43 protein-coding genes, 4 pseudogenes and 1 riboswitch (2 of these 48 only partly in view) are annotated in these 57,671 nt (G+C 36.9%); of the genes and pseudogenes, 7 read left to right on the top strand and 40 right to left on the bottom strand.

The annotated features are described in order from the left end of the window. From AEQ18_RS08735 to AEQ18_RS08675, 13 genes are all read right to left on the bottom strand, one after another. A protein-coding gene (locus AEQ18_RS08735; protein ID WP_200908905.1) for a sensor histidine kinase crosses the window boundary here: on the bottom strand, positions 1–830 show its 5' portion. The gene continues 124 nt to the left of window position 1, outside the view; 830 of the gene's 954 nt are visible here — the first part of the coding sequence; it begins with the start codon at positions 828–830; its stop codon lies off the left edge, out of view. 67 nt (positions 831–897) lie between these two features. Further along, positions 898–1,581: a response regulator transcription factor gene (locus tag AEQ18_RS08730; RefSeq protein ID WP_054115940.1), complete on the bottom strand. Its 684-nt coding sequence runs from the start codon at positions 1,579–1,581 to the stop codon at positions 898–900. A 53-nt stretch (positions 1,582–1,634) separates the two neighbouring features. Next, positions 1,635–2,351, bottom strand: coding sequence for an ABC transporter permease (locus AEQ18_RS08725; protein ID WP_054115939.1), 717 nt, complete (start codon positions 2,349–2,351; stop codon positions 1,635–1,637). Then, complete coding sequence (locus tag AEQ18_RS08720; RefSeq protein ID WP_200908904.1) at positions 2,351–3,259, bottom strand: ABC transporter ATP-binding protein; 909 nt, start codon at positions 3,257–3,259, stop codon at positions 2,351–2,353. The genes AEQ18_RS08725 and AEQ18_RS08720 overlap by 1 nt, the downstream gene beginning before the upstream one ends. A 64-nt stretch (positions 3,260–3,323) precedes the next feature. Further along, the gene (locus tag AEQ18_RS08715) at positions 3,324–4,247 is read right to left on the bottom strand and encodes an ABC transporter ATP-binding protein (protein WP_054115938.1); all 924 of its coding nucleotides are present in this window, start codon (positions 4,245–4,247) and stop codon (positions 3,324–3,326) included. A 323-nt stretch (positions 4,248–4,570) separates the two neighbouring features. Then, complete coding sequence (locus AEQ18_RS08710) at positions 4,571–6,289, bottom strand: phospho-sugar mutase (protein ID WP_054115937.1); 1,719 nt, start codon at positions 6,287–6,289, stop codon at positions 4,571–4,573. Between the two features lie 2 nt (positions 6,290–6,291). Then, positions 6,292–7,353, bottom strand: a complete 1,062-nt coding sequence (locus AEQ18_RS08705; protein ID WP_054115936.1) for a BtaManbiosPhlase — start codon at positions 7,351–7,353, stop codon at positions 6,292–6,294. A gap of 11 nt (positions 7,354–7,364) precedes the next feature. Further along, entirely contained in the window at positions 7,365–8,261 is an 897-nt protein-coding gene (locus AEQ18_RS08700) for a DUF1861 family protein (RefSeq protein ID WP_054115935.1), read from the bottom strand. A 22-nt stretch (positions 8,262–8,283) separates the two neighbouring features. Beyond that, positions 8,284–9,285, bottom strand: coding sequence for an ABC transporter ATP-binding protein (locus AEQ18_RS08695; RefSeq protein WP_054115934.1), 1,002 nt, complete (start codon positions 9,283–9,285; stop codon positions 8,284–8,286). Further along, positions 9,278–10,303, bottom strand: coding sequence for an ABC transporter ATP-binding protein (locus AEQ18_RS08690; protein WP_054115933.1), 1,026 nt, complete (start codon positions 10,301–10,303; stop codon positions 9,278–9,280). Before AEQ18_RS08690 ends, AEQ18_RS08695 begins: the two co-directional genes overlap by 8 nt. Further along, positions 10,296–11,156 carry an ABC transporter permease gene (locus AEQ18_RS08685; protein ID WP_054115986.1) on the bottom strand — a complete coding sequence of 287 codons (861 nt, stop codon included), beginning with the start codon at positions 11,154–11,156 and terminating at the stop codon, positions 10,296–10,298. Before AEQ18_RS08685 ends, AEQ18_RS08690 begins: the two co-directional genes overlap by 8 nt. A gap of 2 nt (positions 11,157–11,158) precedes the next feature. Then, entirely contained in the window at positions 11,159–12,139 is a 981-nt protein-coding gene (locus AEQ18_RS08680; protein WP_054115932.1) for an ABC transporter permease, read from the bottom strand. Positions 12,140–12,241: 102 nt separating this feature from the next. Continuing rightward, entirely contained in the window at positions 12,242–14,050 is a 1,809-nt protein-coding gene (locus AEQ18_RS08675) for an ABC transporter substrate-binding protein (RefSeq protein ID WP_054115931.1), read from the bottom strand. Positions 14,051–14,241: 191 nt separating this feature from the next. On the opposite strand from AEQ18_RS08675, the gene AEQ18_RS08670 reads away from it, so the two are divergent. After that, positions 14,242–15,237, top strand: coding sequence for a substrate-binding domain-containing protein (locus tag AEQ18_RS08670; RefSeq protein ID WP_054115930.1), 996 nt, complete (start codon positions 14,242–14,244; stop codon positions 15,235–15,237). A 113-nt stretch (positions 15,238–15,350) separates the two neighbouring features. Here the strand turns inward: AEQ18_RS08670 and mmsB are convergent, their stop codons facing one another. The 3 genes from mmsB to chvE all read right to left on the bottom strand — a co-directional run bounded on the left by mmsB (position 15,351) and on the right by chvE (position 19,226). Continuing rightward, on the bottom strand, positions 15,351–16,520 hold the full coding sequence (gene mmsB, locus AEQ18_RS08665; RefSeq protein WP_054115985.1) for a multiple monosaccharide ABC transporter permease: 1,170 nt from the start codon (positions 16,518–16,520) through the stop codon (positions 15,351–15,353). A 35-nt stretch (positions 16,521–16,555) separates the two neighbouring features. Next, positions 16,556–18,088, bottom strand: coding sequence for a multiple monosaccharide ABC transporter ATP-binding protein (mmsA, locus tag AEQ18_RS08660; protein ID WP_054115929.1), 1,533 nt, complete (start codon positions 18,086–18,088; stop codon positions 16,556–16,558). 64 nt (positions 18,089–18,152) lie between these two features. Then, the gene (chvE, locus tag AEQ18_RS08655; RefSeq protein WP_054115984.1) at positions 18,153–19,226 is read right to left on the bottom strand and encodes a multiple monosaccharide ABC transporter substrate-binding protein; all 1,074 of its coding nucleotides are present in this window, start codon (positions 19,224–19,226) and stop codon (positions 18,153–18,155) included. A gap of 707 nt (positions 19,227–19,933) precedes the next feature. On the opposite strand from chvE, the pseudogene AEQ18_RS16070 reads away from it, so the two are divergent. Together AEQ18_RS16070 and AEQ18_RS08645 are read left to right on the top strand one after the other, a co-directional pair. Continuing rightward, positions 19,934–21,085: pseudogene (locus tag AEQ18_RS16070) on the top strand (restriction endonuclease subunit S); the annotation flags it as partial. Positions 21,086–21,160: 75 nt separating this feature from the next. Next, the gene (locus AEQ18_RS08645) at positions 21,161–22,084 is read left to right on the top strand and encodes a site-specific integrase (RefSeq protein ID WP_054115928.1); all 924 of its coding nucleotides are present in this window, start codon (positions 21,161–21,163) and stop codon (positions 22,082–22,084) included. A gap of 31 nt (positions 22,085–22,115) precedes the next feature. On the opposite strand, the pseudogene AEQ18_RS16065 reads toward AEQ18_RS08645, so the two are convergent. From AEQ18_RS16065 to AEQ18_RS08630, 4 genes and pseudogenes are all read right to left on the bottom strand, one after another. Beyond that, positions 22,116–22,658: pseudogene (locus tag AEQ18_RS16065) on the bottom strand (restriction endonuclease subunit S); the annotation flags it as partial. A 39-nt stretch (positions 22,659–22,697) separates the two neighbouring features. Then, positions 22,698–23,276, bottom strand: a pseudogene (locus AEQ18_RS16060) (restriction endonuclease subunit S); the annotation flags it as partial. Beyond that, entirely contained in the window at positions 23,276–24,865 is a 1,590-nt protein-coding gene (locus AEQ18_RS08635) for a type I restriction-modification system subunit M (protein ID WP_054115926.1), read from the bottom strand. The pseudogene AEQ18_RS16060 and the gene AEQ18_RS08635, both read right to left, overlap by 1 nt. Before the next feature lie 29 nt (positions 24,866–24,894). After that, on the bottom strand, positions 24,895–27,888 hold the full coding sequence (locus tag AEQ18_RS08630) for a DEAD/DEAH box helicase family protein (RefSeq protein ID WP_054115925.1): 2,994 nt from the start codon (positions 27,886–27,888) through the stop codon (positions 24,895–24,897). 297 nt (positions 27,889–28,185) lie between these two features. On the opposite strand from AEQ18_RS08630, the gene AEQ18_RS08625 reads away from it, so the two are divergent. Next, positions 28,186–28,566, top strand: coding sequence for a type II toxin-antitoxin system HicB family antitoxin (locus AEQ18_RS08625; protein WP_054115924.1), 381 nt, complete (start codon positions 28,186–28,188; stop codon positions 28,564–28,566). A gap of 69 nt (positions 28,567–28,635) precedes the next feature. On the opposite strand, the gene AEQ18_RS08620 is transcribed toward AEQ18_RS08625, so the two are convergent. The 9 genes from AEQ18_RS08620 to AEQ18_RS08580 all read right to left on the bottom strand — a co-directional run bounded on the left by AEQ18_RS08620 (position 28,636) and on the right by AEQ18_RS08580 (position 42,448). Beyond that, a complete protein-coding gene (locus tag AEQ18_RS08620) occupies positions 28,636–29,919 on the bottom strand; it encodes a hypothetical protein (protein WP_054115923.1) in 1,284 nt (427 codons plus the stop codon). 13 nt (positions 29,920–29,932) lie between these two features. Beyond that, a complete protein-coding gene (locus AEQ18_RS08615; protein WP_054115922.1) occupies positions 29,933–30,448 on the bottom strand; it encodes a hypothetical protein in 516 nt (171 codons plus the stop codon). Positions 30,449–30,685: 237 nt separating this feature from the next. After that, positions 30,686–31,282 (bottom strand): hypothetical protein, encoded by a 597-nt coding sequence (locus AEQ18_RS08610; protein WP_054115921.1) that lies wholly within the window; start codon positions 31,280–31,282, stop codon positions 30,686–30,688. Then, entirely contained in the window at positions 31,279–31,491 is a 213-nt protein-coding gene (locus AEQ18_RS08605) for a helix-turn-helix transcriptional regulator (protein WP_054115920.1), read from the bottom strand. Before AEQ18_RS08605 ends, AEQ18_RS08610 begins: the two co-directional genes overlap by 4 nt. A 196-nt stretch (positions 31,492–31,687) precedes the next feature. After that, positions 31,688–32,428 (bottom strand): GntR family transcriptional regulator, encoded by a 741-nt coding sequence (locus AEQ18_RS08600; RefSeq protein WP_054115919.1) that lies wholly within the window; start codon positions 32,426–32,428, stop codon positions 31,688–31,690. Positions 32,429–32,609: 181 nt separating this feature from the next. Continuing rightward, the gene (locus AEQ18_RS08595) at positions 32,610–33,893 is read right to left on the bottom strand and encodes a PTS sugar transporter subunit IIC (protein ID WP_054115918.1); all 1,284 of its coding nucleotides are present in this window, start codon (positions 33,891–33,893) and stop codon (positions 32,610–32,612) included. Between the two features lie 296 nt (positions 33,894–34,189). Then, positions 34,190–35,383, bottom strand: coding sequence for an ATP-binding protein (locus tag AEQ18_RS08590; RefSeq protein ID WP_054115917.1), 1,194 nt, complete (start codon positions 35,381–35,383; stop codon positions 34,190–34,192). 125 nt (positions 35,384–35,508) lie between these two features. Then, on the bottom strand, positions 35,509–36,681 hold the full coding sequence (locus AEQ18_RS08585) for a cation:proton antiporter domain-containing protein (protein ID WP_054115916.1): 1,173 nt from the start codon (positions 36,679–36,681) through the stop codon (positions 35,509–35,511). A gap of 40 nt (positions 36,682–36,721) precedes the next feature. Continuing rightward, positions 36,722–36,795: riboswitch (Fluoride riboswitch) on the bottom strand. Between the two features lie 625 nt (positions 36,796–37,420). Next, on the bottom strand, positions 37,421–42,448 hold the full coding sequence (locus tag AEQ18_RS08580) for a sacsin N-terminal ATP-binding-like domain-containing protein (RefSeq protein WP_054115915.1): 5,028 nt from the start codon (positions 42,446–42,448) through the stop codon (positions 37,421–37,423). A 312-nt stretch (positions 42,449–42,760) separates the two neighbouring features. Here AEQ18_RS08580 and AEQ18_RS08575 point away from each other — a divergent pair, with 312 nt between their 5' ends. The 3 genes and pseudogenes from AEQ18_RS08575 to AEQ18_RS08565 form a co-directional block, all read left to right on the top strand. After that, entirely contained in the window at positions 42,761–43,867 is a 1,107-nt protein-coding gene (locus AEQ18_RS08575; protein ID WP_054115914.1) for an AAA family ATPase, read from the top strand. A 3-nt stretch (positions 43,868–43,870) separates the two neighbouring features. Continuing rightward, the gene (locus AEQ18_RS08570) at positions 43,871–46,105 is read left to right on the top strand and encodes a S8 family peptidase (RefSeq protein WP_054115913.1); all 2,235 of its coding nucleotides are present in this window, start codon (positions 43,871–43,873) and stop codon (positions 46,103–46,105) included. A 356-nt stretch (positions 46,106–46,461) separates the two neighbouring features. Continuing rightward, positions 46,462–47,817 (top strand): annotated as a pseudogene (locus AEQ18_RS08565) (SpaA isopeptide-forming pilin-related protein); the annotation flags it as partial. Here the strand turns inward: AEQ18_RS08565 and AEQ18_RS16055 are convergent. The 11 genes from AEQ18_RS16055 to AEQ18_RS08515 all read right to left on the bottom strand — a co-directional run. Then, positions 47,793–47,978 carry a DUF4767 domain-containing protein gene (locus AEQ18_RS16055; protein WP_442855696.1) on the bottom strand — a complete coding sequence of 62 codons (186 nt, stop codon included), beginning with the start codon at positions 47,976–47,978 and terminating at the stop codon, positions 47,793–47,795. The pseudogene AEQ18_RS08565 and the gene AEQ18_RS16055 sit on opposite strands and share 25 nt — an antisense overlap. 145 nt (positions 47,979–48,123) lie before the next feature. Beyond that, positions 48,124–49,515 (bottom strand): Fe-S cluster assembly protein SufB, encoded by a 1,392-nt coding sequence (gene sufB, locus AEQ18_RS08560; protein ID WP_054115912.1) that lies wholly within the window; start codon positions 49,513–49,515, stop codon positions 48,124–48,126. A 45-nt stretch (positions 49,516–49,560) separates the two neighbouring features. Next, entirely contained in the window at positions 49,561–50,052 is a 492-nt protein-coding gene (gene sufU / locus AEQ18_RS08555; RefSeq protein WP_054115911.1) for a Fe-S cluster assembly sulfur transfer protein SufU, read from the bottom strand. After that, positions 50,030–51,274 carry a cysteine desulfurase gene (locus tag AEQ18_RS08550; RefSeq protein ID WP_054115910.1) on the bottom strand — a complete coding sequence of 415 codons (1,245 nt, stop codon included), beginning with the start codon at positions 51,272–51,274 and terminating at the stop codon, positions 50,030–50,032. The genes sufU and AEQ18_RS08550 overlap by 23 nt, the downstream gene beginning before the upstream one ends. After that, positions 51,271–52,575: a Fe-S cluster assembly protein SufD gene (sufD, locus tag AEQ18_RS08545; RefSeq protein WP_054115909.1), complete on the bottom strand. Its 1,305-nt coding sequence runs from the start codon at positions 52,573–52,575 to the stop codon at positions 51,271–51,273. Before sufD ends, AEQ18_RS08550 begins: the two co-directional genes overlap by 4 nt. Positions 52,576–52,588: 13 nt before the next feature. Further along, on the bottom strand, positions 52,589–53,362 hold the full coding sequence (gene sufC / locus AEQ18_RS08540) for a Fe-S cluster assembly ATPase SufC (protein ID WP_054115908.1): 774 nt from the start codon (positions 53,360–53,362) through the stop codon (positions 52,589–52,591). 226 nt (positions 53,363–53,588) lie between these two features. Then, positions 53,589–54,125 carry a GNAT family N-acetyltransferase gene (locus AEQ18_RS08535; protein ID WP_054115907.1) on the bottom strand — a complete coding sequence of 179 codons (537 nt, stop codon included), beginning with the start codon at positions 54,123–54,125 and terminating at the stop codon, positions 53,589–53,591. Between the two features lie 187 nt (positions 54,126–54,312). Beyond that, complete coding sequence (locus tag AEQ18_RS08530; RefSeq protein WP_054115906.1) at positions 54,313–54,975, bottom strand: hypothetical protein; 663 nt, start codon at positions 54,973–54,975, stop codon at positions 54,313–54,315. A gap of 11 nt (positions 54,976–54,986) precedes the next feature. After that, positions 54,987–55,727, bottom strand: a complete 741-nt coding sequence (locus AEQ18_RS08525; RefSeq protein ID WP_442855697.1) for a carbohydrate ABC transporter permease — start codon at positions 55,725–55,727, stop codon at positions 54,987–54,989. 144 nt (positions 55,728–55,871) lie between these two features. Then, on the bottom strand, positions 55,872–56,774 hold the full coding sequence (locus AEQ18_RS08520; RefSeq protein WP_054115904.1) for a carbohydrate ABC transporter permease: 903 nt from the start codon (positions 56,772–56,774) through the stop codon (positions 55,872–55,874). A gap of 88 nt (positions 56,775–56,862) precedes the next feature. Continuing rightward, positions 56,863–57,671: the 3' portion of an ABC transporter substrate-binding protein gene (locus tag AEQ18_RS08515; RefSeq protein WP_054115903.1), read on the bottom strand. Its footprint extends 463 nt past the window's final position; 809 of the gene's 1,272 nt are visible here — the last part of the coding sequence; its start codon lies off the right edge, out of view; it ends in the stop codon at positions 56,863–56,865.

Genomic DNA, 57,671 nt, shown 5'->3' with positions numbered 1-57,671 from the left:
CTCCCTTGATTTTTTTTGGATGTGTTTCCTTGGTAAAAGCGGTCAAAAATTTGAGGGATATCACTTTTCTCGATTCCCGTTCCAGAATCTTGTATGGTAACATCAATTTTCTCATTTTTTATTTTAAGCGATACACTCAATCTCCCCCTCAGGTTTGAAAATTTGATGGCATTCTGAATCAAATTCAGCCATACTTGATAAAGCAATTCCTCGTCCCCCCGATACTCTATTGAATCCAAATCAATACTCAAATCCATTTTCTTTTTGGACCATTGTGGTTCAAGGGTTAAAATAGCTTGTCTAATTTGCTCGTCAAGAGAAAATTTATTCGTAGAGCGGAATACTTTGTTTTCAATTTCCGATAATCTTAAAAGATTTGTTGATAAATGGGTAAGTCTATCACTTTCTGCTAAAATTGCTTGTGCGTATTCCTTTGTTTCCATGCCACTAGAGGCGCTCATTTCTATTAACTTTGCATATGCACTTATTGATGTAATTGGCGTACGAAACTCATGAGATACATTTGATACAAAATCTTTTCGCATTTTATCAATGCTATTGATTTCTTGGACCATTTGATTAAATTCTAGGGCAAGTTGACCAATTTCGTCTTTATTTTTTAAATCAACATTTACCTCAAAGTCACCATTAGCTACACTTCTTGCAGCTTCAGATAACTGCTTGATTGGTTTGACGATAGTTCGTAAAGCCAAGAGTAAAACCAATGTACCAATGACAGCATTATTAATAAAAATAAGCCCAACGAATTGATGTAATTCCTGCCTACTCTCCCCGGTCACTACGCCTATAATCATTCCTAATGTGATCAAATTAAAAAACCACCATATACTCAGAAATACAAACGCCAACTTTGAATAGATTGATTTGTTAATTATATTACGAAGTTTCATCTTTTTTCACCGACCTATATCCTAATCCTTTGACCGTTTCTATAGAAAAATCAGGCGTTTGGCCAAATTTATCTCTTAAACGTTTGATATGTACATCAATTGTCCTATAATCAGTTTCGGAATCATAGCCCCAAATATCTTCCATTAATTCTTGCCGTGTAAATATTTTCGACGGATAACTTAATAATTTAAACAATAACATAAATTCCTTTTGCGGAAGATTATATGTCTGATTTGCCGTTCTAACAACTAGTGATTCTTTATCCAGCAAAACTTCTCCAAATTCAATTTTATTATCCGCGTTTATTTTGGCCCTTCGCAAGAGGGCAGAAACCCGCAAAACCATCTCTTCTAAATCAATCGGCTTAACCATATAGTCATCTGCACCGGAAAGAAAACCTCTTTTTTTATCCTCAAAACGTTCCTTAGCTGTAACCATCATAATTGGAAAGTCGTAATGCGCATCTCTTATAGACTGAGTCAATGAATAGCCATCTATGCTAGGCATTGCAATATCCGAGACCATCAAATCAATGTTAGTATGTGCCAACATTTTCAATGCAGCTGAACCGTCATTGGCTTCTATTACTTGGTATCCTTCACGATTCAAATACATTACCATCAGTTTTTTAATATTCTCATCATCTTCAACAACCATTATTACTGCCATTCTTTATACCCCTTTCCAAAAAATGATAACTATGACAAAATACAACCAAGTATTTATAAAGGCAAATCTTTCTTTACAAATATTTGACTACCTACAAGGATCCCCATAAATCCAATAACTGCCAAAATCACAAAATTTGCAATATAATCACTGCTACCGGAAATAATTGTTGGTGCGTCAAATAATGCGGATAAGCTAAAATTCTTAAGAAAATCAAATTTATCACTAAACATACTGATAATCGGCAGAAGTAAAGAGACACCTACAATCCCTCCACCTACTGCAATCGCATACTTCGAAAGATTAAATACACATGACGCCAGATAGCAAATTCCACCGTAAGCCAAAGATAGCACCCATACACCCAAATTCAACTTAACAATAATGCCGAAATCATCACTCGAAAGTCCGCTATTCAAAAATTGTGTCGCAATCAAATGCGTACCTGCGCTTATTATAGACATAAAAAACAAAGATCCTACAAGATAGAAGGCTTGTGTAATTGCAACCGTTGTTCTCTTGATTGGCGTAGATAGCACATATGCAAGTGTTCCTTTATCTACTTGAGCGGCAATTAACTTATTCCCTGTAATGATAACATAGATCGCCGATAATATTTCAGGTAGCATGTTATAATATGCAACTCCCGTTGCTGCCACATTTGCGATTGCACCTAGTATCAATAATAATACTGCTTGAACCAGAGTCAGTACAAGCCACAACATCCAATTTTCTCTAATCGTTTGTTTCAGTAAAGGTTTGCTTATCATTATTTTTTCTCCTCCGACTTGTTATATTTTTCATTGAAATAACGCTCTAATGTTTGTGGGATTTGCGTAATAAATTTAATATTTACTTTTCTCAAACACTGAAACAATTCGCCAAGATCATCATCTGAAATTCGAATAGTAACCTGATTGTATTCATCTTGGGTTCTCTTGATTTCAAAATCTTTTTGTATAAACTTTAGATAGTCTTCTTTTTGGAAAAATTCAATCTTATATTCTTTTATTCGCTCATTTCCCTTAATTTCCGACATTTTTACGACATCAATAATGCGACCATTTTTTAGAAATGCGACCCGATCACAGGTTTCTTCCAGTTCATCAAACATATGGCTCGACATGAAAATAGTCTTCCCTTTATGCTTTTCTTCTAAAATTAAATTTGTAAATACTTTTTGCATAAGTGGATCCAACCCTGTTGTTGGCTCATCCAATAGAAAAATATCAGCATCTGACATAAAAGCATTCACAATTGCAGTTTTTTGCTTCATCCCTTTACTCATGCGCTTCAAATTTGCAGACGGGTCTAGAGCAAAACGGTCTGTCAACTCTTTTATTTTTCCTGAGTGCGGAAGATGGAGGTATTCCGCTTGTAATTCAAAAAAACGATTACCACTTCCAATATCCGGAAATGATATTTCTCCTGGAATATAAGCTACTTCTCTCTTTAAGTCTGCTGCTTTATTCCAGCAATTTTTACCTTGAATGAAGCAAGTTCCTGCATCTGCATGAAGAAAACCCATTAGATGACGAATCATAGTTGTTTTCCCACTTCCATTAATACCGACTAAACCAAAAACTTCTCCTTTTTTTACTTCTAATTCAATATCAAAAATACCTCGATTCTCTCCATAATCTTTCGTCAATTTCTTTATTTGAATCATATTTGTCATTATTTGTCCTCCTGTTCTAAGTACAGCCTTATAATTCAGTTATGACAATCTGCGATATAAAAACTTAAAGTGTTTGCTCTTTTTCATAAAAACGCATAAAGTGATTCTTTAATGTAAATTTTTCTTCTTTAAAACTAACTACCTTGTACTTAGCTAAACTCCTTATCAACTGATTCATTTCACTATCTGAAGTAAGATTTTTAGATTCATTGATTTTCACTAAGAGCACCCTTTGTTCCTGATCTACAATATTTGTTTGCAAGACTCTCTCTGTTTGAAATGCTTTATAATCTTTGTCATTACCGAATCGAATGACAAATGTTTTTTCTTTCTTATGACGTATATCATCTGCTACGACTGTGGAGACAATTTTCCCTTCTTTGATAATAGCGATGCGATCACAGACCGCATCAACTTCGCTAAAGATATGACTCGATAGTAAGATTGTTTTTCCACGTTTTTTCTCTTCTTTCATAAAATCGATAAATCGCTCTTGCATGACAGGATCGAGTCCACTCGTTGGCTCATCTAATAACAAAACATCTGGATCTGCCATAAATGCAGCCACAACAGCTAGTTTCCGCTTATTCCCTAAACTCATTCGTTTAGTTTTTCCTCTTGGATCTAATTCGAACAAATCTAGCAGATATTTCAATCGGGAAGGATTTGTTTTTTTTTGTAGACCTTGCATCATTTGTATAAACTCCGCCCCAGTTAATCCTTCTGGTAAGGCTATTTCCCCAGGAAGATAGCCTACATTTTTTAATATTTCAGCAGACTGTTTTCTAGCATCCAGTCCATTTATATTTGCCCATCCTTTCTGCGATGCAGAAAAACCCATAAGGTGACGAATCGTCGTCGTCTTACCGGCACCGTTAGGACCCAAAAAACCAAATACTTCTCCTTTATCTATCTGAAAAGATACATTAAAAATACCTCTTCCATTCCCATAATCTTTCGTTAAATCCTTTACATCGATTACATTCATTTCTCAATACACTCCTTAATATGCACAAAATATTTTGTTCCACTCAAACACATTTGATCAAAGCCATGAAATCGTTAGATCATCATGTATCCTATTTTTTTAATTATTTTCTGTATACTTCCATTTTAATTTCCATATATGAACTGAATATGAACTATTTTAAACAAGAAAAAGCAGTATAATACCACTTGAATGGCACTACACTGCTTATCTATTATCGATTATCATTCTTGGAATTTTTCTATTTCTAAGCGCACTACTTTATCGCCCCTGATTTTTGACGCAAACTATTATACAAGCGCGATCTGTTTTTTTGATTCATATCAAAGTTTTTCCATAAACATTTGAAAATCGTTCTTCAATTTTTTTAACTTCTCTGCCGCATCTTCTTCCGTCTGGGCATTGACCGAATAATAAATCTTGAACTTCGGTTCAGTCCCTGAAGGTCTTAAGCAGATCCAAGAACCATCAGTGAAACGGTACTTTAAGACGTTCGATTTTGGTAAGGTCAACGGTCTAACCACACCTGAGGGTGCAAAGCTTTCTGAGAGCAGATAGTCTTCTTTCTCTGAAAGCTCAAACGAACCTAGCGCTTCAATAGGATGTGCACGCAACATTTCAAGCTGTTGATTCATCGCCTTAAGACCGTCTTTTCCTTTAAACGAAATGGTTTCCAAATGCTCTTGATAATAGCCGAAAATGCGCGAGATGCCATCCAACCGGTCAATCAAATCTTCACCTGATAAAGTGCAATCGAGGGCAACTTCTGCCAACAAGACTGCCGCTTGGATCGCATCCTTATCCCTTACGAAAGGTGCAATCAAATAGCCATAGCTTTCTTCAAAACCTAACAAAAATGTTTTGTCATGTTCCTCTTCAGATTTTTGGATTTGTTCGCCAATAAATTTAAACCCAGTTAATGTGTTTCTGGTTTCTATACCATAATGTTTGGCGATGTTTTCGCCTAAATCAGAAGTTACAATCGTTTTAGCAATAAAATAATCAGATAGTGCTTGTTTTTGTCGTTGCTTCTCTTTGATCAAATAATCTAATAACAGCACCCCTATTTGATTCCCATTCAAAAAGTATGGTTCCCCTTCTCTCATCACAACAACACCTAACCTATCGGCATCCGGATCAGTCGCAAAAATAATTTTCCCTCTACACATTTGCGCATCCTTGATAGCCAAGTCAAACGCCTTTGGGTCTTCTGGATTTGGTGAAAGAACAGTTGAAAAATCAGGGTCAGGTAATGCTTGTTTTGCAACAACATGCACATTGGAAAAACCTATCTTTTGACATGCTTCTTGCATCAAATGATTTCCTGCACCATGAAGTGCTGTGTAGACTATAGAAACCTCTGCACCGTGTTTTTTCACTTTTTCTTTGCTCTGTGTCACTTGCATCAAATGTGTTAGATACTTTGCATCCATTTGTTCAGTGACATATTCAACTTGTTGTTCTGTCAGAAAGTGCGACAAAGATGGTGTCTGAATCATCAGTTCATTTGTGATCGTTGTTAAAATATCAGTCAGGCGATCGGCTGTTTCCAACGTGATTTGCCCGCCATCTGCGCCATAGACTTTAAATCCATTATATTGTTTTGGATTATGACTTGCTGTAATCATCACTCCTGCACATGCCTGAAGCTCCCGCACCATAAATGACAGTTCAGGCGTCGGACGCAATCGATCTGATAAAAAGACTTTGATTTTATTACTAGCCAAAACACAAGCTGTCCATTCAGCAAATTCCTTTGAAAGGTGTCGATTGTCATACGAAATCACCACGCCGGACTCTGTCCCATTTGATTCAACAACATATTTGGCTAATCCCAGCGCGACGCGTTTGATCGTGTATTCATTGATTCGGTTGATGCCGACACCGATCTCTCCACGCATTCCGCCTGTTCCAAAGTCTAAATATTTGTAAAATCGATCTTCCATCTCCTTAAGATCAACCATTGTTGCTAGTTGATTCTTAAAGTCAGGATTTAATACCGGATCCACGGACCACTCTTCACATTTCTCTTTCCACATCATCATTAGTCCTCGTCAAGTTGCCGTAAAACAGCTTGAATCGATAATGTACATCCCGCCATAGACGTATCAGCTACGCCATAATACATGGTCAATTGATCCCCTTCAACGATCCCGCCACAGCCAAAAACAACATCACCAAAAAAGCCATTTTTTTCATATGACGCATCAGGTTCCATAATTGGCTTCTTGCTGCGTTTCAATACGATCGTAGGGTCATCTAAATCTAGCAGCGCTGCACCCATGCAATATCGGTGCTCAGGAGTTGCACCATGATAAATGACTAGCCATCCCTTATCCGTTTTGATTGGGACTAACCCTCCGCCGATACGACCACTTTCCCAACTATCTTCTCTCACACTCAATAGATGTTCATGGTTTCCCCAATTCTGCAAGTCTGGTGAAGAGGCAATCCAAATATCATAGTTTCCAATACTTTTTAATGAGGGACGATGCAACGCATAATATTTACCATTGATCTTCTCTGGAAAAATCAAAACATCTTTATTTTCAGGTGCAAAGATATTGCCTAAATCCTCATAAGCGTTGAAGTCTTTTGTCCTCACCAAAGAGTCGCAGACACCTACAGGCGAAACAGAACTAAAATTGATATAATAATCATCTCCGATTTTCGTACAGCGCGCATCTTCAATACCATACGTCTGATAATCATTGAACGGATAGAGGAATGCTTTGTCATCGATCGTGAACTGATGCCCATCTTTACTTCTTGCAATCCGAATATAAGAAAGTGATGTCAAATAGACAAAACTATCTAGTTTGTCTTTTTTGCGAATCATTCTTGGATCTTCGAAGTCGTATAAATGATTCTGACGATCAAAAGAATAAATGTTCACCGATTTTTTCAAGGAATCATATACAGGTATTTTAATCACATTGTCTTCTTCAGAGATTGGTCGTTCCGCGACGCGTAATAATAATAGTATTTCTTCTTTATACACAGCAACACCTGCATTAAATGTACCAACAACTTCAAACCCTTGATGAAGTGGTTTTATATCCGATGGTGTGATAAATGGATTATTGCTAAACCGTTCTATTTTCATATACTTACCTTCTATCTAAATGGATTTTCTATTGTTAATTTTTGGGCACCAGCGTCACTGATTCCGGCAAAAATCACTGTTTGTTTATCTACGAACTGAATCCCTCCGCTAAACACAACATCTTCTAAGTCGGTTCTCTTCATAGGCCCATCTGTAAAATCTTTTCGTTCGGCAATAATTTTAGGAGAAAGAATCTCAAAATTTTCCAGATCTAATTCAAACGTCATAGCATAGTAATGACGATTTCCCATATCATCGAAATTCGCAATATGTCCCAAAACAAAGACTTTACCATCTATACAATGAATTTCATTTGCGCCGCCCCATTCATCGTCTGAAAACTGGTTATTTAGTAATGGTGCAGCTTCAATGACTTGAATGGTTAGTTGATCCAAATGATTGATGACACATCCACCAATTTTGCCACGTCCACCTTTAGTTCCTTGTGGTCGCGTTAAAACTAGAATTTGATTATTTTCTAATTGCTTGATGCGCAAATCTTTCATTCCCCAGGGTCCAGAAAAAACTTTTTCTACTTCACGAATCGTGACTAGTCGATAAAAGACTGTACGCCATAGTGCATGATCACTTTCAAATTGAACCTCAACGCCACCTAAGATCAATTGGTTATCAATAAAAGTAATAAACGGATCTTGTAATGGTAAACAAATTGATTCTGGTATCAAATTCCAGATATTTTCTTCCTCTTCTATAAATAGACCAATCATCGATTGTTCATCACATCGAGATTCGATACGACCCGCTATTAGTTCTTGATGATTAAATTTGAAAGGTGCAGTAATATTGTAAACATCTTTGTCTCCCACACCTTTAAAAGTAAGTTTTTGGGGATTACCTTGTTTATTGTTCAACCGATGTTTTTCTAGTAAAGCAGTGATTTGAATCATTTTTATCTCCTTATTTGAGTTGTTATTGAGGAACACCATTCTTCGCTTGCTGTTGCTTATCAATTTCTTCGGCGAAGAAGCAAGCAACTTGCGCATTGTGACAATTCCTTAGCAATGGTTTATTTTGACTGCAAGTTTCTTTCGCATAAATGCAGCGAGGATGAAAAATACAGCCTTGAGGTAATTGTTTGATATTGGGGATATCAACCCCTTTTAGTGGCAATGATGGCATCTGTTGGTGGTCGACATTGATTCCTTTTGGTACAGCCGCTATCAAAGCCCGAAAATATGGATGCAGCGGATTACTTGTTGCAGTTGCGATATCTGCTGATTCAACGATTTCTCCTAAATACATAACGACTAATTTTCCGTGGTCCGAAATATACCGTGCTGTAGCCAAATCATGCGTGATATATACAAAAGAAATACCATACTTTTCATTCATCTTACGAAGTAGCTTTAACAAGGAAATTCTTAATGACACATCGACCATGGATACTGGTTCATCAGCAACAATAACTTCTGGTTTTACAGAAATCGCACGAGCAATCAAGATGCGCTGCCTTTGCCCTCCACTTAATTGATGCGGAAATTTATCGATAAAGTGTGATGTAGGCGTTAACCCCACATCCTCTAATAATGCTTTAACAGTCTGACGTGCTTCTTTTTCATTTTTTACGATTCGATGTACAAGAATTGCTGCCTTTAACGATTGATAGATCGTCTTGTATGGATTAAGCGCTGCAAAAGAATCTTGCTGTACCATTTGAACCTTTAAGCGGAATTCACGGTACTCTTTCTTATTCATATCTCGAATATTCTTTCCACGATAGGTGACTGTGCCTTTCGTTGGTTGATGAATATCGACAATGATTTTCCCGAGCGTGGTTTTTCCGCAGCCGCTTTCGCCAACGATTGCAACACTTTCACTTTCTTTAATCGACAAATCGATTCCTCTCAAAATCATTTCTCCATCATGAGAGAATGACTTGTATAGTTGATGGATTTCAAGTAGATTACTCATCTTGCATCACCTCTTCTAAACCATTTGCATGGATACACCTTGCAAAATGCCCTTCTGATACAGAAAATAATCGATGACATTGATTAGGTAATCCTTCACAGTTTATTTTCCTAGCTAAAGAGCACCTAGATTTAAAGCGACAGCTCCCGTCTGCCTCTAACATATCAAATGTCGTTCCCTTAATAGACTGCCTGGATTCAATCGAATCCTCTAGATTGGGAATTGCTTCTAATAAAGCCTTTGTATACGGATGACCAGGGTGCCGTGCAACCTTTCCAACTGGACCGATTTCAACAATTTGTCCAGCATACATAACAGCAATCCGATCTACCATTGAACTGACAATGGAAATATCGTGTGTCAAAAAAATAATTGTAATCTTTTTTTCACGATTGATTTTTCTCAAAATTTCTAAAATATACCATTGTGTGATCACATCTAAAGCCGTTGTCGGTTCATCCAAAATGATAATCTTGGGATCTAATAGTAGACTAAGTGCGATTAAAACACGTTGCTTCATGCCCCCGCTTAATTCAAACGGATACATTTTTAAGACACTTTTATCTAACCTCACATAATCGATCAGTTCTGCAATATGCGCTTGAAGTTGCTCTTTTTGCCAGTCTGTTCTGTGGGCTGCATAAGTTTCGATAAAGTGTTCTTCGACTGTAATAATTGGATTTAATGCACTTTGTGCTGCCTGAAAGACTGTGGCAATTTCTTGCCAACGATAAGTCATTTCTTCCTTAGGGCTTAGTTTTAATAAATCGACTTGTTGTTTCTCTCCATCTATAAAACAGACTTCACCTTCAGTAATTTCTCCCGGCTGATCAATCAAGTTTAATATCGCAAATGCCAAAGTTGATTTCCCGCTACCACTTTCTCCGATAATACCTAGGATTTCACCACGTTCAATTGCTATAGAAACATCTTCGATGGCTTTCACCTGAAGCAGTTTCTTATTTTTTTTCAAATTAAAACGAACAGTTAAGTGTTTGGCATCGATAATTTCATCCATTCATTTCACTCCTAACTCTGGGATTAAAAGCATCTTCTAGACCTTTCGCAAGCATGAAACATGATGATTGAAAGATAACGATCCCTACAATAGGTGTTAACAGATAAATCCATGCAGACGAGCCAAACATCGCGCCTGTTTTTGTCATCGCTAGATTTAACATAATTCCCCAATGTTCACCTTTGAATGGTGCTAAACCAAGTAACATCAACCCTACAGAAGCAAGGACAGAAGCACGCATGATCAACACAAAATTGATAACAATAAATGGAACGATACTCGGAAATATATCTTGGAAAACAATATATTTATTACTCATTCCTAGCATTTGACTAGCAAGTATATAATCACTATTTCTCAGCGTCATTACTTGACTTCTAATACTTCTGGCCAATCCAGCCCAATTCCAAATGGCCAATAAAAATCCAAATGCTAAAACATTTCCAGCGCTAATGACTAATGACAATGCCATCAACACAGGAAATGATGGAATCGTCAACACCACATTTGTCAGCAACATCAATACTTTATCTACATATCCACCGATATATCCTGAAAATATACCCACAAGTACACCAATCAAAATAGAAAAGAACCCTGCGCATGCAGCAATCGTAATGACATCTTTGGTTCCTAAAATGAATTGAAACAAAGTATCTCGACCTGTGAAATCTGTTCCCAACCAATGATTCCAAGAAGGTCCCTGCAAACGATTCACATAGTCCGCCGGTAGATCACCAATCAACCACTCTCCAAATACAGCACACACAATCAATACGAAAAGAACATAGAGGCCAAACGCAGCTTGTCTATTTGCTAAAATCACTTTAAAGAAAATTCTTAGCTCATCCAACATTATTTCCCCTTCCTTAGTCTTGGATCCAATAGTCCGTAAAGGCTATCTACTATAAAGTTTGCGCCTACGACCGTGACAATAATCATGAAAAACATTCCTTGCATCAAGGGGATGTCACGAACAGCGATCGCCGTATTGAGATAATAGCCCAAACCAGGATAAGAAAAAATATTTTCAATCAACGGTGCACCACCAAGAAGCATGCCAAAGGTTGTCCCTAACGTTGTTATCATTGGTAATCTTGCATTTTTCCCAACATATTTTTTCCGAATGATGTTGTTACTCAGCCCACGTGCTCTTGCATATTTAATATATTCTTGATGCATAACATTCATCGCACTTCCACGCATATTTAAAATCCAATTTGCCAAATATACGATAAAAATCGCAGCAATCGGTAATAGCCCATGTATAAGCACGCTCCAAAGAAATGGCACATTGAAACCCACCACTACCCGAGAAGCATACGCCCCTCGACTTGGTAACCATGCCAATTGAACAGCAAAAACGGAAACTAAGAAAAAACCGATAACGTAATCTGGAAAAGAACCGATGATCGAGGTTAACATTTCTGTAATAGTATTCATCTTTTTGTTTTTTGACCATGCCACAAACAAGCCGATTTGAGTACCAACCATATAGGATAAAATAGTAGCAGTCCCGGCTGAGAACAATGTCCAAGGTAATGCGCTCAAAACGATATCTACGACAGGCGTTCTAAAACGAATAGAGGTACCTAAATCTCCACGGATCAAATGACTGATGAAATGCCCAATCTGCTGAATCAGCGGTTGTGAAGGATCATAGTTCAACATAGCAACAGCACGGTTGATTGCATCAGCTTCTGAAATACCTAAGGAACTTCGAAGCTCATTGGCTAAAATCATTACTGGATCCCCCGGCATGATTTTAATGATTAGGAATGTCATAAAGACTCCCGCAACAATCGTAATGAAAACATTTGCTAGCTTCTTTTTCATTTATTTATCCCTTCCATAAATATGATGGATTCAAAGCACTTCGTTAAACATCGCTAATACTAGGCAACTTCAATTCTGCCACCTAGTATTAGCGTCTGATTGCTATTCAGCAGTTATTGCCATGCTATCTTTCATTGTTCCTTCAGCAATCAATGAAGAAAACATTGTTTCTCCAACACCTATAAATCTAGGATCTTGAATCAACGCATTTGGTTCAATGTCAAAGTTGATGGCTTCATTTAGGACACGCACAGGAAACCCTTTTTCTAGATAAGGAATAAACAAAATATTGTCGTCAGTAATCTCCATCAGTTCTTTCGTCACTTCAATAAATACTTCATCTTTACTATCAAACAGTTTATTGGTCAAACCAATCACATCAATTTGGTCACCATTTTTATTTTCTAAAAATAGTTCACCTGTTTCTTCAGCAGCTAGCCCAAAAAGCCAACTTCTTCCTTTATATAATTGCTCGTATGTTCCATACGGGTTGGCATAGAGAATATTAGACGGCGGGGCAAATTCAATTGCTACAGTATGTTCACCATTTCTCAGATATGCATCATAGGAAGCGCCCTCCATTGGTAGGAATGTCACATCAAAACCAAAATTGTTGAGTTCATTCACAATAGCTTCCCCAGGTAATAAAGCTGAACCCCAGCCGTTATTACAAGAAAAATCAAAAGCAACTGTATTCCCTTGTGCATCTATCCACGCGCCATTTTCCTTCTTCCAGTTAGCAGCAAGCAAAACTTCTTCAGCTTTAGCCACATTATATGATCTCGCATCTAATGTTTGCGACGCCCATTCTTCAAGGCCAAATACTTTTTGCAAAGATAACGGCAGTCCCGAGCTACTCTTTTCACTCTCCATACTTCCCACTTCTGCCAGTGGCAATATTTCTTCCGGATTCACTAAATATGCAACGGCTTCTCTAAAGGCTTTTTCTTGCGCAAACGGCTGATTAAGATTAAATACTACAGACATTTGAGAATACTCAGGTAAATAAAATTCTTGGAAAAACGGCACTTTAGCTTCAACTTGGTTGATCAAGTCTTCTGTCATTCCACCACTATGCATATCCAAAGTGCCATCAATCATACTATTTGCTGCAACTTCAGGTGTTACCGCACGAACAATCGTTAATTCATCAATTCCTGTATCAAAATAAAAATGTTCATTTCGTGTAAGTATCGCTTCACTAGTCGATAGATTACTGATTGCGAATGCGCCTGATCCTACCATGTCTGTGATATTAGGCATATAAGTTTCTAGTTCCTCGTTGATTGCTTGCAAGGTTTCATTCCCAGCTTCGGAATACCAAAACGTATTCGTTTCGTCATGCCATTCTCTCTCGTTATCCGCAACCTCTTGATAACGTTCTGCGAAAGTGCCATATTCAGCACTTTTTGCAGATATTTTCACATCTACCAATAAGTTCATCATTAGTTCACTCTCGTTCTTAAAGTGGAAAGTCAACGTATCATCTGAAATAGGCTCAATTTTTTCTAAAAACTCCCATAATTGCTTTTTCCCTACCCACATTTGATAGCTAGTTATTACATCTTCTAGTGTTAAATCAGTGCCATCACTCCATTTAAGATCATTTTTTAACTGAACCGTGATTTGATTGTCATCAATTTGATAGCTTTCTGCCAGACGTGGCTTAAAGTTTTCACCATCTGTCCCAACAGGTGTAAAAGAAAATAAAGGTTCTTGTAAATATGGTTCGGCACCACCACCTATATACCCACCTATATAGGGATTTCCGTGGGCTGTTGGTGGTACAACATAATCTCCATTGATGACAAGTTTTCCGGTTTCTGAGACATCTGCCGCTTCTTGACTTTCCCCGCAGCCACTTAATAAAATAACAAACATACACAAAACAAAGGCTTTTGCTTTTTTCATATATAAAATCCTCCTTTTTAATTTAAAGCAATTTTGTTTCGATAATAAAAAAATTACTTTTTTTAAGACAAAAATAAACCGCTTTCTCGATGAAATTATAAATTACTGAAAAAACAAACACAATAATTACTTTTCTATTTGTAATTCCATGCTATACTAAAATAACCAAAATCAACAAAGGGGATTTTACAATGACTAAGATTACGATGCAAATGATTGCTGATCAACTTAGCATATCCAAAAATTCAGTATCTCAAGCGATTCGAAATAAACCTGGCGTCAGTCAGAAAACTAAAAATCTTGTTTTGCAAAAAGCCGAAGAGTTAGGCTATAAATACAAAAAAAGTAATGCAACAGTCATGCATTACTCTTTCCTATTGATCGCAACTGAATTTGTTTTTTCTCAAACTAGCTTTTTTGGAGAAATATTAAAAAGTATTATAAGCGAAATCCATACTCTAGATCATCAAATAAGCACGTACACTATTACAGAAGAAGACATACAGATAACATCTCTACCTGAGAAATTTGAATCCTATGATGGTATTATCATTCTTTCCCATAGTGACGATGACTATTTGGAAAAGCTAATTCATTCGGGTATACCTGTCATACTTGTTGACCATCATGGACCAACATTAGTTGCTGACACGATTTTAACAAATAATACAGATGGTGCTTATGATGCCGTCTCTCTGTTGATAGAAAATCAGCACAGTACCATTGGTTTTATTGGTGATATCCGTTTTTCTCCAAGTTACTATGAACGCTTTGTTGGTTATCAAAAAGCTTTGTTTAATCATGAGAAAAATTTGAATCCACATTTTGAAATTACTGAAATAGAAGAATCTCAAGGCGCACTGTTTCATATTCTGAAACAATTGGACACAATGCCTGAAGCATGGTTTTGCGTTAATTCTGGCTTAGCATTTATGGTGAATACTTTCTTACAAACGGCCGGATATACGATTCCTAATGATATAAGCATATTGTGTTTTGATGATACAGAATTCACTAGAACGGCCATTCCTCAAATCACAAATGTTGCTACAGACTTACATCATATGGGAAAGCTGACTGTTAGAACATTGATAAAAAGGATTGAGGAATGTCATACTCCTTTTATCCAACAAAAAATTTTGCCACAACTTACGATCCGTGGATCTGTTCGTAGGATTGATGAGTGATGTTTTTTTTATTCAGCTACCCCATAGTCAGTTATAATATTGCAAAAGACATCTAAGACAATCAGTTTTACTTTACCTCTTGTCTTAGGTGTCTTCACTTAGTCACCACATATTTATGCTGCTTTCCTCTTATTATAAATATCAAAAGCCACCGCAAACAATAGTACTGCACCTTTAATCGCTTGCTGCCAGTCAACACCGATCCCTAAAAGAGACATGCCATTATTTAAGACACCCATAACCAAACCGCCAACGATTGCACCTAAAACAGTCCCAATACCTCCATAAGCTGATGCACCACCAATGTAACAAGCCGCGATCGCATCCAGCTCAAATCCGTTTCCCGCTGTTGCCGTAGCAGCATTTAACCTAGCCGAAAAAATAAGACCAGCAATGGCAGACAAAATCCCCATATTGATAAACATAAAAAATTTGATTTTTCTTGTGTCAACACCTGATAAAGCTGCTGCTTTTTCATTTCCTCCGGTCGCGTAAATGTATCGACCAATGGTTGTCTTATTCGTCAAAAACCGATATACCACGACAAGAAAAGTCAAAATAATCAGCACATTGGGAAAGCCCTCATAACTAGCCAAGACATAGGTAAACCATGAGATCATCAGAGTAATCAATCCGATTTTTGCAGCAAATATTGACATCGAATCTACAGGAAAACCATAACTTATTTTCTTGTTGCGATTTTTCAGCATAAACAATGTAACGATAAGAATAGCCATCAAACCAAGAAGTAACGTCGATAACTTTAACCCTGACACTACGGCTATCTGCGGAATAAAGCCAGCACTAAGCATTTGAAAAGCGGCAGGAAAAGGTGATAGTGATTTACCGTCTAAGACAACGATTGTCAATCCACGAAAAATCAACATACCCGCTAATGTAGCTATAAATGCCGGCACCTTCACATAAGCAATCCAAAACCCTTGAAATGCGCCAATTGCTGCGCCGACAAATAGACACAGCAAAATAGCTAATGGTGTAGACATGTTCATATTGATTGTAAAAATTGCAGATAAGGCGCCTGTAAACGCGACAACTGAGCCTATAGATAAATCAATATCACCAAGAATAATCAAAAGTACCATGCCAATTGCTAAAATAAGGATATAGCTATTTTGCAGAATGATATTTGTAATATTCAGCGGTCTTAGCAAAACACCGTTACTTAATAGTTGAAAAGCAACCATGATCAGTACCAAGAAAAAATACATGCTATATTTTTGAAAGACTTTCTTAATGACAGCAAAGACCTGTTCTGTTGCCATCAACTGTTTATTTTGTGATCCTTTCTTTTCCAACCTTAGACCCCCACCTTATTCGTCATTTTTTCCATCAATGTTTCTTGTGTCGCTTCTCCTCTTTTGGACTCGCTCGTAATCCGTCCATCATTCATCGTATAGATACGATCACACATGCCTAGAATTTCCGGCAGTTCAGAGGAGATGATACACACTGCTTTCCCTGCCTTGGCCATTTCTTGTATGATCAAGTAAATGTCATATTTTGCACCCACATCAATGCCACGGGTTGGTTCGTCTAAAAATAAAACATCTGGTTCAGATAGTAGCCATTTGGCAAGAACGACTTTTTGTTGATTGCCGCCACTCAAGCTTCCTACTTCCTGAAATACATCACGGCTTTTTATACTCATTTTTTCTTTATAGTATTCTGATTGCTTGATTTCTTGGTTCTCATCAATCACAGTGGCTTTTGCACGTTTATTCACACTTGCTAAAGAAATATTTTCATTGATCGTTTCTATCAAAACCAGACCGTTTCCTTTTCGGTCTTCCGTCGCGTAAGCAACGCCTGCGTCAATTGCTTTTTTTACATTAGACAGCTTGATTTCCTTACCATCTTTGAATAATTGCCCACTGATCTTTGCTCCATAACTCTTGCCAAAAATGCTACGGGCAAGTTCTGTTCTTCCTGCACCCATTAACCCGGCAATACCGATAATTTCGCCTTTTCGGATAGTTATATGAATATCATCAAGAATTTTGCGCGCTGTATGTGTTGGATGATACACAGACCAATTCCTCACTTCAAAATACGTATTTCCAATCACTGGCTGATAGTCTGGATAACGATTTTCTAAACTTCTGCCTACCATTCCTTTAATGATTCTCTCTTCGCTCAAACCGCCTGTCTCAGCATGTAACGTTTCTATTGTTTCTCCGTCCCGTATGATCGTGACTGAATCAGAAACTGCCATCACTTCATTTAATTTATGAGAAATAATAATACAAGTGATCCCTTGTCTTTTAAATTCAAGTAATAAATTCAATAAGTTTTCACTATCATCTTCATTGAGCGCTGCAGTTGGCTCATCTAAAATCAATATTTTTACATTTTTTGAAATCGCCTTGGCTATCTCTACAAGTTGTTGCTTCCCTACCCCGATATTTGTGATCAGCGTATTCGGCTGTTCGCTCAAGCCAACGCTTTCCATTATTTCTCCAGTTTTTTTGATGGTTTCATCAAAATCAATGAATCCATGACGGGCTATCTCATTCCCCAAAAAAATGTTATCTGCAATAGATAAGTAAGGAATCAGTGCTAATTCTTGATGGATAATCACGATGCCCTCTTTTTCACTATCTTTGATTCCCTTGAACTGACAAAGCTGCTTGTTAAAAACAATTTCTCCTTCATAATCATCATAAGGGTACACCCCGCTAAGCACCTTCATCAGTGTCGATTTTCCTGCGCCGTTTTCACCACATAATGCATGGATCTCTCCTTGTTTGACTTTCAAATTCACTCGATTCAGCGCTTTAACACCAGTAAATGCTTTCGTAATATCCTTCATTTCAAGTATAAATTCTGACATGTTCTTCCTCCTGCTAAAGATGACAAAGCGAATAACCATGATACATGAACGCCCTCATTTCTTTTCACTGAATATCTGATTCAAGCAAATAACCGCTATCGATCAAAATTTCTTGGTAATTCTGACTATCGACAGCAATAGGAATCAATAAATTTGTTGGCACGATCTTTGTATTGTTGTCATATGTTTCACGATCATTCACTTCCACTTCTTCACCCATCAGTATTTGATCAACCATTTTTGCGGTCACATCTGCTAATTTTTGCGTGTCTTTGAAAACAGTCATAGACTGACCACCTTCAATGATTGATTTAACAGAAGCTGTTTCCGCATCTTGACCAGTAATCACCGGCATTGACCGTTCATTGGTTCCATAACCGACACTTCTTAAAGAAGAAACAATGCCCATCGCTACAGCATCATTCGGTGCTAATACAGCATCCACTTGATCTTCTGTATAATTTGCACTTAGTAGATTGTCCATCCGCGCTTGTGCAGTAGCACCATCCCAGTTTTGTATGGCGATTCGACTAAATTCAGTTTGTCCACTCTTAACATTCAAAACACCTGCGTCAATATAGGGTTGCAACACTGATAAAGCCCCATTGTAAAAAAAGCGGGCATTGTTATCATCTGGTGCACCGCCAAATAATTCAATATTGAATGGACCTTCTTGGTTGTCTAAGTCTAATTCATCCACAATATAACTACCTTGTAAAATCCCAACCCCAAAGTTGTCAAAAGTTGCATAATAGTCAACACCTTCTGCATTCATAATCAATCGATCATATGCTATGACTGGAATGTCTTGACCTTTTGCTTTATCTACGACGTCCGTCAACGCTTCACCGTCAATTGATGCGATGACGATCACATCTACCCCTTTGGTAATCATGTTTTCAATTTGTGACACTTGGGTAGGTACTTGATCTTGTGCATACTGGATGTCGGTTTCATAACCAAGTTCTTTAAATTTCTCGACCATGTAGTCCCCATCTTTTTCCCACCGTTCCAACGCTTTAGACGGCATGGCGATCCCTATTGTTTTCGTGGTCTCCTCATTGGAGCTGCATGCTGCTAAAAAGATCAATAAGCCAGCCAAGAATAGCCCTAAGATTCGTTTGTTTCCCTTTGTCATTCGTTCTTGACGATTCTTCATATCGGTCATTTCCCCTTTTCATCCTTAAAATTTTCTATCATTGTTGCTCACATGCAGAATCCTATTGACGTATAAGGTATGCATGTTTTTAAAAATTTGCCACTGCCGAAAAATAGTGAATAGAAACCAGCGACTTGCCATCTTCATTACCTAGGAATGAAGTGTCTTCCCCGTTCGTCCTCATGAAAGTTCGTTACGACTTGTTTATAAATGGTCAACTATGACTGCCTATTCTCGTATGGCCCATTTCATGTGTACGTTTCAGCCTATTTTTGCGTCCTTCCGCGCATAAAGGAACACAAAGAAAAAGGCATCAGACAAGATTGTCCAATGCCTTTGACATAGCAAAATAAGCGTCTAGCATCTCGTGAAATTTTCCTCATAAAATACCGATTTCGCCTTGATGCTACTAGAAATCACGGGTATTTTTAGGTACAATAAACACGTTGATGCTTTGGCGTCAACTATGGCAACTTGATTGGTCAACCGTTTTAGGGTGGTGACTGATCAGGGCCTCGTAACAGTATTCCCGTACTGTTATGAGGTGCCTATTTTTTTTGGTTTCTATTCGGTATTAGTGTAGCTGATTTTGGAAGGGGTTGCAAGCGAACAAGAATGGAAATCCAATATATTTATCAATAAAAAGGTTTATACTATTTTTAATTTACGAAAATTGACTTTGCGGATGGGAACAGCGTAAGTTGGGGGAAGTGACTGAATCGTTCGATGGAAAGCGTATTCCCATTGATTCGGGCCTTCGTGTTTTAGGCGAATACCCTTATTATGGCGCTACAGGAATTATTGATTATGTTGATAATTATATATTCGATGGTGAATATGTTTTACTTGCTGAAGATGGAGCAAACATAATTATGAGAAATTATCCAGTAGCGTATTTAACTCGAGGGAAATTCTGGTTAAATAATCATGCTCACATTATGAGAATGATAGATGGGAATAATTACTTTTTAGTTCAAGTATTGGAAAAAATAGATTATATGAAATACAACACAGGGACAGCGCAGCCCAAATTAAATAGTAAAATAATCAAAAATATCGAATTTAAGCTTCCCAATATTGGTGAACAACAAAAAATCGGTACCTTTTTCAAACAACTAGACGACACTATCGCTCTTCATCAGCGTAAACTAGAGCAGATAAAACTGTTGAAACAGGCTTTTTTACAAAAGATGTTTGTCAATCAAGGGAATGTTCCTGAGTTGAGATTTGCTGATTTTAGTGAAAAGTGGGAACAGCGTAAGTTCTTTGACAACATCAAAAAAACGATAGACTTTCGAGGACGGACTCCTAAAAAAATGGGTATGGATTGGAGTGTGTCTGGTTATCTCGCTCTTTCTGCTCTTAATGTAAAAAATGGTTATATTGATCCATCAGCTGATGCACATTATGGTGATCAGAAGTTATATAACAAATGGATGACCGGAAAAGAACTTTATGAGGGACAAGTATTATTTACTACAGAAGCACCCATGGGAAACGTTGCTCAAGTGCCTGACAGTAATAAATACATTCTCAGCCAACGAACAATAGCTTTTGATGTCTATTCAGATAAAATTACTAATGATTTCTTGGCTGTATTGTTATGTTCACCGAAATCTTTTAATGAATTATCATCGTTAGCAAGTGGAGGAACTGCAAAAGGTGTTAGTCAAAAATCTTTGTCGCAATTCAAGGTAACAATGCCTACTGATTTAAATGAACAAAATAAAATTGGAGCCTTCTTCAAACAACTCGATGCTACTATTACTCTTCATCAAAAAAAGCTGACTAACCTTAAAGAACTAAAAAAGGCGTTTCTACAATTCATGTTTATCTAAAAATAAATCTTCACATTCACCGAAAACTTCCCAATAATTAACAAGTACCATCAAAATTATTAGGAGGTTTTTGTATTGAAAAGAAAGAGAGCACAACTATTTCATAAGTATTTTGAAGAATGGATTGAACTATACAAAGTAGGATCAATTCGATCGATTACGTTAGAAAAGTATTATATGAGTTTACAGTGGGTAACTAAACTAGCACCTGGTCTAAAAATTGGAGATCTAGATAGACGAAGTTACCAAACGCTTTTGAATGCTTATGCGGAAGATCATGAAAAACAGACTACAATGGATTTTCATCATCAGATTAAAGGCGCAATCTTAGATGCAGTGGATGAAGGTATACTGACTCAGAATCCGACCAGAAAAGTCATTATTAAAGGAAAAGCACCTAGGGAAAAGAAACCCAAGTTTTTAAATCAACATGAGGTCCAATTATTGTTGCGTGAATTAGATTTGAAACCGGAAATAAACTGGGATTGGTTTATTTTACTGGTAACAAAGACAGGATTACGTTTCTCTGAAGCATTGGCACTCACGCCTGATGATTTTGATTTCTTTAATCAAAAGATAACTATTACAAAAACCTGGAATTATAGAAACTCTATTGGAGATTTTCAACCTACCAAAAATGCTTCCTCTGTTAGAAACATCCAAATGGACTGGCAATTAGCCATGCAGTTCTCTCAATTGGTTAGAGAACTAGAGATGGATCAACCTATTTTTGTAAAAAAACGCGTTTTTAATTCTACGATAAATAATCGATTAAAAGTTTTATGTACAAATGCAAGTATTCCTGTCATAACGGTTCACTCTTTAAGACATACACATGCTTCATTACTACTATTTGCTGGTGTATCGATTGCAAGTGTGGCGAAGAGACTAGGTCATTCGAGTATGACGACTACTCAAGAAACGTATCTCCATATTATTCAGGAACTGGAAAATCAGGATAATGATAAGATTATGCGGCATTTAGCGACATTGGTATAGAAAAAAGGCGCCGATCGGCGCCTTTTTATATAAACATTTTTTGTAAGAGAGATTTTTTTAATTGTTTAAGGTTATCTAACTTTTTTTGATGAAGGGCGATAGTGTTGTCGAGTTGTTTTAAGAAGGATCCGATTTTTTGTTGCTCATTACTACTTGGTAAATAAACTGAAATAGAATTAATTACTGATTTCGAAAGACTTGGAACACCTGTCGATTCATCTTTAGCTTTCCAATTTATTTTTTGGAATATAGAGTAAATAAATTCTATATCATACTTAACTCTAGGAATTGCATAGAATAAGGTGTCTACTGTCCAAAATGGAGATCTTAAAATATAAGGTCTATCAATCGTTCCTTTTCTCCCTATTCCTACCGCATCCTCTTCATATGATAGAGCTTTATCAACACTTAACATATAGCCCCCAGTACCATAGACAGGAATATTACCAATATTTAAATGCTTATAATCTCTACCTGATTGGATATCTATTACTTTCCCAAGCTTACGTTGCTTCCATTCTTCACCAAAATCAGCGAATCTCAACTCAGGAACAAATCCATGATTGACAAACATCTTTTGCAAAAAAGTTTGTTTCAACAGTTTTATCTGCTCTAGTTTACGCTGATGAAGAGCGATTGTATCATCAAACTCTTTGAAAAAGGTTCCGATTTTTTTTTGTTCAATGTCTTCTCTAGGAACAGTATACTTCCATTTTTTTAATTTTGTAGTTGAAATAAATGGTTGGTCAGAGCCTTGTGCTTCTTTCAAAACAAATTTATAGATTTCTTTATTTAATAGCTGATAAGAAAAGTTTATATCTGTATTATTAACAATTTTGATTTTTCCAGCACGTTGATACAATAGAGATCCATTAAGATAACTTGGTATTTGAGCAATTTTTAATTCTCCATTTGTAATTGGACGATTTAAACCAAGAACAATATCATCCGTATGAAGTATAAAATTTGAATATTTTTTTCGAAAATGTTCTGGTAAATAATTCCAATTCACTGAAGAAACATTACCATTATTAATAGATTCCCCATTAACAATTGATATCCCAAACTCAACATAATCACTTAACTTGAATGCAAAACCAGACATAATATCATACATTTCAGATAACTTACGCTGTTCCCAATCTTGATCAAAACCATCAAACCGCAATTTCGGTGCTTTCTTTTCTCCCACTATTCAAACACTCCTTTTGCAGCTTCTATCAAATCTTTGGTCTCAGGAGTGACGGCTAACTCGTTTAACATAGAAAGAAACTCTGCCTCTGCTTGTTTGATTTCAGCATTGATTTTAGTAATTTCTTGGCTCACTGCTACGATATCAATAGGTTCTTCTTCTTCGAAAGTATCTACATAACGAGGAATATTTAAGTTATAGTCATTTTCTTTGATTTCTTCTAAAGTTGCCACATGCGCATACTTTTCAACTTCTTTACGTTGAACGAACGTTTCAACAATTTTTTCCACATCTTCTTGCCTTAATCGTTTCTGATTTTTCAGTTTTTCGAAGTCTTTACTTGCATCAATAAACAGGATATCCGACGCTATACGATTTTTTCTTAAAATCAAGACACAAACAGGGATAGATGCATTTAAAAACAACTTATCAGGGAAACCAATCACGGCTTCTATTTGATGTCGGTCGATCAAAGCTTTACGGATGCGACCTTCTGCTGCACCCCTAAACAACACGCCATGAGGAAGAATGATCGCCATTCGCCCATTGTCTTCTAAGTGATATAAACAATGCAATAGAAAAGCGTAATCTGCTTTGGTTTTCGGGGCTACACCATACTCGCGCCATCGAGGATCATCTTCCCGATCTTTACTATTCCAATGGGCAGAATAGGGTGGGTTCGCCATGACTGCATCAAACATACGAGGATTATCTCTACCATCAACGACACCATCTGGCCAGTCACTTTCTAGTGTATCTGCATGGTTGATGCTGATATCGTTATATTCCACACCGTGCATCATCAAGTTCATGCGCGCTAAACGATAAGGCGTTGCATCCTTTTCCTGTCCGTAGTATTTGATCATTCCACGATTATGGGAATGCTTCATAAAACTCGCTGTAGTCAATAACAATGATCCTGAACCAACAGTTGGATCGTAGATGGAAAATTTCTCCTCCTCTTCTCTACCGTGGGTCAAAATTCTTGCCATAATGGTTGAGATTTCTTTTGGTGTATAGTATTGCCCCATATCGGAAGCCAATACTGTAGCAAACTGTGCTACCAAGTATTCGTAAATATCTGAGATGGCATCATCGCCACCCGACAAATCAAACTCTTGGGCTGATAGTAACTCAATCATTGAAATCATTACGCTTGCACGTGCTTGTGCATTTGCCCCTAAATCAGCACTATCAAAGCGCATCCCGTCGAAGATCCCTTCAAAATCCCCCTTTGCTTCCAATGCTATTTGTTGATTAAAGTGTCCAAACGTATCAGTCATCAAACCGATATTAAACTGATCTTCATCAATCGCAGCTTTCCAATCAGAAAAGAAGTTGCCAGGTTGAATGGCATAACCTAGATTTCGCTTCATATAGTCTAGACTTTTCGCCGGATCTTGGGCATAAATTTCTTCCCACGTCTTTCCCCGTAAGACTCCTTCTAACCATTTTGTCGCCTTTTCAGATAAGTATTTATAAAACAAAATACCAAAAATATAATCTTTATAGGCTGTTAAGCCAATTTGTCCCCGGGTTTGATTAAGCATCGCCCACATCTTTGTCTGCTGTTCTTTCGATAATGCCATCTGTGCTTCTCTCACTTTCTACTTATAAATCAATTTTTAAACCCTTCAAAAAAGGACATTAACGCGTCTTCAAATTCTGAAGCTTCAAAGAAACCAATATTTTCTTGATCTTCGATACGGTTAACTATCTCATGGAGTTTTGGATTTTCTATCAACGAATGTCCTGGCATATAGGTATCGTATGCCTCTAAAATCATATTACTATTCACATTCTGGTTGGCAGCCCATCGACGTATTTTGAGTTCACGGCGTTCTGTTCGATATTTCTTGCGGGTATTTTGCAGCGATTCTGTTGTAAAATGTTTTGTAATTTCTCCTGCTTCAATATCTTGAACAATATCCTTAATTTCTTGGCGATTCTCATCATCCAATGGCGTAATATGTTTTTCAATTGCTTCTTTGTTGGTTGTGCTTTTGTCATCTATAAAGGTATTCAGTAATTCAACCAACATGTCATAATCAATAATTTGATGATTATAAAACTCAAGCCCAACTTTAATCTCTGTTAAATCTGGACGATCCTTTTCTGGTAACCGTTCACGAGCATCATTTAGCCTTGCCTGCAACGCACCAAATTCCTCACTACTAGAGATATCCAAACGAACCATCTCACCTGTTGGATCTCTTTTATCGTCTAATAGCTCTATTTCACTTCCCAATTCATATCCTTGTTGAACTAAGCGTTGGATTTTGTTTTGCGTTGCAAGTCCTAGATTGACGAATTCTTTTAAATCATTTTCTCCGCGGGGTGTTTTGCCAAATTGCGCATCAGACAGCTCTTTTAAGCGAACAACAGCACTTTCTAAGTCAAGGATCTGATGGCTTTGCGGTTTTGCCAAGATGTCATCATTTTCCAAATCTTTGGTTTCTTGCTCTGCTGTTTCTTGTTCCGCTTCTTCTAAGGTATCATTTCCACCTTTGGTATAAATGCGTAATGCATTTTCAACATATTCTTGCATCTCATCCCCTTGACGATAGAAACGGACTTTTCCATGGGGTTTACTGTTGCGATTGTATGTCCGATTCGTTCGGGACATTGCCTGAATCAACATACCTTCTTTAAGCATCTTATCCATATAGATCATATTGACAAACTTAGAATCAAAGCCCGTCAAAAGTTGGTCTGAGACGATGACCAAGTCTAATCGGTCTTCAGCTAATCCTTTATTATACGGTTTTTTTCGTGCCAAACGTTTCGTGATATCCAGCATATATGCACGAGCAGGATCTTTGGCATCTAATATACTTGGCACATTGAATTTCGCTGTATAATCATGAATGGCTTTCTTTAAAGACTCATTAAGTTCCTTCGTTCCTTGCTCATTGGACTCATCACGAGAGAAAGTCATGGCTACATTGAGATGAGGTGCCTTCTCTTTAAAAATATTGTAGTAATGTGCTACCGCTTGTTTCCCAGACACAGCCAGCATCGCTTGAAACACATTTTCTTCTCTGATTCCTGATACCAAAGCTCCACTTGAGGTCTTCTTCCAGTTTTCAAGAATGTCTTCTACTACTTCATGTCTATACACAGCACTTTGGTAAATCTCTTTTTCATAGTCTTTCTCTGAAAAATTATCCGTAGGGTTTTCGATCACCCAATGCGGCCGGAAATAAGTTATATCGAAACCAAGCACATTACCATCACCAATTGCATCTTTGATTGAGTACGTGTGCAGCCGTTTGCCAAAAATATCATGGGTTGAAATCTCACGTGATGTTTTGATATCGTTTAATTCATCGGAATAAAAATTGGGTGTTCCAGTAAAGCCAAACCAAGTCGTCTTCTTGAATGCTTGCTTAATCAATTGTACTGACTCACCGCTAGCACTGCGATGGGCTTCATCCATAATGATGACATTCCAATCTTCATTCTTTAAGCCATTTTTAACTGCCTTAGTTAATCCTTGCACAGATATCAACAATATCTGTGAAGCACCTTTATGCTTCAAAGCCTGTTTTAGTTCCCGACCATTCACCTTTTTAATCCGTTGTTTAAAATGGATATAAGCAAAATCTTTGAAATTCTCTAATGTCTGATCAATTAGATCAACACGGTCAACAATGAATAGCACGTTTCTGATCCTTGGCGCGGATGCCAAAAGTTGTGCCACTTTAAAAGAAGTGACTGTCTTGCCCGATCCGGTAGTATGCCAGATATAGCCGCCTTCTTTTTGAATTAAGCCGCTAGTTTCCATTTCTTTCATTCGTTGCAAAATTTGACGCGTCGCTTGAATTTGATAGCTGCGCATCACCATCAAATTATCATTTGATGCATCGGGAATCATATTTACAGTGATTAATCGATGCAACGCTGGTATCCCCATTACTTGATGGACAAAAACAAAAGCATCCGTTATATCATTGTTTTTTTCATCACGCCATCCAAATACATAGGTCTTATTATAATGTTCAAATGCATTCGGTCTCGCAAAGTAATGCGCGGAATGTTGACTCAAAATAAACTGAACTTGAACAAATGCGAATAACCCTTGGTATAAACCATCACCGTGGTATCCTTTTAATTGTTCAAAGGCACTCCACTGATTCTGCAAATGCTCATCTTTTTCTTCGATATGTGCAACAGGTATACCATTAATTAATAATGCAAGATCAATGATGCGTTTAGTAGTTAACCCTTGAGGCAATTCGGTAAAATTGATTTGACTAACTACCTCATATCGTGAACGTCCCCCTGCGACATCATCTTCATAAAAAATTTCAATTTCAATATTTGATCCATCATCTCTTGTTAGCGGAATTGATCCGACACCACCCGCGCCAACCAATAGCAACTGCGCATCATAAGGTGTCCGAATGCGTTGTAATTCTTGCAAGATTAAGCCAAATTCAATATCAGATAATGGTATACCATCCAACTTATGCGCATTTGTTTCATTTAAGACTTCTCGCCAGTGCTGTTCAATTTTTTTGATGCTGACATTAGACAAATCTTCTCGATAAGTCCACCCTTCAGCTTCAAGTTTTTTAATCAATGCTGCTTCAAACTTTGCTTCTGCCACCTACATCTTTCCTTTCACATTATCTAATTTTTAAAGTTGCTTTTTTTTAAACTCATGCTGATTTACTGCGTAAGTTTAATATAGTCAATATGATTATATCATGGTTCAATCCTGATCTTTTGAGATATTTCTGAAAGCGTGGTTTATTTTAACTGCAGTTTTACTGACTCGAATTTTTGACAATTGATTCCAATGCGCATTATGCGTATAATAAAAATACAAAGGAGTTACCCTTAAGCTGCTGAAGCAACTTGGACTGCGCTAACTCTTTATCAAAAATCAAAGGAGTCGATACAATTGTTAAAAACCTATCCAGCTATTTTCCACACCGAAGAAGACGGCTATTCTGTAACATTTCCAGCATTCAATGGCGGTACACAAGGCGATTCATTAGAGGAAGCAATGGAAGAAGCCAAAGATTTCTTGTCTAGCATCATTGCTTATTATATAGATGAAGATCTGACCTTACCCGATGCCCCCGATATCCGCGCCATCATTTTGGCGGATACCAACGATTTTGTCACCTTGGTCCAAGCAAATTCTATGCCTTACATTCGCGGAAACAAAACGATTCGCAAGAACGTAACGATTCCAGAATGGTTGGCAAAAAAAGCTGAGAAAGAGCAAATCAATTTTTCTGAGACTTTGACTGAGGCGCTTTATAAGAAGTTTGGCTGATATGTCATCTAATCGACAAAAAAAACAGACCCCATCGTAGTAATGTGGTCTGCTTGCATTTTTCATACGCTATTGTTTGGCATACCCGTTTCCGTGGCCTGGCGTATAACTTTGTGCTTCTGTTGCAGTAATCAATGTAAAGTTACTAGGAATCTTAACTTGTCCATATGTCTTACCACTTTCAACCTTCAAAAATTTATATCCGTCAGGCGCTTGATACCATTCTCCTACCAATGAAGGTGAAGGTGTGGATTGATTCGAACTTGTTTGGTTACTGCTGGCTTGACTTGCTTCTTCCGCTGCTTTGGCTTGGGCGGCTTGCTCTTTTTCTTGTTTTTCACGTTCAGCCTGTGCCGCTGCTTTTTTCTTGTCAGCGATTCGTTTGTCACTGCTTGTTTTCGCGTTGGTATACTGATCGTCCAAATCTGTGAAGCCTGTTTTTAAATTTCCAGGTGTGTAGTCTTTCAACACTAAACTGTCTTCTAATTGGGTTTTCGCAGAGGTCAGTTCTGTTTTCTCGTCGTCGGAAAGATCGCCATTGCTCAGGAGCGATTTGGTTTCGTTGATCAGAGATTTCGCTTTGTCTTCATATGATTTGAAATCTTTAGCAGTAGCTGCTTGCTTCTGACTGACCGTTTCGATCAGCTTAGATGACGCTTCTTGTCTATCAACTACAGCTTGCTTTACATCCGCATCTTCAAAGAATTGTTGATTGTCTGCTTTATTTTGGTTCAACTCTTTTTTTTCACTATCTGACAGATACGGTTTCTTTAACAGTGTATCACTTGATTCGTTATCTGCCTTGAGTGTATCAACTAGAGAAATCAGTTCTTTTTGATTATCTGTGACTGCTTCCGTCAGTGTCTTTGCTTCATCAGCTAGTGCACGGACTGGTGTGATTTCTTTTGTGTCACTAACTGTCTGATACTTCTCTACTAGGTCCTTGATTTGGTCTTGGTCTTCTTTACTTATAAATGCTTCATCGCTTTTTTCAGCTAAAGCGTCGATTTGTATTTCTACTTGTCCTAGTTCGGTTTGAATCGCATTGGCTTCCATAGAAGCGACACTTTGCGAAACCTGTGAAACTTGTTCTTCACTTTGCGCAATTAGCGACAATAAGCCTTGTCTGTTTTGACTATTTTTTGCTTGCTCAAAAGTTGAAAGTTCATTTTTTAAAATACTTTGCTCATCTGCTGAAATAAATTCAGATTCGAGTAATGTTTTTATTTTTTGTTCTTGTTTTTCTTGTTGGTTATATACTTCTTGATAGGCATTGGCATTTGCAGAAGTCGCAATGATCCCTGTCATTGAAAATGCCAATACAATCCCTAATAACTCTTTTCTTAATTTCATCCTCATTCTCCTATTAAACCAACTCTTTATGACGATTCGTATCCAACGCCCGATAGGTATCAAAAGAGATTTCCCCATTCTCTTCATCACCAGTCATTTCATTCAAAAACAGATAATAGGCTCTGAGTTCATCTATTTTCCCATGAAAATCTTTACGTATTTCTTTATCTTGCCATTTTTTATCATCGGCCAGCCAAGCAAATAAGTCATTTGCCTCATCCATTGGCAGTTTATTCAGTTGCTGATCAATAAAAAAGACGAGTGCTTCTTGTTTTGATAAGGTCGGATTTGCCTTTCGCAAGTATTTTTTCAGTTGTGGATAGGTTGCCGTTTCAACCCGTGTTTTAGTAGCATAAACAAGAGCGATACCCATTCCTGCCAAGTAGATCAAGAAAGGACTGATTCTAACAAGATCCAAATAAACAATGATGCTTGCTAAAACAATCAACCCCATCGATACTGCGAGAACTTTCCTCTGATAGTCTTTGTATTTCTGATAGCCATTCATAATATCTTGATACTCTTTCATTTTTTTACCACCCTATATTTATTTACTAACACTATTATGATAGCCTTTACTTTCAGTAGTGACAAGAAGAAAATGGTTATTTATTTATATTTTTTATCAAGTGATAAAACAAGAGGTGAAAGTAAAACTTCCACCTCTTGTTTTGCAATCACTATCTTCATTTGTTCTTTTTGATCCATGCGCAAAATGGTCGCTCTATTCATTTGCATACATGTTACCTCAACTTGACTATCGTAATCAAGATTTCAACATCATATGTCTATCCACATACATCCGTATCCACCCCAAACACCCCACGACAAAACAAGCCAAAAACAGCCAAAACCCAGAATCGATGGCAATCCTACCATTTGCCAAAAAAGATTGTGTGCCGATTATCGTATCCCGAATATACAACGTCAGACCCAAAATACCTAGAACAGTCACAGTACCCAAAACACCATACCGTTCTTTTTTCGATTCATTCCATGCGAATAGACTTTCTGTGATGATTTGATACCCAAAGATGATCATCCCAACCACACCAATAACAAATAATGCAAATTGAGTGGTGTCTCTGAAGTAATTGGGTGCCAAATATAATAACAGACCGCCAATAGACAAGCCTATTTCATAACTCCTGCTTTTTAATTTCAATTGTCTTTCATCATAGGTCTTTTTTCCAAGTCGCGCCCCGCGTGTCAGCCAAAGCATCAAAGCCAAAATGAGATAAAAGACAACCAGAAAGATTAGGCCAATATACCACTTACCTAACCACGCAAATACCACTAGATTGCCAACGGTCCAAATCATCAGCACAATTTTTTGGATGATATCCGAACGAAAATGTTTCATTTAGCATTCCCCCCAGTCAATCTAAAAATATCCTCGATAGGCAGTTGAAAATAATGAGCAATACGTAAAGCGAGTTCCAAGGATGGATTATACTTATTGGTTTCGATAGCATTGACGGTTTGCCTAGAAACACCGAGGATTTCAGCCAGTTCGCCTTGTGATAGTTTAGCTTTTTCACGGATCATCCTTACTCTATTCATAACGGGCATTGCTTTTCTCCTGTCAAGTTTACTTTACAACTAGTGTATCATAATAGAAGGATTAGTGTAAAGGTACCTTTACACTAAGAACGCGTCTTGCGACTTCATTTGATACTCTTAGACATAAAAAAATGCGTGACGAAAGCTACTACTTCCATCACGCGTATCCTTTACCTTTTTGGAACCAACTGCCCGAATTTCCCTGCTATTTTTTATGATGCTGCAGCAAATCAGGTTTCATATCCAACATCGAATAGCCTTTCACATCATAGCGATTACGGCTATACGAGTAATCGATTGGTCGGCCAGATTCTAAATAAATGATCTGCTCCAACTCCAATACTGGGTCATCTTCTTTGCAATCAAGATAAGCCTGATCGTACTGATCGCTTTTCGCTGCTTGAAAGGTCCGATAAGCGCCGGCAAATCGATGGCCTAAGTCTTGCAGGATGTAATCATAAACCGAGTCTTCCAAAATATCTTTGGTCAACCCACGCACCAAATCGACAGGCATATACGAGTGCTCAAGTATGTATGGATTTCCCTCAAGAACCCGCAGTCTGATGACATGATAGACAGGTTGTTCAGGCGTCACTTGCAACATCTCTTGGATCCTAGTCGTAGGAAAGCAGACTTCAAATGTAATGACTTGACTTGTCAACTGCCGTTTTTCTTGTTTCATTTGGTAACTTAACCCTTTGTATTCTGTTACTGAAGATGTATCTTTGCCTGCAAAAGAATGGTTCAACACCTTCGTACCGGATCCTCGTTTCGTCAGCAGCAGCCCTTCCATGATCAGGATATTGACCGCATTCTTGATTGTCATGCGACTGACACCAAATTCTTCCACCAGCTCTGTTTGATATGGCAACAAGCTGTCTTTTGGGTAAGTCCCATCTTTGATTCTTTTACGCAGTACATCTGCAATCTCCAAATACTTCGGCATCTTTGCCACCTCCGAAACGGTTTCCAATTTTTTTCCAAAACGACTAAAAAAGAACCGGCTTGACGATAGTGTGTCAACACCTGCTGCAACTTGATTTGTCACACAATGAGGTGGAGATGCACACTTTACTCGCAGCCGGTCAGTCTGTTTTTTCTTTATTTAGCTGAAATGAACTATTTGTTTATTCTGCGTTTTTTAAACGACGTGTTTCTTGAATTTGCGCCATTTTAACAAATGGCAGGTAAATCACAACGGATAAAATCAAGTTGACTGCTGCTAGAATCCCACCAGCAATACTTTGTGTAGATAAAATACCGCCAATAATCGGTGGTGTTGTCCATGGTGCAATCACGGTAGCCGCAGGAACAAGCCCGGTGGCCGTTGCGAAATACGCTGTTGTGACTAGAACCAATGGTGTCAACACGTATGGAATGAACAAAATCGGATTCAGCACAACTGGCAACCCAAACATTACAGGTTCATTGATCATGAAGATACCTGGCGCAACTGACAATTTTGCCACAGTCATATACGCTTTATGATGACGAGCAACTAAGAAAATCGCAATCAATAAGCCTAATGTTGCACCTGTACCACCGATATTGACAAATGAATCAAAGAACGGTTTGTTGACGATGTAAGGCAGATCCGTTCCAGCTTGCAATGCTTTTGCATTGGCTTCGATAGCTGGTACATTGATCGTTTGCATAAATGGATCGATGATATTGGCACCATGTAAACCAAAGAACCATAAGAATGCAGAAATGAAACCTAACAATAGCGCTGCTGGATATGAATTTGCCAATCCCATAAATGGTTGTTGCACCAACTCATAGAATGAAAGAACGATGCTCGTCACACCAAGCGCTTGGAAAATTGCTGTAAACAAAGCAAAGATCGACACTGTAATCATTGCAGGGAACAAAGCCGCAAATGAACGAGACACTGCAGGTGGCACCCCATCAGGCATATTGATGACCAAACGTGGATTGCCTGCCAAACGACGGAAAATCTCAGTTGAAATAATTGCAACGATCAAAGCCAAAAATAATCCTTGAGAACCTAATCCAGCTGCTGTCAGCAAGCCATCGGCATCGGTAGCAATTGCACCCAAAGCGAAGAAACTTGCTACTGAGATAGCGCCGGCACCTAATGCGTCTTGATTGTAGCTCTTAGCTAAATTATACGACACCGTGAAAGCGATTAAAAGTCCTAGTATTGAAAAAGTACCAGCTGATAAATTATTCCCAAATGCCTGCCACGTACCTTCTCCGAAAATCCCATTCATGAAATCAATATATGCAGGAATTGGCAAATTATTGATCAATACCCCAAATGATCCTAGAATCATCAATGGCATCGTCACAATAAACCCATCCCGAATTGCAACCAAATGTCGTTGAGACCCAATTTTAGAAGCAATCGGAATGAAATGCTTCTCCATAAATCCTATAAATTTATCCATTATTTTTCTCCTTTCAAACCCTTAACAAAATAGTGAAACCGATTTCTAATAAAGAATAGCACGGAAATAATTCCATGTCTAGTCTTTTCTTTTTCGGAATCAATCTTTTTATTAACCTAGCTTATCATTTGATTAGAGTTACTTTTAAAGATGACGAAACAGATTGTTTTAGCTAACCATTGAAAAAAAGCCATCAGAGAGAGAACTATTCCTCTGATGACTTAAAGACTTTAAAATGATCACAATAGCGATAAAACAACATCACATTGCAACGCATTGATTTCAATTAACCTGTTCTATTCATCCAGCAGCCAATCTGCAATATAAATAATGGGGATTCCATCAATTTGTTCAACCTCATAATAGCGCCCAGTCAAAACAATTTTTTTATAGTTGTCTTTAATATTGAGTAAATTATCTGTTTCACGCGTATGATGAGGTAATTGATAAGCAACCTGAACATAAAGTGTCTCATCTAATTTTCGCGCAATAAAATCAATTTCTTTTTGCTCTATTTTGCCAATATCAACATGATATCCTCTGCGAAGCAGTTCAACATACACAATATTTTCTAAACGATTACTGTAGTTGCCATCTTTTCGTCCCACCGCATTTCTTCTCAGTCCTGTGTCCACTATAAAGTACTTGCCATTCGTCCTTAGATACTCTCGACCGCGTATATCATATTGTTTTGCACGATAAAATAAATACCCGCTCTCCAATAAATCTAAATACCTATTTACTGTGTGACTGGTGGTTTCAATCCCTTCACTCTTCAATGTATGAACAATTTTACTCGTGTTCACAAGTTGTCCAACATTATCTGCTAAAAATCGAATCACTGATTTCAAAACAACAGGGTCCTTTATGCCGGCTCTTAATGCAACATCATTCAAAACAATTGTATCAAATATACCTGATAGAATTGTATCTTTGATTCCTTCTTCCGCAATCACAACACTTGGGAATCCGCCATACTTTTCATACTCTTCATAGGCTGGATCTACTTTTCTTGAATCGGGATGGATCTGTTTTACCGCTAAAAACTCTTGGAAGGACAAAGGATACATAGGGATTTCAATATAGCGCCCACTTAAAAGCGTTGCTAATTCGCCAGAGAGCATGTTGGCATTCGAACCTGTAATCACAATGTCACTATTAAAACTCACTCGAACGCCATTGATAACCCGTTGCCAGCCATCGACTACTTGGACTTCGTCTAGTAACAAATAGACTTTTTTCCCATCTTTAGGCAACAGTTCCTGGAACTTTTCCCGCAGCTTCTCCTCTGTCGTAATGGTTTGGTAGTCAAAACTCTCAAAGTTCATGTAAATGATATGATCATCCGGAATGTCCTCTTGCTTTAAATATTCTTTGAATAAAAGTAGTAGAACAGACTTCCCCGAGCGTCTGACACCTGTAATCACCTTAATAAAGTCAGTGTCTTTAAAGTCAATGAGCCGTTGAAGATATGTAGGCCTTTCAAACATCCATTTCCACCTCGTTTCTAAACATCATATTATATTAAATTTTATCATTATTTGAAGTTAACTTCAAATTTATGTCGTAATTACGTTTTAATGAAGTTTAGTTAGCATTTCTTTCCTCTTTTGGTTCAGATTTTCACGTTTCTAACGAAAGAGTCAATCAAAAAAGCGCCCATTGGTGCTGTGATCAATATGGCGAGTACGGACACGGTGAGTATCATTTCTCCAGCTGGCAAGCCTAATGACAGCGGAACTGAACCAACAGCTGCTTGTACAGTTGCTTTTGGTAAATAGGCAATCATACAAAACGATTTTTCTTTTAATGTTAATCTTGTTTTGGACAGAGAAAGAAAGACACCACTCATGCGTATTGCTGCTAAAACTAGAATCAGAAGTATCGGCATAAAGCCTGCAGCTATGGCATAGTCTATATTCACACTAGCGCCCACTAACACAAAAAGAAATATTTCTCCAATGTTCCATAAATAATTGAATTTTTGGGCTAGCCTTTGTGCGACTATTTTGTTTTTATATAAAATAATGACATTGATTCCTAGTACACTAAGCATTCCTGAAAAAGCCACGAGACCTGCTAACCTAGATTCTACAGCCATAAATAGCAGCGAAATTGATAGAAGAAGCAGTACTTTCATCGAGTCGAAGATGCGATATCTTTTAAATAACCATACGAGCAAGTTTCCAACGACCAGACAGGCAAGTGTGCCTAAAATCATTGAAACTGGAATATCAATCAACTGCAAAAATGCGCTATCAGCACTTTGATGCAACCCTAACAATGATGAAAAAAGAACGAGAACAATAACATCTTCAACTGAAGCGCCTGCTAGAATAATCTGCGGCACACTATGCTCTTTCCCATAGCCTTTCTCAATACATTGAACCATACGCGGCACAACCACTGCAGGTGAAACTGCCGCGATAATACTCCCAAGTAAAGCTGACTCCAGAAGTGACAAACCAATCAAAAGAGGCACAAATAGCATCGTGCCAATGATTTCAATCATTGCCGGCACAAAACACATGCGTATTGCCGGACCTCCGACATGTTTAAAATCAGAAATATTCATGGCTAATCCTGCCTTGGATAAAATAATGATCAAAGCAATCGTTCTTATTTCTGATGACCTATTTAATAAGTCGTCCGATAATACATCCAATGTGAATGGCCCCAAAAATATACCTATACCTAAAAATCCTATCAATGGCGGAACATTTACTTTTTTACATACGTGCCTGATCACCAAGCCTCCAAGTGTGACAAATACTATACTACCTATCATCATTTCCTCCTAAAAAAAAATGACTTCTACAAGCTTAAAAAAGCCTGTAGAAGTCATTAGCAATCATTTGCGGTTCCAGCATCACTGAGGGAGACATTCATTCCCTTATTTACGTTATATTATGATATATATTTTATTGTTGGTCATTAGTGTTTTTGGTGAAACCTTAAATGAACATAAATTGACTTATGTTATATATACTTCACGAAAAGACTGCCCTTAACTTTTTCTCGTTGATTATGGCAATTGTAAGATAACACATATCGTGTTGGTCATATATTGGATATGGCCAACACGGTTAAAGCAGCTACCACTTTAAGTGGGAAGACTTTAGGACTGCTCAAATTGTTGAATAAATAAAAAAATTTTATCTGTCTTGAGTTTAGCAGATTTACCGAAAAAAGCTAGAAGTTTTATATATCAAAGTTTATAGCTTTTAAATAGGCATTACCCCACAGACCCTTCCAGCAGAAAGTTAGCTTTTTTTGAGGGCTCTAAGGGACTCTAAACGTTGATATAACAGTATTCTGTTTTCCTAGTGAATACTGTTGTATCCCGTTAATTTTTGCTAATTGTAGTTAGTTTTGAGTTAGTTTCAAACTGTTTCAACGAAAAAAATATGGATATTTCAGATGATTTTTAGTAAGAAAATTACGAGCTAGAATAAATACTAATAAAACACCTTAATACAAAAAACCTAAAAATCTTTGATCCATATCACTTTATTATTGTCAGAATTTTAATTTTTAATTTCAGATATAACGCTTGTATAACTTGAATCTAAAATTGATTTAGGATTTTGATTATAGCCTAGCTCATGTTTTGTATATTCCGCCACACTTTTAGATAAATACTCTTGTAACGATATATCCGTAATATATTTATTATCACTAAGTACTTCAGGTACCTGTCCTTTCAATGCTTTTACTAAATGATACGTCCATATTCCATTACTTAATTTATCACTTGAATAAGAACTTTCTCCTGTTTGACAAGATAAAAAAGTAGCATAATAAGGGAACTCACTTGAAAATAGTTTAATTTCTTCATCATTAATATCCTTAATGTTATTTCTCTCATTTGGATTTTGAAACATTTGGGCACATGCATCTATAAAAATAAGTGCATTATTGCATTTTGATTTTTGTAGAGGCTCTAATAATATTCTCTTTAATGAAACGGCCGTCTCAATTACATTAGACGGGTGCATATCAAAAGTAGATAAATAATTGGTAATACCATCATGAAATCCATGACCAACGTAGTAAAAAATCAAGCGATCTTCTTCATTTAAATTATAAAAATGGTATTTTAAATCATTTTCTAAATTACTCTTCAATGCATTTTCATTGGTAATCATTACTATGTCTTCTTCAGAGATATTCATAGACTCCACTAACATTTTTTTAAATTCTAGCGCGTCATTAATAGCATACTTGACTTTAGTAATTTGATTATTTTCTCTTTTTGTATAATCTTCTATAGCAATGATGATAGCTAATGTTCTAGTATATCTAGGCGCACTCAATTGAGTTATTTGCTCAGATTTACCTTCTATAACACTCTGAGATTCAACTCTAACATATTTATTATTCCCTAATAGGATATCTTCACCTGATTTATCTGTTTTTATTACAAAAATGCTTTTGTCTTCATGTATCGCCCAATCAAAGACTACATTTGGAATAGGAGATAGCAGGGAAATTGCATTTTTAGTAATTTCTGTAACAGAAAAATCCGTACTAAGCCCTACAACTTCATTCAAATCTGGAGATATTTCTGTCATTCCAAAAATTAATTTACCTCCACTCGTATTAGCTAAAGATGATATAATTTTTGCTATTTTTTGTGGAGCATAAGGTACCGCATTAAACTCTAAAATTTCGGATTTTGACTCATTAGTTAAACTTTCAATTTCACTTTCTGATAGTTCAATAGTATTTATAGGTATTCTGTTTACACCAGTTTTTTTCAAAAGTTGACCCATTGTAATTTTTTGGGGAATATTTGTTCCATCTTCATACCAAAGTTCAGCATCAACGTACTCAAGAACATCAAACTCTGACGTGTAATATATTAATACTTGATTATTATCGGATGGTCTTGCTACTACAGTTATTTCATTGCCATTTTTGATTATACCACCAATAATACTAGTAGCAATTTTAAAATAATTTGAGCAATCATACTCTGGTAATTTTTCTAAATGACTCAGCACGTTTTCTACTGATCTGGATATAAGTCTCTCCGCATACTTTAGTCCTTCATAATCTGATTTAGACATGTGAAAAAATTCTAAGGTCGTTTCTTTCTCATTAACCACTCTTTCAATATCTGCAAAATTAGAAATAGGATAATTTTTTATTAAAGTGTTAGAATCAAATTCATTGTAAAGTATAGCTGGAATTTCTAATTCTTCTTGTTCAAAATACTCTTGAATCTCATCCTGCGTTGATCTAAGTAAAAAGTCGAGTTTTTTACCATATCCGTTCAAACAGAAATATTTACACAATATTTCTGATAGGGTCAAAAATACACTATTAGAATTCCAAGGATAAGTCACATAAAGCTTTCGTTCATTATAGTGAGTGTTTACACCTTTAGTAAAATCTATACCTGTATATGTGATTTCAAACTTATCAGATTGGTAAATTTCCAAATCACTAACTTTTGCTTGTAATTCATTTACTATATTGACTACATCACTATCGTTATCTTCACTAGCAATCCAAATTCCAAAAAACGGAAGTATCCTTCTTATTTTTTCTTTTAAAGATGTAGCTTCTTCCAATTGATGATAAATTAACTCAAATTCACTTTGTCTTAATAGCTTTACTTGAAAATATTCTAATAACTTTTCTAGGTTTGGATGCTCTCTATTTTCAGCACTAAGCATCATGAATATATATTGCTCTTGGAATACATTCTCATTACCGTCTAAAAAGAATTTAAGAGAGTTACACTTTGTAAATTGTCTTTTCGTATTTAACAATTGTTCAGTTTGTGACCAAGCTTTTACGGTCTCTATATCATCGGTATTCCAATTGATACATTGTATTAATAATTTAGAGTATATAGACTGAATCCTCTCATAATTTTCACTTTTCAAGTAATTGTTTTTATCAGTATCTAAAGAGATTTGTTTTAGTATTTCTAAATAATCAGCTACATTTAAAGCAGTTTTAAAATTGAAAAATGATCTCCAATCAGAGTTCAACTCAGGACCACTAAAAACTGGTAAGTATTTTCCAGAGAGTTCTTTAATTTCCTTTGTATTTAGTAATACCTTACTTGATATCTCACATTTCTTCAAAAGAGTAGGTATAATTTTAGCATTATTAATGAGCCATGGAACATAGTTTTCTACAGCATCACCATTTCGTCTACCTGGTCTTCCTTCATTTCCCCAGTAAGCTCTAGCTGGAATTTCTAGACTTTCACTATCAAAGTTTTCTATATAGTCATTCCAAAATTCCAAAGAAAATTCATAGTTATTTTCTATAAAATTAATGTAGTTCATGGTTATTACTTCACTAAAAGTATCTGCTTTAAAAATAGTAACGTATGGTTTGAAATACTTGTCTTCACTTTCGAAATATTCATTTTTTATACCTGAATCAACTAAACTAGATGTAGAACTTTTGTTTAAATATTTTATTTCTGAAATGCCTTCTTGAACTCCAAGAATTTTAAAAAATATTTTCCATTCATCTTTATATAAAGAGTTTTCACAGTAGGAGCTACTAACAAAAATATCTTTTTCTAAAATTTTTTCGCTCTTTAATCTCGGATTATAATAATTCGAAAGATAGCACATTTTTGCAGGACAAAGAGTATCATTTAAAGTAAGTAATTTCAAATCTGCTAATTGTATGATTAGATCTTTTTTTAATTCACCTTTCATATATAAACCGAACAATTCTCTGATTGTCTGTATCGCATTATCTTTTGTAATATAAGAATTTGCATTAGGCAAAATATTCTGAGCTATATAGGTAGTATCTGTTCTCTCGGTAATCCCTATTTTTTCTAGCCATTGTCTGCTATCCATATCATTTACTAACCAATTTTGTAATTCTTGATGAACAAAAGACAATTCATTATTTGAATTATTCCAGTTGTCATCACCCGCTACTGGAAAACATACTCTATTAGGATAATTAAGAACATTTTTTTGATCCCAAATAAATGGAAGTTCACTACAGAAACTCTCAGTAACCACCATATTTTTTCCAGATGAGCATACTATTTTAATATATTTTATTAAATCAATATTATTGCTGATCGTATGAGTCTCAATAAATTTTTTTGATGAAAGAAAAGACTTTAAATCATTCCACTCAAAACTTATAGCACCCATTTTTTTAAAATCATAAAAAAACTGTTTGTTTTTAGCGAACTGCTTATCTTGAACTGAAAGTACCGTATTACCTCTATTAGTAGCAAAAAATTTTATTGAATCTTTTTCTATAAATTTTTTATCAGATAAAGATGTAAAATCAACTATAGTATTTTCAATTTTAATTAATTCATTTTGTTTTGAAAGTATAAATGGAACGCTTTTTAATGCTTCATGTATCCCTTCATTAAATGCTTTACCCAAATCATTTTCAACGCTTTTATTTGGAATCAATTTATAGGCTTCAGATTTAAATTCACTCAATACTAATACTGATATCCAACGAAAAATCTCAACAGCTATTGTTTTAAACAGCCACTGATTCCATTTGGAATCTGTATGAAGTGACTCACGATTGGCAGAAGTTAAGAAGCTTGTATTAGCAAGAACTGGCAAGGAATATTTAGTTTCGTCGGTAGGTAAATATGAATAAAGAAGCTTTTCATGATTTGATAGTTTAACAATCCCATCTGCCTCAATTTTTGCAGCAAGAGCTAATTCTATTACTTCAGTTTTTAGTAATTTATCAGGAACATTCCTCTCATCTTGCATTTCATATTTTACATTTTGAGGAACTTTTAACTGTATTGTATTTATTAACCAATCAATTGTAGCCTCATTATTTTTCTGCAAACTTATTCTGTTTTCGACAGATCTATCGATTTTAATACTATTCTTTTCTTCTAAATCAAAATTTATTTCACAAATATTTTTAAGGAATAAAAAAACATTTAAATTATTAGCTAGACTTTGAATGGCTTCACTTGTTTCATGTATATTTTTCATATGGATTATTGTTGCAACTTTTACTTCATCATTTTCAACAAATTGATTGATAGATTTTGAAATATCTTTTGATTCTGTATATATGGGGATAATTTGCCAAGGAAATTGAAATTCCCTATCGTTATTCGTTTCCCAATGCTCTTTAGTATCTTCCCAAGTCCACTCAAATTGATAATTAGCATCAAAACTAAAATACTCATCCTCCGTGTATATTGTGACTTTATCAGATTGACCAAAAACTGATTTAAAACCTATACCTTTGTATCCAGTTTTCGATATATCCGTTTTCTTTGTACCATTATTTATATTACAAATTCCTTGAACATCTCTTTTTGTAAAAGGACTTCCAGAATGCGCTATCACTAAATTATCACCAAAAATTTTTATCCATACTTTAATAGTTTTATCATTTTTGCAAGAATCATCTGCATTTTGTAAAAGCTCATAAATAAATCTTTTTGAATCTGTATATAAATCACTTGATAACGCATTCAACGAACTTGCTTGGTTAACAGCCTGCATTGGTTGTGCATAAATAGAGTTCTCTTGAAAAGTTTTCTCAATTTGATCTTTTATTCTCATATTCAACCTCATCTCCATTTCTTTTCTAAATAAATATCAAAAAATAGCTTAATTAATGTTATTAAAATTATACCATAGCTCACAAAACGATAATGGATAGCTAGTATAATTGATTAAACTAAAGAAACAGTGGAAGATATTTACACTATTTAATTCAAAAAAATAAAATATAGCTTATATAGATCTATATTAAAAATCTAAACTCAGTTATGTTCCATTTTAAATAAAAATAAAAACAAGGAACAAAAAGTTGATAAAAACCTTTATTAATGGTATATTATCCTTGTCCCACTAAAGAAAGGTTGATTAAAAATGAATCATATAAATAAAAATCTCCCAAATCTAATTATGGCTGCGTTTGAAAATGATATTGAGACAGTTGAATTATCTTCTCTTAACATTATTCGCGCTCTAAAGAAAGAGGATGAAGATACTGCAAAAAAAATTTCAGCCATTCTATCTAATTACAGATCAGGTGCTTCTTTAACAAGAGCTTTTGGTCAAGAACCAGTCCCAAGAGATGAAGAAGGTTTAAACAGTCTCGTAAAACTAGAGAATAACGAAGACTTTTCTTCAAAAATTTTTCTTTCAAAAAAATATGAAGAAACTATAGATAACTTTTTAAAAAATAGGGAGCACATGGAAAAACTCATTGATTTTGGAATTGCTCCTTCTAATAGTTTACTTCTTTACGGAGAACCAGGTGTTGGTAAAACATTTTTAGCCAAATATATTTCTAATAAAACCCAATTACCTCTTATTACCTTGGACTTATCTTCCACAATTTCAAGCTATCTTGGAAAAACTGGGAAAAATATTAAAGAGGTTTTAGATTACGCTAAACGATCCCCTTCTATCCTATTTTTAGATGAATTTGATGCAATTGCTAAAAGAAGAGATGATTCTAGTGATCTTGGAGAATTAAAAAGAATCGTAAACGTTCTTTTAAAAGAGTTAGAAACTTGGCCATTCGATTGTATTCTAATTGCAGCAACAAATCATCCTGAACTTTTGGACAATGCAATTTGGAGAAGATTCAATTTGAAAATTGAAGTTGAAAAACCAGATAAATCACTTAGACTCAAACTTTGGAAATATTATTTAGATAGAGGAGTTGTTGAAATAAATGATGACTTCATCTCATTTTTAAGTTCCACATTAACTGATGTTTCCCCTTCTGACATTGAACAAATCAGTTCTAGTTCATTACAAAAACAAATTGTTTCTGGCGGAAACATAGAAACAAATATCATCAAGAGTATCATCGAAACAAATGTAATTTCTGAACATAACTTAAAGAAAAAATTAGTTGTGGCACTAAAAAAAGATTATGAAAAAAAAGCTACTCAAAGAGATTTAGCAAAATTAACAGGATTTCCATTATCTTCAATAAATAGATATTTAAAAGAGGAGGAATAACTTATGTCAAATGAACGTAGACCTATTCTTGGTCGTGGCGAAAACCTAGTAGAGCCAATTACTAAAAGCAGTGGTGGTGGACCAAAAAAATACCCCCGTTCTTATTCTGAAGCATTAGAATTAGTTACTTCAAATTTGAAACAATTAGAATCAGAGATAACAAAAATACCTGAAGAAAAAAAAATGAATAAAATTGTTGTTACTGTTCGTTTACATGAGGATTTCCTCGCTAAGTCTTACACACCTGAAACTTTTTTTAGAAACTTAAATTACGAAAATATTGGTTCTCGAAAATGGATTACCGACTCTGGAAAAGAAAGTAAAATGAATTTTATCAAACTTGATCCTAATAACATAGATAATAATATTAAAAATTTGACGTCATTTAATACGAAAAGCTTCAAAGATGATTTAAGAAAGATAGAAGAAATAAATATTTTAAATGTGGATGAGACTGTCCTTGGTTTTGAAGAATCATGGGATAACGGACGTGTTGAGTTCGTTCTACATCCATTTGAAGAAACACAGTTAGTTTTAGAAAAACTCTACTCTTTACTAGACCTAACAGCTGAACAGCGCCAAAAAGTTAAATACAAAAAGTATGATCATGGACCTCTATTTGTAAGTACTATTATTTCAAAAGATAAACTAAAAAATGTTGCAGAGTTCAACCCTTTAAGAACAGTACATCCACTTAAAGTTGAAGTTAATTCTTTTAGCGAAGATCCCTTCATGGTAAAAGTAAAAGAACCTGTTGCCTCACCTATACCCACAAAAAAAATAGGCATAATTGATGGTGGAGTGAACTTGGGCAACCCTTTTTTCTCAAGCTATGTTACTCAGAATTTTGAAGTAGCCTCTCCATCTAGTGATATGTTTACACAACATGGTTCAAATGTTGCAAGTATGGCATTATATGGTGACTTATATGATATGAAGAAAGATGAACAATTAATGACCCCTTTATTAGGAATAGAAAGTATTCGTGTTTTCCCAACTTCAGATTCTGATGATATCGATCTGTATGAGTCAATCGACCTTATCGAAGAAGCTGTTCCTAAATTGAAGGATGTTGATGTTTTTAACGTTTCTGTTGGCCCAATAGGAAATATTCTGGATGATGATATTAGCCGATTCACAACAGCATTGGATCAACTATCTTATGACTATAAAAAATTATTCACTGTAGCGGTAGGAAATACTGGTTCTAAACCATCTCCTCTTAATAGAATCCAGTCACCAGCAGATATGGTTAACGGAATTGGTGTTGGTTCCTATGCTATAAATCAAGGTGGTGACTACTCCCGAGCCATATATAGTTCTGTTGGTTTTGGACGAGAAGGTTGTAAAATTAAACCAGATTTATGTGAGCATGGTGGCTCTACTAGTCGCCCGCTTCAAGTATTAAATTCGGATTCATTTTCTATGAACAATGTTATGGGAACAAGCTTTTCCGCACCTGTAGTTGCGAAAAAAGCAGCTGAGCTAATGATAAAAAGCAAGGATGTTGGAGTACTCACTGCTCGTGCTCTCTTAACTCAAAATGCATCAAATGAAATTCAAGAAGTCAATCACGAACTAGGTTACGGGGCTTGTATTTCACGAACTGATGATATTTTGACATGTTCTAAGAACAAAGTTACTATCTTATATAATAATGAAATGTCTGTAAAAAATTCAGCTAAATTGCGAATCCCATTACCTCAAAATAGTTCAGCTAAAAAGTACAAAATTTCATGGACAATTGTCTCTGATACTCAGCCCAATCCTCTATTTGCTGAAGGTTATACATCAACTGCCTTAGAGGACACTTTTTATCCAAATGAAAATACATTTAATTACAGACTAGGTAAAACCTCTTACGCAAGAAATATTGTTCATCAATCTAAAGAAATACAAGAATTGGAAGCGAAAGGGTTTAAACAAAGTACTATTCAAGCTAGTTCAACACCAATGAAATTTGCCTCTGAAGCAGATAGAAGAAACGAGCAAAAATGGGACACTGTGGTAAAACGAAGTAAAGTTTGTTTCGCTAAAACTTTAGATTACCCTTTCTTGACAGTTCATGCATTAGATAGAGAAACTACTAAGACACGGGTTCGATATAGTGTAGCTATTACTGTAGAGGCTTTAAATTATAATGGTGACTTATATGATGAAATTATAAATGAATATCGGGTTTTACAACCAATTAATGTACAACTTGAAAATGAATTACGAATTTCTAATGAGTTTTAGTGGAATTCATCTATAAATTTGAAAGAAAAATACTCACTATATACACTATTCAGAAGAACTTTAAAGTATCAGTCTATTTAAAGTTAAAAATTTCTAGAATAGAAAAAGAAGTTCTTAAACCATTATTTCAACGATTTAATTGCTAATTCTGATTAATTGAGAAGAACCAATAAATAGTGAAAGCATCTCTCCAAGGGATGTCTTTTTTTGAATTCAAATTTAAATAGTTAAAAATTCTATAGATATTAGCCATTAATTTTATTTAAAAGGAGTTGAATCAAAACCCTTGTCCCCACTAATCAGAAGTCCCTCTCTTAACCTAAAAAAACAAAATAACTCAAGGAGGAAAAGAAACAATGACAACTAAATGTAAAAAGCACAAACTAGCCAGCTATCTCGGATTGATAGTAATTATGGCTAGTTTTTTTGTAACTCCAATTACTGCCCTTGCTGCTACCGTCAACTACACAAGAATTGCTGATTACGTTTCTACTTGGTATTTAGCGAACCCTGCTGGTCTTCACTGGACAGACGATGGTGTTCACATGATTAAGGCGGAGGGCGAACCTGCCTTTTGTATTGAACATGGTACCATTTTAAACGGTGGTTCTCATTTTGATCCATCAGAACTCACAATTGCTGAAAAAGATCGTTTATCTCTGATCGTCTATTATGGCTATAAAACGAATCCTACAAGTGAAAACTATGGGATTACTCAGAATATGATTTGGGAATCATTTAGCGATCAACTATCCACTACTCTTCCCAACTATCAAAATCGAAAAAATGAAATCCTAGCAAAAGTGAATTCTCACAATACGAAACCTTCATTCAATAATCAGACTGTAACCTTGAATGTTGGAGACTCTATTACACTTGATGATACAAACGGTGTTTTAAGTAAATATGGAAATCTTGTTAGTAATTCTGCTAATCTTCAAATAAATAAAACAGGAAATCAATTGAAGTTAACTGCGACCAGCTCCTCCAAAGAAACTGGTAATTTACAGTACAATATTGCCAATGCTGGTGACATTGGTACAAGCTTTGTTTATAACAAACCCAATGAACAAAAAGTAGCTACTTTCAAATTATCTAATGCAGGCTCCTTCCAGTTAAATGTCAAAGTCAATTTAAACGGCAATGTCAAATTGAAAAAAGTGGATGAAGATACTGGACAACCTGTTCCCAATACAAAAATGAAATTTGAGTATAACGGTCAGTCCAAAGAGATTGTCACTGATACTAACGGTTTAGCACAAATTAATGACTTAAAAGCTGGGATGAAAGTAAAAATCACCGAAGTGACTGCCAACAACGGGTTTGTAAATAAAGGTAAATCTAAAGAAATCACGATTGAACCTAATAAAACAATTGAAGTGGTATTTGGAAACAAAGCCCAACAAGGATTGCTTCATCTAAAGAAAACTGGTCAGAAGGTTTCAAGTGTTACCACAAAAGGTTCAGACTATGGACAGTTACATGAAATCACCTTTGATTATATTCCTTTAGCAGGCGTTACCTTCACCATTAAAGCTCGTGAAGATATTAAAGTAGGCAATTATGTTCATACGAAAAAAGGAAGTATAGTTGCCACTGTTCAAACAGATCAAAATGGTGAACTAATTGATATGTCAAATCTATATCTAGGAAAATATGAAGCCATTGAAACAGCTGCTCCTGCTGGTTACTTGATGAATAGAACCCCGCTTCCTTTTGAATTCACCTTACCACTTTCTGACCAGTTTAAAACTATTGGCGTGTTACCAATAACCGCCTGCCACTTATTGTTATTCTGAACCGAGTCAGGAAGTTGTAAACCGTATAAATCAACATTATTATTCGGACTGTATTGTTTATACATCTGATTCATGGTTTGCCTCCAAATATTCATAAAGTCATTAAGCTTTTTATCCTTATCAGCATTCTATAAAATTTCATCAACCATCATTTCTTCTAAGGTATAATAAAAAAGCTAGAAGTCTTATTCATCAAGACTTCTAGCTTATAAATAGGTATTACCCCACAGACCCTTCCATCTCATAACTAATCAACCGGTTCAACTCAACCGCGTATTCCATCGGCAATTCCTTCGTAAATGGTTCTACGAAGCCCATGACGATCATTTCGGTGGCTTCACCTTCTGATAAGCCGCGGCTCATCAGATAGTATAATTGTTCTTCTGAGATTTTGGAGACTTTGGCTTCGTGTTCAAGTGACACTTGGCTGTTATGAATTTCATTGAATGGAATGGTATCGGATTTTGATAGGTCATCCATGATGATCGTGTCACATTCGATATGCGAGATGGAGCCTGTGCTCTTCTTACCGAAAGTAACTTGTCCGCGATAGTTTACTGCACCGCCGTCTTTAGAGATTGATTTTGAGACGATTGAGCTGGATGTGTTTGGTGCGTTGTGGATCATTTTGGCACCTGTATCTTGGACTTGATTCGCTCCTGCAAAAGCGATCGACAACATCGTGCCGCGGGCACCTTTGCCGTCTAGGTAGACACTTGGGTACTTCATCGTAGTTTTAGCCCCTAGATTGCCATCGATCCATTCGACTGTCGCGCCTTCTAGCGCCTTGGCCCGTTTGGTCACAAGGTTGTAGACATTGTCAGACCAGTTTTGAATGGTCGTATAGCGGCAATAGGCATCTTTCAACGTAAAGATTTCAACGATGGCAGCATGCAAGCTGTTGGTTGAATACGTTGGTGCGGTACAGCCCTCAACGTAATGAACGCTGGCGCCTTCATCAACCACGATCAATGTCCGCTCAAATTGTCCAGTATTTTCGGCATTGATCCGGAAATAGGTTTGCAAAGGCACGTCGACACGGACGCCTTTTGGCACATAAATAAAGGTGCCGCCAGACCAAACGGCTGAATTGAGCGCGGCCAATTTATTATCTGTTGGCGGCACTAATTTTGAGAAGTACTGTTTGAAGATTTCAGGATATTCCTTTAATGCTGAATCAGTATCCGTAAAGATGATCCCTAATTTCTCAAACTCTTCTTTCATGTTGTGGTAGACCACTTCTGATTCGTACTGGGCTGAAGCACCCGCTAGGTACGCACGCTCGGCTTCAGGAATCCCGATACGTTCAAACGTTTCTTTGATTTTATCTGGCACGTCATCCCAATCGCGGGCCGGACGGTCACTTGATTTTTGGTAATATTTGATGGCATCGAAATCGATGTCAGATAAGTCAGGACCCCAGTTTTGCATGGGCATCTTATTGAATGCTTCTAATGATTTCAAACGAAAATCGAGCATCCATTCTGGTTCTTCTTTGACCCGTGAGATTTCACGGACGATGTCTTCAGTCAAGCCTTTGCCAGTACTAAAAACTGGTTCTACGTCATCGTGGAAGCCAAATTTATATTCTTCTAATTCAGGTACACCCATGATTCTCACTCCTTTGATTTGTGACTAGGTGATTGTATGATCAGTCTATTCCGTCGGTTGCTTGTCTTCATTTGAACAGTGCAGTTGACCAGTGGTTGCTTGTCCTTGATCGTCATGGATGGCTTTTTCTAAAGCCTTCCAAGCCAATGTTGCGCATTTGATCCGCGCGGGAAATTTCGCTACACCACTTAACATCGATGCATCCCCTAATTGATCACTGTCTGGGACATCATGTCCTTGGACAAGTTCAGAAAACAAGTGTGACAAATCTCCTGCTTCCGCCAAGGTTTTACCGATAACCGCATCGCCCATCATTGACGCGCTGGCAGTACTAATGGAACAACCTTCTCCCGTAAACGCGATGTCTTTGATGGTTTCTCCTTCAACAGCAAGTTCCAGGTGAATCACATCGCCGCAAGTTGGATTGTTCAATTCGACTTTGTAGGTTGAATCTCCCAATGTGCCGCGGTGATGGGGATGACTGGAATGATCCAAAATCACTTGCCGGTATAAATTATCTAAGCGTGTCAGTGCCATATTGAAAAAACTCCTTCGTTAGCTTAATGCCGTCAACCAAACGATCGGCGTCCTCTCTTGTATTATACAGGTAAAAGCTCGCCCGTGCAGTTGCCGGCACTTGCAAATATTGTAGGAGGGGTTGGGCACAATGGTGACCAGCCCGTACAGCGATGCCTTCCATATCTAAAGCTGTTGCCACATCGTGGGGATGAATGCCCTCAATATTGAACGCAATCACACCTGTTCGCTTGGCAGCTTCTTGCGGGCCATAAATCGTTAACCCCTCAATGGCTTGCAATTTTGGCAAGACATAGGCAACGATTTCTGCTTCGTGCTGATGGATGGCGTCTAAACCGATTTCTTGCAAGTAATCGACTGCCGCGCCTAACCCGATTGCCCCGGCAATATTGGGTGTGCCTGCTTCAAATTTCCAAGGCAATTCTTTCCAAGTGCTGTCTTGCAAATGGACGAAATCAATCATTTCTCCGCCAAATTCGACAGGTTCCATTTGTTCTAGCCAAGTACGTTTGCCGTATAAAACGCCTGTACCAGTAGGGCCGCACATTTTGTGCCCAGAAAAAGCATAAAAATCACAGTCCAATGCTTGTACATCAACGGTCATATGAGGCACTGCTTGGGCACCATCCACGACCATGACTGCCTGATTGGCATGAGCCAATGCCGTTAATTCGGCAATTGGGTTAATCACACCTAGCACATTCGAGACATGGGCAATCGATACGATCGCTGTTTTTTCGGTGATTTGATTTTTGGCATCTGCCATATCCAGTGTACCCTCTGGGGTTAACTGGATGTATTTCAGAGTCGCCTTTTTTCGTTTGGCCAATTGTTGCCAAGGGATGATATTCGAGTGATGTTCCATATAGGAAATCACGATTTCATCGCCTTCTTTGACAAATTGATCACCAAAACTGCGAGAGACCCAATTCAAGCCTGTAGTCGTCCCTCTGGTAAACAGGATTTCTGCCGTTTCTTTGGCATGGATAAACTGACGGACTTTCTCTCTAGCTGCTTCATAAGATTGCGTCGCCCGTTCTGCTAGCGTATGGACGCCTCGGTGGACATTGGCATTGTCTTGATGATAATAAGCGGTCACTGCATCTAGAACAGCTTCTGGTTTTTGGGTTGTTGCCGCATTGTCAAGATACACCAGTGGTTCATCATTGACGATTTGATCCAAAATGGGAAACGCTTGTTTCACTTTATGGCTATCGATCATGCAAGCAACTTCCCTTCAATCACTTCTACCAATTCTTGTTGGACTGCTTTCACAGGAATTGCAGTCAAAACAGAACCTAAGAACCCACGGATGACCAACCGTTCTGCGTCTTCTTTACGTAGGCCACGGCTCATTAAATAGTACATTTCTTCTGGATCGACGCGACCAACACTGGCTGCATGTCCTGCAGTGACTTCGTGTTCATCGATCAAAAGAATCGGATTGGCATCTCCGCGGGCTTGATCAGACAGCATCAACACACGACTTTCTTGTTGTGCATCTGCACCTTTAGCACCTTTTAAAATATGACCGATTCCATTGAAGGTCAATACGCCTCGTTCACGAATGACTCCATGCTGTAAAATATGACCAATTGAATGGGGTGCTTTATTGGTCACGCGGGTATCGATCCCTTGTGTCTGTCTGCCGGCACTGATAGCCACAGCTTTGACTTCAGAATGCGCCCCTTCACCGACCAAATCAGAATCAAAGTCAGCCACGACATCGCCATCGTTCATGACACCGATCGCCCAATCTACCATTGCATCTCGCAAGATATAGCCCCGGCGATTCATGTACGTCGTGATATTGACCCCTAATTGATCGATTGCTGAAAACTTGACCTTTGCGCCTGCTTTGGCAATCACTTCGACGACAATATTGCCTGATAACTTTTTGGCTTGATCGCCTTTTGTTTGGAAACGTTCCAAATAGCTGAACTCACTATGTTCATCAGCGACAATCAAGACATGTTTGAAGAAATGTGCTTGGCTATTGCCATTATGGTAGAAGATGGCTTCTAAAGGTTCCTCAATAACCACATTCTTAGGTACATATAAAAACAACCCGCTATTCATAAAGGCTGCATGGGCTGCCGTCATTTTGTCTTCGTCGACTGGCACAGCTTTAGACATATAATATTGATTGACTAGTTCAGGCACTTCCTGCAACGCAGTGAATAGATCTGTAAAAATCACGCCTTGGTCAACCAAATGTTGCGGCAATTGTTCAAAAATCGTTGTTTCTTCATATTGGACAACAGTTGGATGGCTATCCATCTCATCAAAGGCAGGCACAGCATGCGCAATTGCCTCTTCAGAAATCGTCTGTCCACCAGTTAAGGTTGTTTCATCGATATTAAACAATGGCCAACGTTCGTAACGAACCCGCTCGATTTTCGGGAATTGCAATTCATCCACTTTTGCTAATGCCGCTTGCCGGATTTCCAACATCCATTCAGGTTCTTCTTTCAATGCCGAAAAAACGTTGACTTGTTCAAGATAATCATGTAATTTTGCCATTTACCTTGCCCCCTTACGCTTCTTCTTCTTTGTAGTCGATCCCTAATTCTTTACTGATCCCTGCATAACCTTCTGCTTCTAAACGTTTGGCCAAATCAGCAGAACCTGTCATCACGACACGGCCTTCCATCATGATATGCACAACATCAGGTGTGATGTAATTTAATAACCGTTGGTAATGGGTAATGATCAACGCGCCAAAACCTTCACCGCGCATTTCATTGACCCCTTTGGCTACGACTTTCAATGCGTCGATATCTAGCCCAGAATCGATTTCATCTAAGATCGCAAATGTTGGTTCTAACATCAACAATTGCAAGATTTCGTTCCGTTTCTTTTCACCACCAGAAAAGCCTTCATTCAAATAGCGTTCTGCCATTTCTTCCGGCATATTCAATAGGTCCATTTTTTGGTCTAATTTTTTCAAGAAATCCATAACAGAGATTTTGTCATCTTCATCACGTTTCGCATTGATTGCTGCCCGCATGAATTCTGCGTTGGTGATCCCTGGAATTTCACTAGGATACTGCATCGCTAAGAACAAACCTAAACGCGCCCGTTCATCAACTTCCATTTCCAATACATTTTCACCGTCAAATAAAATTTCACCCTCAGTGACTTCATAGTTTGGATTGCCCATGATGGCCGCTGATAAGGTTGATTTACCTGTTCCATTTGGTCCCATGATGGCATGGATCTCTCCAGTTTTTAGTACTAAGTCAACGCCTTTTAAAATCTTTTTGTCTTCAATTTGAACGTGTAGATTTTTGATTTCTAAAACTGACATGCTATTCCCTCCAGTATCTTATCTTTCTCACTATTCTAGACCAATTGAGAATGAACTTCAAACGCTATTCTCGCATTTGTCGATTTAATTCTATCTCTTACATTAGAATTATTATAAACTAAAACAGCCAATTCGCCAAGAAAATTCGTGATTCAAAAAAAATGCGCACAAATCAATGATTTTCCGAAAAAAAACGGCATATCCAGTAGAGGATATACCATTTGAATTAGTTATGCAGCCATTCTTCCCGCAAAATCCCGTATTTAACGGAATCATAATATTCACCTTGCCAGAAACGAACTTTCCTAATTTGTGCTTCTTTCAGCATCCCAAGTTTTTCTCCTAGTTTCATCATCCGATGATTGCCAGACCACGTGGTATAACCGATTCGCTGAATAGTCGGTTCTTGGGCAAATAAATAGGTGAGCCACTGACGGATCGCTTGACTGCCCACCCCACGATTCCAAAGATTGGGATCATAGATGGCAATACCGAAATCCAGCCATTGATGCAGATCGTTGTCTTCCCAATAAGCGGTCACGATGCCAACCAGACGGTCATCCGCATAAATAGCTTTACGCAAGGGATTGTCCAGACAATTTTTTCCAAATCCGCTGCGAAAATCTTCCCATGTCAACACAGGATCTTGAAAATACGGCCCATCCCAGTTCATCCATTCTAAATCTGCTTTCGGACCATAGCTGACGGACCAAAGTTCGCTAAGGTTGTCTTCTGTGATTGGTTTTAAGGTGATTTGTGTCATTGTATCCCTCCTAAAAAAGCCGCCTAAAATGGCGGCTAACTTCCCATAGTGTACTTGATGAAGGAGAGTGTTTCAATTGATATTGCTTGAAAAATAAAACGGGTATTCCCTTAGTGCTGTGAGATAACTGATTTTTTCGATGAGAAGAAAGATAAGCCGCTTTCCATTACATACAAAAGAAACCACATTATTTTTTTTGATGCCCCATTTGATATAGATTAAGATAAATCAAACTCGTCAACACAATCGGAGAAAGCAGCAGTCCAACTTGCGGTTTAATGACAATCAATCCTAAAACCAAAAGAAATAGAGAAATATTGATCATACTAAGATACCATTTTCTAATTAGATAATAAAACGACATCATTAAAACGGCCTTCATTTTCGCATGAGGGTTTCTCACCTGAAAATACCAGCTATTGATGCTTAACCCAATCGACAAGATTCCTAATATGATAAAGAACGGATAGGTCCATTGACCATAAGTGACATAACTAAACGCACGCATATCTACAATAGCCATCACTATACCACCCCAACCAATCAACCAATATAGAAAGCCGCGTTTGCCAAAAGATTTCACGGCAAAGCAGAAAGCTTTGACTGGTGCCATTTCTTTCTCACTGACCCATCGATCAATAAAAGCCATCAAGCTAATCATACCTGGACCTAACCACAAACTCGATACTGCAAACCAAAAAGTATTTCCTAGATTGATATCTAGCAATAAAGCAGCAGCAGAAAAAGGGAGTATCATCAGCCAAAAACATAGATTTGCTAGTAGTGCAGTGTATAGTATTTGGAAAATTTTCATATAGATATTGTTATCAAATGTTGGTTTAGTAAACATCTGCGCTCACCTCAATTCTTCATACCAGAAGTTGCAATACCTTCTACAAAATACTTTTGCATCGCCAAAAAGACAATACCTACCGGTAATATCGACACTACAGATGCCGCCATGATCAATGCGTACTCAGCATCATATAATCCGACAAACATTTTCAGTCCCAACTGAATCGTTTTGTTTTCAGTTGAAGACAAATAAATGAAAGGTCCCATATAATCGTTCCACGTATTAACAAAAGTAATAATGGTCAAACTTGCCAATGCAGGTTTAGTAAGGGGTAAAATAATTTTACGATAGATTCCCCACTCACTTAAACCGTCGATACGGGCACTTTCACATAACGAATCCGGAATACTGCTATAGTATTGCTTTAATAGAAAAACACCGAACGCGCTAAATGCTTGCAACAGTACAAGTGACCATAACGTATCAGTTAAGCCGAATTGACGCATCATAATAAACTGAGGGATCATATACGATTGCCATGGAATAGCGATCGTACCTATATAAGTCAAGAAAAGTAAATCTCGACCTTTAAAATTCATTTTTGAAAATCCATATGCTGCAAAACTTGATGTAAACAATTGGATCAATGTGATAACAATACTCAAGAAAGCAGTATTTTTAAAGAATGTTAGTAATGGAATCCTATCCCAGATCACTGAATAGTTCTCTGGATGCCACGTTTTGGGAATCCATTGAATCGGCACACTGAATACATCATTGTTTGTTTTAAACGACGCAGAAAGCATCCATATAAAAGGGACCAATGTGACTAATGCCAAAACCGTCAGCACGATTATGAGTATGATGCTGCCAAATGTGACTTTTTCTTTGGCTTTTATTTTGGTTTTTGTATGCTTTTTAGTAAGTACATTTTCCATTATAGTCCCTCCCTACACTCTTTCTTGTCGTTGATTCCATCTGAATTGAATGACAGTGATACCCAATACAATGATAAACAAAACCATCGCTATCGCAGAAGCATAGCCAAAATTGAACTTCACAAATGCTTCATTATAGATATTGTATACAAGAACATTTGTTGCGCGTCCCGGTCCGCCGGCAGTCATCACTTGCACCAAATCAAATATTTTAAAACAATTGATCACCAGCATGATCGATACAAAAAAAGTCGTTGGGCGCAAGGATGGTAACGTGACATTTAAAAATTGCTTCCACTTATTTGCTCCATCCATTGAAGCGGCTTCATATAGTTCTTTGGGCACACTTTGCAAACCAGCCAAATATAGTATCATATAATAGCCCATACCACGCCATACACTGACGATAACGATTGCTGTCAATGCCCAATCTGAACTAGACGTCCATCCAGGCGGGTTTTCTATAAATACTTTTAAGAATTGGTTGATTGGACCCATTGTGGGATGAAACAACATGTTCCATACCACTGCGATAGCAACCAGAGAAGTGACATAGGGAAAGAAAAATGCTGTTCTGAAAAACTTAATCCCTCGGATTTTTTTATTCAATAAAATTGCTAATCCAAGTGAACAAACCAACGTCAATGGTACAACGCCTATTGTATATAAAAATGTATTCTTCAATGAAATCCAAAAAGTATCATCGCCTACCATTTTTGTGAAATTCTTGAATCCAACAAATTCAGGTGTACTAAATGAATCCCATTCCATAAAAGCTAAAATCAGAGAAAAAATAACTGGGATCAATGTAAACAAAAAGAAACCGATAAAGTTTGGTGCAATAAATGACCAAGCGGTCCATGTATTTTTACGGCGTAACCGATTTGCTGTTTTTGATTTTGAGGTAACTTCCATATTTGCGCCCTACTGCATGACCAGCAGGTGCCCCCTTTCATTTCTACCAGAGAAGAGATCGAAATCCGGATCCCTTCTCTAGAAAAAGTTATTCGATTTCAGATTTTACACGTTTCTCCATATTGGCAATACCTTCTTTAGGTGTTTCGTCACCTACCATGATCAAATCATGTTCTTCTTGTAATACTTTATCGATTGCTGGGCCGTTTTCATCAACTGGAAATTCAATAGCTACTTTTTCTGGGTTAAACGCTTTTTTAGAAACTTCATCAGAAGGCATGCCTTCTCGTGAGAAGTACAATTCGTCGATTGCATCAGTTTTATAAGAAGGAACGACACCGACTTCTGCTAAAACTTTCGCACCTTCTTCTCCAGAGCAAAAGTCTAGGAATTTTTGTGCTGCTTCTTGATTTTTTGAATTTTTGTTAATGGCATAAGCAGTTGGCGAACCAAATGTTGTCACATCGCCAGATTCATTTTGCGGTATTTCGGCAATTCCCCATTCAACATCAGTTTTGCCATCATCAATATTCGTCATCAATGCACCCATATACCAGGTACCCATATACATCATTGCGGCTTTACTGTTTTCGAACTGTGATTGATAGGTTACTTTTGTTGATTTCGCTGTTCCGAAATCCATTTGTGATTTGTTCTCTTGCATTCTCAACGCACGATCATAATAGCTTTCTAAATAATCATATGTTGGGTCAACAAGGTTTGCGTCATTTTGCGCAGCTGCGATGGCTTGTGTTGTAGAACGCCATGTGTGTTGGTATGCCCCATATACTTGGTCATCAGGGTTTGATAATTCACTGGCCAACGTTTCATATTCATCCCATGTGATATTGGATGGATAATCTAATCCAGCATCATCAAACATTTTTTTGTTATAAT

The sequence above is a fragment of the Enterococcus sp. RIT-PI-f genome (assembly GCF_001297065.1).
In the GTDB taxonomy this organism is placed as follows: Bacteria; Bacillota; Bacilli; order Lactobacillales; family Enterococcaceae; genus Enterococcus_D.
The sequence above is the reverse complement of the archived record's forward strand: the minus strand, read 5'-3'. Positions and strand labels throughout refer to the sequence as shown.

Bases quoted from the DNA above. Each gene is read 5' to 3' on its own strand.
- AEQ18_RS08590 (WP_054115917.1), bottom strand. From the start codon at position 35,383: ATGTTTGAAAGGCCTACATATCTTCAACGGCTCATTGACTTTAAAGAC.
- AEQ18_RS08620 (WP_054115923.1), bottom strand. From the start codon at position 29,919: ATGAAATTAAGAAAAGAGTTATTAGGGATTGTATTGGCATTTTCAATG.
- AEQ18_RS08575 (WP_054115914.1), top strand. From the start codon at position 42,761: ATGAATCATATAAATAAAAATCTCCCAAATCTAATTATGGCTGCGTTT.
- AEQ18_RS08690 (WP_054115933.1), bottom strand. From the start codon at position 10,303: ATGGATGAAATTATCGATGCCAAACACTTAACTGTTCGTTTTAATTTG.
- AEQ18_RS08530 (WP_054115906.1), bottom strand. From the start codon at position 54,975: ATGTTTACTAAACCAACATTTGATAACAATATCTATATGAAAATTTTC.
- AEQ18_RS08520 (WP_054115904.1), bottom strand. From the start codon at position 56,774: ATGGAAGTTACCTCAAAATCAAAAACAGCAAATCGGTTACGCCGTAAA.
- AEQ18_RS08525 (WP_442855697.1), bottom strand. From the start codon at position 55,727: ATGCTTTCTGCGTCGTTTAAAACAAACAATGATGTATTCAGTGTGCCG.
- AEQ18_RS08670 (WP_054115930.1), top strand. From the start codon at position 14,242: ATGACTAAGATTACGATGCAAATGATTGCTGATCAACTTAGCATATCC.
- AEQ18_RS08610 (WP_054115921.1), bottom strand. From the start codon at position 31,282: ATGAAACATTTTCGTTCGGATATCATCCAAAAAATTGTGCTGATGATT.
- AEQ18_RS08635 (WP_054115926.1), bottom strand. From the start codon at position 24,865: ATGGCATTATCGAAAGAACAGCAGACAAAGATGTGGGCGATGCTTAAT.
- AEQ18_RS08570 (WP_054115913.1), top strand. From the start codon at position 43,871: ATGTCAAATGAACGTAGACCTATTCTTGGTCGTGGCGAAAACCTAGTA.
- AEQ18_RS08595 (WP_054115918.1), bottom strand. From the start codon at position 33,893: ATGGATAAATTTATAGGATTTATGGAGAAGCATTTCATTCCGATTGCT.
- mmsB (WP_054115985.1), bottom strand. From the start codon at position 16,520: ATGGCAACAGAACAGGTCTTTGCTGTCATTAAGAAAGTCTTTCAAAAA.
- AEQ18_RS08710 (WP_054115937.1), bottom strand. From the start codon at position 6,289: ATGATGTGGAAAGAGAAATGTGAAGAGTGGTCCGTGGATCCGGTATTA.
- AEQ18_RS08615 (WP_054115922.1), bottom strand. From the start codon at position 30,448: ATGAAAGAGTATCAAGATATTATGAATGGCTATCAGAAATACAAAGAC.
- AEQ18_RS08535 (WP_054115907.1), bottom strand. From the start codon at position 54,125: ATGACACAAATCACCTTAAAACCAATCACAGAAGACAACCTTAGCGAA.
- chvE (WP_054115984.1), bottom strand. From the start codon at position 19,226: ATGACAAAGGGAAACAAACGAATCTTAGGGCTATTCTTGGCTGGCTTA.
- sufB (WP_054115912.1), bottom strand. From the start codon at position 49,515: ATGGGTGTACCTGAATTAGAAGAATATAAATTTGGCTTCCACGATGAC.
- AEQ18_RS08715 (WP_054115938.1), bottom strand. From the start codon at position 4,247: ATGAATGTAATCGATGTAAAGGATTTAACGAAAGATTATGGGAATGGA.
- AEQ18_RS08585 (WP_054115916.1), bottom strand. From the start codon at position 36,681: ATGATAGGTAGTATAGTATTTGTCACACTTGGAGGCTTGGTGATCAGG.
- AEQ18_RS08600 (WP_054115919.1), bottom strand. From the start codon at position 32,428: ATGCCGAAGTATTTGGAGATTGCAGATGTACTGCGTAAAAGAATCAAA.
- AEQ18_RS08580 (WP_054115915.1), bottom strand. From the start codon at position 42,448: ATGAGAATAAAAGATCAAATTGAGAAAACTTTTCAAGAGAACTCTATT.
- mmsA (WP_054115929.1), bottom strand. From the start codon at position 18,088: ATGTCAGAATTTATACTTGAAATGAAGGATATTACGAAAGCATTTACT.
- AEQ18_RS08695 (WP_054115934.1), bottom strand. From the start codon at position 9,285: ATGAGTAATCTACTTGAAATCCATCAACTATACAAGTCATTCTCTCAT.
- AEQ18_RS08675 (WP_054115931.1), bottom strand. From the start codon at position 14,050: ATGAAAAAAGCAAAAGCCTTTGTTTTGTGTATGTTTGTTATTTTATTA.
- sufD (WP_054115909.1), bottom strand. From the start codon at position 52,575: ATGGCAAAATTACATGATTATCTTGAACAAGTCAACGTTTTTTCGGCA.
- sufC (WP_054115908.1), bottom strand. From the start codon at position 53,362: ATGTCAGTTTTAGAAATCAAAAATCTACACGTTCAAATTGAAGACAAA.
- AEQ18_RS08550 (WP_054115910.1), bottom strand. From the start codon at position 51,274: ATGATCGATAGCCATAAAGTGAAACAAGCGTTTCCCATTTTGGATCAA.
- AEQ18_RS08605 (WP_054115920.1), bottom strand. From the start codon at position 31,491: ATGCCCGTTATGAATAGAGTAAGGATGATCCGTGAAAAAGCTAAACTA.
- AEQ18_RS08720 (WP_200908904.1), bottom strand. From the start codon at position 3,259: ATGACAAATATGATTCAAATAAAGAAATTGACGAAAGATTATGGAGAG.
- AEQ18_RS08725 (WP_054115939.1), bottom strand. From the start codon at position 2,351: ATGATAAGCAAACCTTTACTGAAACAAACGATTAGAGAAAATTGGATG.
- AEQ18_RS08730 (WP_054115940.1), bottom strand. From the start codon at position 1,581: ATGGCAGTAATAATGGTTGTTGAAGATGATGAGAATATTAAAAAACTG.
- AEQ18_RS08680 (WP_054115932.1), bottom strand. From the start codon at position 12,139: ATGAAAAAGAAGCTAGCAAATGTTTTCATTACGATTGTTGCGGGAGTC.
- AEQ18_RS08705 (WP_054115936.1), bottom strand. From the start codon at position 7,353: ATGAAAATAGAACGGTTTAGCAATAATCCATTTATCACACCATCGGAT.
- AEQ18_RS08700 (WP_054115935.1), bottom strand. From the start codon at position 8,261: ATGATTCAAATCACTGCTTTACTAGAAAAACATCGGTTGAACAATAAA.
- sufU (WP_054115911.1), bottom strand. From the start codon at position 50,052: ATGGCACTGACACGCTTAGATAATTTATACCGGCAAGTGATTTTGGAT.
- AEQ18_RS16055 (WP_442855696.1), bottom strand. From the start codon at position 47,978: ATGAATCAGATGTATAAACAATACAGTCCGAATAATAATGTTGATTTA.